The 57,671-nt window shown below is 59.8% G+C and carries 51 protein-coding genes (1 of these 51 running past the window's edge); 15 read left to right on the top strand and 36 right to left on the bottom strand.

The window, feature by feature from the left end; genetic code table 11:
* Positions 1 to 406: the beginning of an ABC transporter substrate-binding protein gene (locus tag JZX89_RS22470; RefSeq protein WP_501985970.1), read on the bottom strand. It extends 617 nt beyond the left edge of the window; only the first 406 of its 1,023 coding nucleotides appear in the window; its start codon is at positions 404 to 406; its stop codon lies off the left edge, out of view.
* A gap of 210 nt (positions 407 to 616) precedes the next feature.
* Here JZX89_RS22470 and JZX89_RS22465 point away from each other — a divergent pair, with 210 nt between their 5' ends.
* Together JZX89_RS22465 and JZX89_RS22460 are read left to right on the top strand one after the other, a co-directional pair.
* Positions 617 to 1,363 (top strand): response regulator transcription factor, encoded by a 747-nt coding sequence (locus JZX89_RS22465; RefSeq protein WP_207135338.1) that lies wholly within the window; start codon positions 617 to 619, stop codon positions 1,361 to 1,363.
* On the top strand, positions 1,360 to 3,477 hold the full coding sequence (locus tag JZX89_RS22460) for a sensor histidine kinase (RefSeq protein WP_207135337.1): 2,118 nt from the start codon (positions 1,360 to 1,362) through the stop codon (positions 3,475 to 3,477). Before JZX89_RS22465 ends, JZX89_RS22460 begins: the two co-directional genes overlap by 4 nt.
* A 119-nt stretch (positions 3,478 to 3,596) precedes the next feature.
* Here the strand turns inward: JZX89_RS22460 and JZX89_RS22455 are convergent, their stop codons facing one another.
* The 13 genes from JZX89_RS22455 to JZX89_RS22395 all read right to left on the bottom strand — a co-directional run bounded on the left by JZX89_RS22455 (position 3,597) and on the right by JZX89_RS22395 (position 20,293).
* Positions 3,597 to 4,112 (bottom strand): ankyrin repeat domain-containing protein, encoded by a 516-nt coding sequence (locus JZX89_RS22455; RefSeq protein WP_246746778.1) that lies wholly within the window; start codon positions 4,110 to 4,112, stop codon positions 3,597 to 3,599.
* A 125-nt stretch (positions 4,113 to 4,237) separates the two neighbouring features.
* Positions 4,238 to 6,049, bottom strand: a complete 1,812-nt coding sequence (locus JZX89_RS22450) for an ABC transporter ATP-binding protein (protein ID WP_207135336.1) — start codon at positions 6,047 to 6,049, stop codon at positions 4,238 to 4,240.
* 4 nt (positions 6,050 to 6,053) lie between these two features.
* Entirely contained in the window at positions 6,054 to 7,838 is a 1,785-nt protein-coding gene (locus tag JZX89_RS22445) for a gamma-glutamyltransferase family protein (protein WP_207135335.1), read from the bottom strand.
* 22 nt (positions 7,839 to 7,860) lie between these two features.
* Complete coding sequence (locus tag JZX89_RS22440) at positions 7,861 to 8,733, bottom strand: ABC transporter permease (protein ID WP_207135334.1); 873 nt, start codon at positions 8,731 to 8,733, stop codon at positions 7,861 to 7,863.
* 12 nt (positions 8,734 to 8,745) lie between these two features.
* Complete coding sequence (locus tag JZX89_RS22435) at positions 8,746 to 9,693, bottom strand: ABC transporter permease (protein ID WP_006311351.1); 948 nt, start codon at positions 9,691 to 9,693, stop codon at positions 8,746 to 8,748.
* A 67-nt stretch (positions 9,694 to 9,760) separates the two neighbouring features.
* Positions 9,761 to 11,269, bottom strand: coding sequence for an ABC transporter substrate-binding protein (locus JZX89_RS22430; protein ID WP_207135333.1), 1,509 nt, complete (start codon positions 11,267 to 11,269; stop codon positions 9,761 to 9,763).
* A 78-nt stretch (positions 11,270 to 11,347) separates the two neighbouring features.
* The gene (locus tag JZX89_RS22425) at positions 11,348 to 12,109 is read right to left on the bottom strand and encodes a FadR/GntR family transcriptional regulator (RefSeq protein ID WP_207135332.1); all 762 of its coding nucleotides are present in this window, start codon (positions 12,107 to 12,109) and stop codon (positions 11,348 to 11,350) included.
* Between the two features lie 180 nt (positions 12,110 to 12,289).
* A complete protein-coding gene (locus JZX89_RS22420) occupies positions 12,290 to 13,156 on the bottom strand; it encodes an aldose 1-epimerase (protein WP_207135414.1) in 867 nt (288 codons plus the stop codon).
* Positions 13,143 to 14,330, bottom strand: coding sequence for a galactarate dehydratase (locus JZX89_RS22415; protein ID WP_153516097.1), 1,188 nt, complete (start codon positions 14,328 to 14,330; stop codon positions 13,143 to 13,145). The genes JZX89_RS22420 and JZX89_RS22415 overlap by 14 nt, the downstream gene beginning before the upstream one ends.
* 44 nt (positions 14,331 to 14,374) lie before the next feature.
* Complete coding sequence (locus JZX89_RS22410; protein WP_188356125.1) at positions 14,375 to 16,099, bottom strand: ABC transporter ATP-binding protein; 1,725 nt, start codon at positions 16,097 to 16,099, stop codon at positions 14,375 to 14,377.
* An 8-nt stretch (positions 16,100 to 16,107) separates the two neighbouring features.
* Positions 16,108 to 17,232, bottom strand: a complete 1,125-nt coding sequence (locus JZX89_RS22405; RefSeq protein ID WP_207135331.1) for an ABC transporter permease — start codon at positions 17,230 to 17,232, stop codon at positions 16,108 to 16,110.
* Between the two features lie 9 nt (positions 17,233 to 17,241).
* The gene (locus tag JZX89_RS22400) at positions 17,242 to 18,228 is read right to left on the bottom strand and encodes an ABC transporter permease (protein ID WP_207135330.1); all 987 of its coding nucleotides are present in this window, start codon (positions 18,226 to 18,228) and stop codon (positions 17,242 to 17,244) included.
* Between the two features lie 115 nt (positions 18,229 to 18,343).
* On the bottom strand, positions 18,344 to 20,293 hold the full coding sequence (locus tag JZX89_RS22395) for an ABC transporter substrate-binding protein (RefSeq protein ID WP_207135329.1): 1,950 nt from the start codon (positions 20,291 to 20,293) through the stop codon (positions 18,344 to 18,346).
* Between the two features lie 302 nt (positions 20,294 to 20,595).
* Here JZX89_RS22395 and JZX89_RS22390 point away from each other — a divergent pair, with 302 nt between their 5' ends.
* The 5 genes from JZX89_RS22390 to JZX89_RS22370 all read left to right on the top strand — a co-directional run bounded on the left by JZX89_RS22390 (position 20,596) and on the right by JZX89_RS22370 (position 24,054).
* A complete protein-coding gene (locus JZX89_RS22390; RefSeq protein ID WP_207135328.1) occupies positions 20,596 to 21,315 on the top strand; it encodes a FadR/GntR family transcriptional regulator in 720 nt (239 codons plus the stop codon).
* Between the two features lie 55 nt (positions 21,316 to 21,370).
* Positions 21,371 to 22,252, top strand: a complete 882-nt coding sequence (locus tag JZX89_RS22385) for an SMP-30/gluconolactonase/LRE family protein (RefSeq protein ID WP_207135327.1) — start codon at positions 21,371 to 21,373, stop codon at positions 22,250 to 22,252.
* Between the two features lie 29 nt (positions 22,253 to 22,281).
* Positions 22,282 to 23,178 (top strand): dihydrodipicolinate synthase family protein, encoded by an 897-nt coding sequence (locus JZX89_RS22380; protein ID WP_207135326.1) that lies wholly within the window; start codon positions 22,282 to 22,284, stop codon positions 23,176 to 23,178.
* Between the two features lie 310 nt (positions 23,179 to 23,488).
* Entirely contained in the window at positions 23,489 to 23,698 is a 210-nt protein-coding gene (locus JZX89_RS22375) for a cold-shock protein (protein WP_153516092.1), read from the top strand.
* A gap of 131 nt (positions 23,699 to 23,829) precedes the next feature.
* Entirely contained in the window at positions 23,830 to 24,054 is a 225-nt protein-coding gene (locus tag JZX89_RS22370; protein WP_149901031.1) for a hypothetical protein, read from the top strand.
* A gap of 263 nt (positions 24,055 to 24,317) precedes the next feature.
* On the opposite strand, the gene JZX89_RS22365 is transcribed toward JZX89_RS22370, so the two are convergent.
* The 6 genes from JZX89_RS22365 to JZX89_RS22340 form a co-directional block, all read right to left on the bottom strand.
* Positions 24,318 to 25,970, bottom strand: coding sequence for an OFA family MFS transporter (locus tag JZX89_RS22365; RefSeq protein WP_149901030.1), 1,653 nt, complete (start codon positions 25,968 to 25,970; stop codon positions 24,318 to 24,320).
* Between the two features lie 107 nt (positions 25,971 to 26,077).
* Positions 26,078 to 26,419: a formate dehydrogenase subunit delta gene (locus JZX89_RS22360; RefSeq protein WP_174375073.1), complete on the bottom strand. Its 342-nt coding sequence runs from the start codon at positions 26,417 to 26,419 to the stop codon at positions 26,078 to 26,080.
* A 68-nt stretch (positions 26,420 to 26,487) separates the two neighbouring features.
* Complete coding sequence (gene fdhF, locus JZX89_RS22355; protein ID WP_207135325.1) at positions 26,488 to 29,370, bottom strand: formate dehydrogenase subunit alpha; 2,883 nt, start codon at positions 29,368 to 29,370, stop codon at positions 26,488 to 26,490.
* A 4-nt stretch (positions 29,371 to 29,374) separates the two neighbouring features.
* Entirely contained in the window at positions 29,375 to 30,931 is a 1,557-nt protein-coding gene (locus tag JZX89_RS22350) for a formate dehydrogenase beta subunit (protein ID WP_207135324.1), read from the bottom strand.
* On the bottom strand, positions 30,928 to 31,407 hold the full coding sequence (locus tag JZX89_RS22345) for a formate dehydrogenase subunit gamma (RefSeq protein WP_207135323.1): 480 nt from the start codon (positions 31,405 to 31,407) through the stop codon (positions 30,928 to 30,930). Before JZX89_RS22345 ends, JZX89_RS22350 begins: the two co-directional genes overlap by 4 nt.
* A 115-nt stretch (positions 31,408 to 31,522) precedes the next feature.
* Entirely contained in the window at positions 31,523 to 32,458 is a 936-nt protein-coding gene (locus JZX89_RS22340) for a LysR family transcriptional regulator (RefSeq protein WP_149901025.1), read from the bottom strand.
* Positions 32,459 to 32,647: 189 nt separating this feature from the next.
* On the opposite strand from JZX89_RS22340, the gene JZX89_RS22335 reads away from it, so the two are divergent.
* The 4 genes from JZX89_RS22335 (at position 32,648) to JZX89_RS22320 (ending at position 35,308) form a co-directional block, all read left to right on the top strand.
* Positions 32,648 to 34,129 carry a helix-turn-helix transcriptional regulator gene (locus JZX89_RS22335; protein WP_149901024.1) on the top strand — a complete coding sequence of 494 codons (1,482 nt, stop codon included), beginning with the start codon at positions 32,648 to 32,650 and terminating at the stop codon, positions 34,127 to 34,129.
* A 140-nt stretch (positions 34,130 to 34,269) separates the two neighbouring features.
* Positions 34,270 to 34,449, top strand: a complete 180-nt coding sequence (locus JZX89_RS22330) for a CsbD family protein (protein WP_149901023.1) — start codon at positions 34,270 to 34,272, stop codon at positions 34,447 to 34,449.
* 32 nt (positions 34,450 to 34,481) lie between these two features.
* A complete protein-coding gene (locus JZX89_RS22325; protein WP_188356124.1) occupies positions 34,482 to 34,805 on the top strand; it encodes a BON domain-containing protein in 324 nt (107 codons plus the stop codon).
* Positions 34,802 to 35,308, top strand: a complete 507-nt coding sequence (locus JZX89_RS22320) for a DUF992 domain-containing protein (protein ID WP_149901022.1) — start codon at positions 34,802 to 34,804, stop codon at positions 35,306 to 35,308. The genes JZX89_RS22325 and JZX89_RS22320 overlap by 4 nt, the downstream gene beginning before the upstream one ends.
* Positions 35,309 to 35,372: 64 nt before the next feature.
* On the opposite strand, the gene JZX89_RS22315 is transcribed toward JZX89_RS22320, so the two are convergent.
* Complete coding sequence (locus JZX89_RS22315; protein ID WP_207135322.1) at positions 35,373 to 36,089, bottom strand: aspartate/glutamate racemase family protein; 717 nt, start codon at positions 36,087 to 36,089, stop codon at positions 35,373 to 35,375.
* 22 nt (positions 36,090 to 36,111) lie between these two features.
* Complete coding sequence (locus tag JZX89_RS22310) at positions 36,112 to 36,741, bottom strand: flavin reductase family protein (RefSeq protein WP_142857941.1); 630 nt, start codon at positions 36,739 to 36,741, stop codon at positions 36,112 to 36,114.
* A 130-nt stretch (positions 36,742 to 36,871) separates the two neighbouring features.
* Here JZX89_RS22310 and JZX89_RS22305 point away from each other — a divergent pair, with 130 nt between their 5' ends.
* A complete protein-coding gene (locus JZX89_RS22305; protein ID WP_153516084.1) occupies positions 36,872 to 37,549 on the top strand; it encodes a GntR family transcriptional regulator in 678 nt (225 codons plus the stop codon).
* 9 nt (positions 37,550 to 37,558) lie between these two features.
* Here JZX89_RS22305 and JZX89_RS22300 read toward each other — a convergent pair whose 3' ends face one another.
* From JZX89_RS22300 to JZX89_RS22270, 7 genes are all read right to left on the bottom strand, one after another.
* Complete coding sequence (locus tag JZX89_RS22300) at positions 37,559 to 38,566, bottom strand: ABC transporter ATP-binding protein (protein ID WP_207135321.1); 1,008 nt, start codon at positions 38,564 to 38,566, stop codon at positions 37,559 to 37,561.
* Positions 38,563 to 39,546, bottom strand: coding sequence for an ABC transporter ATP-binding protein (locus tag JZX89_RS22295; protein WP_149901018.1), 984 nt, complete (start codon positions 39,544 to 39,546; stop codon positions 38,563 to 38,565). Before JZX89_RS22295 ends, JZX89_RS22300 begins: the two co-directional genes overlap by 4 nt.
* Entirely contained in the window at positions 39,539 to 41,032 is a 1,494-nt protein-coding gene (locus JZX89_RS22290; RefSeq protein WP_207135320.1) for an amidohydrolase family protein, read from the bottom strand. Before JZX89_RS22290 ends, JZX89_RS22295 begins: the two co-directional genes overlap by 8 nt.
* Entirely contained in the window at positions 41,032 to 42,225 is a 1,194-nt protein-coding gene (locus JZX89_RS22285) for an amidohydrolase family protein (protein ID WP_207135319.1), read from the bottom strand. Before JZX89_RS22285 ends, JZX89_RS22290 begins: the two co-directional genes overlap by 1 nt.
* A gap of 5 nt (positions 42,226 to 42,230) precedes the next feature.
* Entirely contained in the window at positions 42,231 to 43,178 is a 948-nt protein-coding gene (locus JZX89_RS22280; protein WP_149901015.1) for an ABC transporter permease, read from the bottom strand.
* Positions 43,179 to 43,196: 18 nt separating this feature from the next.
* Positions 43,197 to 44,165: an ABC transporter permease gene (locus tag JZX89_RS22275; protein ID WP_046801232.1), complete on the bottom strand. Its 969-nt coding sequence runs from the start codon at positions 44,163 to 44,165 to the stop codon at positions 43,197 to 43,199.
* Between the two features lie 261 nt (positions 44,166 to 44,426).
* Positions 44,427 to 45,992, bottom strand: a complete 1,566-nt coding sequence (locus JZX89_RS22270; protein ID WP_149901014.1) for an ABC transporter substrate-binding protein — start codon at positions 45,990 to 45,992, stop codon at positions 44,427 to 44,429.
* Positions 45,993 to 46,151: 159 nt separating this feature from the next.
* On the opposite strand from JZX89_RS22270, the gene JZX89_RS22265 reads away from it, so the two are divergent.
* Positions 46,152 to 47,690 (top strand): amidohydrolase family protein, encoded by a 1,539-nt coding sequence (locus JZX89_RS22265; protein WP_207135318.1) that lies wholly within the window; start codon positions 46,152 to 46,154, stop codon positions 47,688 to 47,690.
* A gap of 182 nt (positions 47,691 to 47,872) precedes the next feature.
* On the opposite strand, the gene JZX89_RS22260 is transcribed toward JZX89_RS22265, so the two are convergent.
* The 7 genes from JZX89_RS22260 to JZX89_RS22230 all read right to left on the bottom strand — a co-directional run bounded on the left by JZX89_RS22260 (position 47,873) and on the right by JZX89_RS22230 (position 55,760).
* Entirely contained in the window at positions 47,873 to 49,000 is a 1,128-nt protein-coding gene (locus tag JZX89_RS22260; protein ID WP_174375061.1) for a porin, read from the bottom strand.
* Between the two features lie 449 nt (positions 49,001 to 49,449).
* A complete protein-coding gene (locus JZX89_RS22255) occupies positions 49,450 to 51,624 on the bottom strand; it encodes a putative bifunctional diguanylate cyclase/phosphodiesterase (protein WP_207135317.1) in 2,175 nt (724 codons plus the stop codon).
* Between the two features lie 232 nt (positions 51,625 to 51,856).
* Positions 51,857 to 52,792, bottom strand: a complete 936-nt coding sequence (locus JZX89_RS22250; RefSeq protein ID WP_207135316.1) for a 2-hydroxyacid dehydrogenase — start codon at positions 52,790 to 52,792, stop codon at positions 51,857 to 51,859.
* A gap of 23 nt (positions 52,793 to 52,815) precedes the next feature.
* A complete protein-coding gene (locus JZX89_RS22245; protein WP_207135315.1) occupies positions 52,816 to 53,547 on the bottom strand; it encodes an amino acid ABC transporter ATP-binding protein in 732 nt (243 codons plus the stop codon).
* Positions 53,528 to 54,187, bottom strand: a complete 660-nt coding sequence (locus JZX89_RS22240; RefSeq protein WP_149901008.1) for an amino acid ABC transporter permease — start codon at positions 54,185 to 54,187, stop codon at positions 53,528 to 53,530. The genes JZX89_RS22245 and JZX89_RS22240 overlap by 20 nt, the downstream gene beginning before the upstream one ends.
* Positions 54,184 to 54,888, bottom strand: a complete 705-nt coding sequence (locus JZX89_RS22235) for an amino acid ABC transporter permease (RefSeq protein WP_207135314.1) — start codon at positions 54,886 to 54,888, stop codon at positions 54,184 to 54,186. The genes JZX89_RS22240 and JZX89_RS22235 overlap by 4 nt, the downstream gene beginning before the upstream one ends.
* A 68-nt stretch (positions 54,889 to 54,956) precedes the next feature.
* A complete protein-coding gene (locus tag JZX89_RS22230) occupies positions 54,957 to 55,760 on the bottom strand; it encodes a transporter substrate-binding domain-containing protein (RefSeq protein ID WP_207135313.1) in 804 nt (267 codons plus the stop codon).
* A gap of 296 nt (positions 55,761 to 56,056) precedes the next feature.
* Between JZX89_RS22230 and JZX89_RS22225 the strand changes: the two genes are divergently transcribed.
* Together JZX89_RS22225 and JZX89_RS22220 are read left to right on the top strand one after the other, a co-directional pair.
* On the top strand, positions 56,057 to 56,377 hold the full coding sequence (locus tag JZX89_RS22225) for a hypothetical protein (protein WP_046801224.1): 321 nt from the start codon (positions 56,057 to 56,059) through the stop codon (positions 56,375 to 56,377).
* 157 nt (positions 56,378 to 56,534) lie between these two features.
* On the top strand, positions 56,535 to 57,557 hold the full coding sequence (locus JZX89_RS22220) for a LacI family DNA-binding transcriptional regulator (RefSeq protein ID WP_153516075.1): 1,023 nt from the start codon (positions 56,535 to 56,537) through the stop codon (positions 57,555 to 57,557).
* Positions 57,558 to 57,671 lie beyond the last annotated feature (114 nt).

Below are 57,671 nucleotides of genomic sequence, written 5' to 3'. Positions count from 1 at the left end.
AATTATAGGCAAAACCCAGCGCGCCGGCATAGATTCCAGCCGATTTCGAGCCAGACATGGCATTGAAGTTCTGCGCCCATGGCAACAGATCCTGCTGGTCGCGGGGCTGGTATTCGTCCAGCAGACCTTCCGAACCTGCCTGCAAATGCGTGTCACCCGTGCCGCCCCACCAGACGTCGACGGTCGGATGGGAGCGTTCGACGCGGATCTGATCGAGAATTTCGCCGGTGCTTTTGCGCACCATCGAAATCTCAAGACCCGCCTTCGCCTCGAAAGCCCGCTGCATGGTCACACACCACGCCTCGTCGACGCCGCACAGGACGTTCAACTTCGGCGCGGCCATGCCATGCCCTGCGCCGCACAGCCACAGGGCCATGCTCGCCGCAAGTGCGGTCAATGCTTTCACTTAAATCCTCCCTGTCTGGAACCTCCCCGTTCCAGTCTCCAGCAACAACATGTCACATCCTGTCTGCACCGCAATCGAAGAATGGTTACCAATCTTTCACCGCACCGCCGAACAAGATTACAGATATTACAAATATCACAGGAGAGATAACCAGCGAGCCTTTGAACATCGCCGCCGCCATGCCTATGATGATGGCGGGAGGAATACGCAGTGCTTAATCAGAAGGTTCGCATTCTGATCGTCGAGGACGATCCGGATATGGCAGAGCTTATCTCGGACCTCATCGAGGCCGAAGGCTGGCTGCCCACCTGCGCCCGCTCCGCCGAGGAGGCCGACGAGATATTGGCGCGGGACAGGATGCAGCTTGTGCTGGTCGATCACAACCTGCCCGGCACGTCGGGCCGCACCTTTGCCCAGCGGCTGCGCAGCAGGGTCGATAGCGATATCGGTATCGTCATGGTCACCGCCGCCGGCAGCGCCGCCGACCGGGTTCTTGGCCTTGAAACCGCCGCCGACGATTATGTGGTGAAACCCTTCGAACCCATCGAACTAACGGCGCGGATCAAGGCCGTTTTGCGCCGGACGATCCCTTCGCTGAAACAGGAAAAGGACAGCGAGCGTGACCACGGCCGCGCGGCCCTTCGTCTCGGCGACTGGGCAATCGATCTCGATGCGCGCCGGGCCGTCTGCCTTGCCGACCGCAGCCGCACACTCACCAGCGCCGAATTCGCGCTGCTGGAAATTCTCGCCGAAACGCCCAACCAGCCCGTCAGCCGCTCGCAGATCCTCGACAGGCTGGGCTCAGAAAGCGACCGCTATATCGATCGCAACGTCGATGTGCTGGTGCTGCGGCTCAGGCGCAAGATCGAGATCAATCCCGATCTGCCGCGCCATATCAAGACGCGGCGCGGCAAGGGTTATGTGCTGCATACCGATGAGGGCGAGCTTTCCCCGTGATCAGCCGCTCCTTTCTTTCCTCGATTGCCTTTCGCCTGCCCTTTGCGATCGTCTTCATCTGCGTGCTCGTCTTCAGCCTCTCCGCCATCGCCATTTATGGCCTGCAGCGCGCCCGCGATGAAATGGCGGCCTATGGCTTGCAGGCCTTTTCCAGCCTTGCCAAGGCATCGCTGATTTCGCGACAGGTTTCCGACCTCGTTTCGAGCGCGCCTTTCCTGATGAACGCCGCCTCGCCCTACCGTGTTTCCAGCGAAAGCCGCTCCGTGGTTCAGCAGGTCGATCTGCTGTTGCAGATGACGGGGCCAGAAAACGGCGAACGGGCCGCACGCGGATTTGCAAGTGAGCGCATCGTCGAACTCCTCCAGCTTATCAGGGCGCAGACGCTGGATCTGGCAAAGGATGCAGATGCGGCGCAGGGCCACAAGGCGGAAGCGGCAGCAGCGCTTGGTGAAATCGCCACCGGCCGCGGCATCGCCGATCCAGAACTGCGCCGCCGCATGAACGGCATCGTGCAGGCCGCCTCCGCTTCCGACAGCCTCTTCCAGCTAGGCGAATTGCGCCGCCGTTACATCGCCGAAACCACGGCGCGGCAGGAAGGTTATCCCGGCGAACGGCTCCCTGCCGCCGAGATGCAACCCTATGAGCGGGTCTTCGCGGCGCAGAGCCGCTACCTTCTGGAGATGTTCGCCATCCGCGCTTCGGTGTCGCGGCTTCACACCGTGTCGCGCGATCTGTCGCATGTCACGGAAACGCAGGGCGATGCGGTTGCCCGCAGCCTGAATGAAGACCTGATCTCGACCTCCGATGCGCTCAGCCGGCTGCTGGTTATCGTTGCCGTGGCCTCGCTTCTGGTGCTGGTAGTGGCGATCTTCTCCATCCGCTCGGTGATGCGGGTATCGCGCGGGATCGCGACGCTTTCGAATGGCATGAATGCGCTCGCCAAAGGCGAGAAAGATGTCGGCCCGCCATCCTATACCGGGCCGGAAACGGAGCTGATCCGCCTGCTCGATGCCTTCCGGGCCTTCCATGACAGCGTCGACCGTGTCTCCCGCCTCAGACGCACGGCGGAAGCGGCGGCCCGCACCATCCGCTCGACCTTCCGCACCATGAATGAGGGAATAGCATTGTTTGATCCGACCGGCCGGCCGATCACCATGAACCGCCGCATCATCGAACTGGTCGGACGCTCCGGCTCGTCGCGAAAACTGCCGATCCGCCGGTTTGTCGAGTCGGTCCCGGAAATCGATCCGATGCTGCTGCCCTTCGAGAGCGAAAAGGGCGAGTTGATGGAGCGTGCCGTCGTGCGCCACCGCACCGCAGACGAGCGGGTGATCGAAGTATCGATGTCGCGCCAGCCGGATGGCGGCATCGTGCTGCTCGCCCGCGATGTCACCGCGCTCGACCGGCAGGAAGCGGAAGCCGTGAAAGCCCAGCGACTGGACGGCATCATGCGCATGACCCACCAGGTCAGCCACGAGGTGGGCAACATGATCGGCATCATCACCGGCAGTCTCGGTCTTCTTGAACGCGAGGCCGGTTTCAACGACCGGCAGAACCGCCACATCGCCCGCATCCGCAAGGCGGCGGATCGTGGCCGGTCTCTCGCCAGCAGCATGTTGACCATCGGCAGCCAGCAGCCGATCCATCCAAGCTGCATCAATGTCGCCAATCTGCTGCGCGGTATGGCCGATATTCTGGAGATCGCGGTCGGCCCGAAATGCCGGATCGCGCTCGATCTCGACGACAATCTTCCCGCCATCCCGCTCGACCCCGCCCTCTTCGAGCAATCCATCCTCAATCTCTGCCTGAATGCCGCGGCCGCCATGCCCGATGGCGGCCTGATCTCGATTGAGGTCACATTCGAAAAGGAGGCGCTGGTGATATCAGTCACCGATGAGGGCATCGGTATGACGCCGGAGGCGGTGGACAAGGCCTTCGAGCCCTATTTCACCACCCGTGGCGACCATGGCGGCGCGGGCCTTGGCCTTGCCATGGTCTATGGCTTCGTGCGCCAGAGCGGCGGCGAGGCGCATATCAGTTCGAAACCCGGTGAAGGGGCGAAGGTGCAGCTGACATTTCCGGCCGGCGCCGGGCTGGCGAGCAGGTCGGCATAGTACCGGCGTTACAAACCCGGGCAATCAGTCTTTTGCGCCGGCGGCCTCCAGCAGTGCGGCGATCTCCGACAGGCCTCGCTCACGGGCATGGGCAAGCGCGCTTCTCCCGTCAAAATCCTTCACCGCGACATGGCACCGCCCGCAAGAAGTGACCGGACGATCCGCTGGGATATCGCGCCGCCGTCTCTCAGGATCGCCACTTCAAGCAGGGCCGTCCATCCGAGCCGATTGACGTGATCGACATCCACACCCGCTGCAAGCAGAACATCAACGGCGTCCGGATGTCCCTTTTCGGCAGCGGGGATGAGCGCCGTGCCCCCAAAGCGGTTGGTGCTTTTAAGATCAGCACCGTTTTTGAGGATCATCCGCAGGATTTCCGTCCTCCCCTGCGCACCGGCCACCAGAAAGGGGCTGTCCTCGATACTGTCGCGAGCGTTGACATCGGCACCGGCATCGAGAAGCAAACGCGCCGCTTCCACCTCGTTTTGCCATACCGCCACCAACAGCGGCGTCTGACCCTGCGCGTTTCGCTCTTCGGTCGCGCCACTGTTTTTCAGCAGCTGTTCGAGCGCCGCGTGATCCTTCGCCAATACCGCTTCCAGAACGGCAGCCTGCGCATTTGCGCCAAGGGTCATCATCAGCACTCCACATAAAACCAGACGTCGCATCATCACCTCGAAAGAATGCCGGCACCGGTGGTGCAAGCCGCGCCATTATTCCAGACGACCGGCGTTCACTTCAAGGGCCTGTCTTTGCCGCATCAGGCCACCTGCACGAAGTGACCGGGTGAAACGGTCCTGTAGGTCCGCTCAGGCGTTTCATAACCCATCGCCCGTATCGGGCTTTTCAGCTCGTCATTGGAGATGCCGCGTCTTATTCCGCGTCGTGCGGGATCGGGTACCGGCACCGCCGCCATCAGCTTTTTCGTATAGGCGTGTTGCGGATTGTCGAAGACGGCAGCACGCGGACCGATTTCGACGATCTCGCCGAGATACATCACCGCCACCCGATGGCTGACGCGCTCCACCACCGCCATGTCGTGCGAAATGAACAGGAAGGCGAGGTTGAGGCTCTGTTGCAGATCGAGCAGCAGGTTGCAGACCTGCGCCTTGATCGAGACATCCAGCGCCGAGACGCTTTCATCGGCAACGATAACCTTCGGGTCTAGCGCCAGCCCGCGGGCAATCGCAATGCGCTGGCGCTGGCCGCCGGAGAATTCATGCGGGTAGCGGCTGGCCATATCGGCGGCCAGACCAACCTTTTCGAGAAGATCGGCGGTCTTTTCCCTTGCCTGTTTCGTGGTGCCAAGCCTGTGCTTGATGAAGGGTTCGGAAATCGCCGTCCCCACCGTCATGCGCGGATTGAGCGACGAGAACGGGTCCTGAAAGATCATCTGCACGGATTTGCGCATATTGCGCAGGCCAACGGTATCGAGCCGCATCACATCGTAACCGTCGAGCGACACGTCGCCGGACGACGGCTCGACGAGACGCATGATAGAGCGGCCGGTGGTGGATTTTCCGCAACCGGATTCACCGACGAGAGCGAGAGTCTCCCCCTGAAAAAGGTCAAAGGAGACGTTTTCGACGGCGTGAACAGCACCCGTCTGCCGCGCCAGCAGGCCGGAGCGGATGGGAAAACGCGTCACGAGGTTCTTGACCGACAGAACCGGCGTCTGCCCGTTCGCAACCGTCTCGGCCACTTCCTCGGCTTCCGTCGAGAGACCGGTTTTCATGTCGAGCACCGGAAACCGCGTCGGCCACGCACGGTCATGCATCGAACCGAGCCTCGGCACCGCCGAGAGCAGTGCGCGCGTGTAAGGATGCTTGCCACGCTGGAATATATCCTCGGTCGGCCCGGTCTCGACCTCATCACCGCGATACATGACGATAGTGCGATCGGCGATCTCAGCCACCACGCCCATGTCATGGGTGATGAAGAGCACCGACATGCCCTCCTCTTCCTGCAGCAGCTTGATGAGGTCGAGGATCTGACCCTGAATGGTGACGTCGAGCGCCGTCGTCGGTTCGTCGGCGATCAGCAGTTTCGGGCGGGAGGCTAGCGCCATGGCGATCATCACGCGCTGGCGCATGCCGCCGGAAAACTGATGCGGATATTCGTCGAAGCGGCTGGATGCGTTGGGAATGCGAACCTTTTCCAGAAGACGCACCGTCTCCGCCCTTGCCTGCTGCTTGGAAAGCCCCTTGTGCCTGATAAGCACTTCGGAAATCTGCCGGCCGATGGTGAAGATCGGGTTGAGCGAGGTCATCGGCTCCTGAAAGATCATCGAGATATCGTTGCCGCGCACGCCACGCATCTCCTTTTCGGAAAGCGCCAGCAGATTACGGCCGTTGAGCAGCACTTCGCCTTCGATCCGGCTGGAGGCCGGTGCGAGCAGCCGCATGAGCGACAGCGAGGTGACGGACTTGCCGGAACCGGATTCTCCGACAATCGCGACGGTTTCGCCGGGCGCGACATCGAAGGAGACATTGCGCACGACGCTCTTCCATTCGTCATCGACGAGAAAGGACGTGGTCAGGTTACGGACGGAGAGGACGGGTTTTGTCTCCATGATGTCAACGCCCCACCGCATAGGCCTGCATCAGCCGGGGGGTAGCGGCCGCCCGCAACAGGCCATCCGCATCCCGCCTTGCTGCGGTGAGCCGCCCGACCGACCAGGCATCGGCAACCGTGACCCGGTGGCCGCGACGGCGAAGCTCAGCGAGTGTGGCCTCACCCACCGTGCTTTCCACCATGATTTCACCCGGCGAGCTGGTGCGCGGGTAAAACGAACCCGGAAAATGCGAGGTGTGGAACAGCGGCATATCGATGGACGCCTGCAGGTTCTTACCGTGGTGCGCATAACGCAGGAAGAAGGGCAGCTGCCATTGATCCTGTTGATCGCCGCCCGGCGTGCCGAACACCATCGAGGGGCGGCCCTGATGCAGCGCGAGCGACGGCGTCAGCGTCGTGCGTGGGCGTTTGCCCGGCGCAAGCGAGGTCGGCAAGCCTTCCTTCAGCCAGAACATCTGGGCGCGGGAATTGAGCGCGAAACCCAGACCGGGCACGATGGGCGAAGATTGCAGCCAGCCGCCCGAGGGCGTGGTGGAAACCATATTGCCCCAGCGGTCGATGACATCGATATGCACCGTGTCACCGCGCTTTTCGGTCAGGTGCGACATGGTCGGCTCGTAGACGGTGCCCTTGCCGCTCATCTCGGCCAGCATCGCCATGGTGGCATCCACCTGCTTTTCGTAACCCGGCACGGTGCCGGGGCGCAGGTCGAGCGATGCCTCGCTGCCGATCAGTTTGCGACGCCCGGCGTTGTAGCCTTCAGAGAGGAGATACTCGGTCGGGATCTGCCCGAATTCCGGATCGCCATAATAGACCTCGCGGTCGGCAAAGGCGAGCTTCATGGCTTCGACGGTGGTGTGGATGAAATCAGGCCCGGACGGGTCCATGGCCGCAATATCGAAGCCCTTCAGCAAAGCGAGCGATTGCAGCAGAACCGGACCCTGCCCCCAGGCAGGCGTCTTGGCAATCGTCCAGTCATGATAATCGAACGTCTGCGGCGCTTCGACGGTCGCGCTCCACCCGGCCATGTCCTGCGCCGTCAGCACGCCTTTGTGCTTTGAGCCGCTGGCATCCATCACCTCTGCGGTGCTGACGTAACTGTCGATGGCTTCCGCAACGAAACCCCGATAATACGCATCCCGCGCGGCCTCGATCTGGTTTTCGCGGCCGGAACGCGCTTCGGCTTCGGTGATGATCCGCTGATAGGTCGCGGCCAGAACCGGGTTCCTGAAATTGGCGTGAGGCTCAGGTGCGGCACCGCCCGGCAGCCACGTCTCGTGGGATGTCGGCCATTCCTTCTCGAAGAACGCCGCCAGTCCCTTGATGGTGGCGGAGACACGCGGCAGCGTCGGATGCCCGTGTTCGGCATAATAGATGGCCGGCTCCAGCACCTCGCGCACGCTCATCGTGCCATAGTCGCGCAACATCAGCATCCAGCCATCGAAAGCGCCGGGAATGACGGTGGCAAGCAGCCCGTCGCCGGGGATCAGCTTCAGCCCCTCCGAGGTGTAGCGCTCGATCGTCGCACCGCTCGGGGCCGGACCCTGGGCGCAGATGACTTCGACCTTGTCCTTCTGCTTTGAATAAAACACGGCGGGCATGTCGCCGCCGGGACCGCACAGATGCGGCTCGACGATCTGCAGCACGAAACCGGTGGCGACGGCGGCGTCGAAAGCATTGCCACCCTTTTCGAGGATCGCCATGCCAACCGCCGATGCGATCCAGTGCGTTGAGGTGACGACGCCGAAGGTGCCAAGGATCTCGGGGCGTGTGGTGAATTCATTCATCAGGGTATTTCCTTGTAAAAGATCATGCTTCGCGCGGATCGAGCGCATCGCGCAGGCCGTCGCCCAGAAGATTGAAACCGATGACGACGAGGAAGATGGCGATGCCGGGCCACATCGTCATCCAGGGCGCCTGGCTGAGGAAATTCTTCGCGGTGTTCAGCATCGAACCCCATGAAGGAGCCGGCGCCTGCTGGCCAAGGCCGAGGAAAGAAAGGCTCGCCTCCGCGATGATGGCGGTCGCCACCGTCAGCGTTGCCTGCACGATGATGGGAGCAAAGACATTCGGCAGGATATAACGGGTCATGATATCGATATGGTTGAGGCCGATGGACCTTGCGCCTTCGACATAGTCCTCCATCTTGACCGCCAGCACCTGCCCGCGGGTCAACCGCACGAAGATCGGCATGGCGGAAAGGCCGATGGCGATCATCGCATTGGTAAGGCTCGGGCCGAGGAAGGCGGCAAGCGCAATCGCCATGATGAGGAAGGGCATGGCCAGCAGCGCTTCGGTGATGCGGGATATGACCATATCCACCCAGCCGCCGAAATAGCCTGAAATCAGGCCGAACGGTACTCCGATCACCACCGCGATCATCACGGAGACGACGCCTGCCATCAGCGAGGCGCGCGCGCCATAGATCATGCGGGAGAGAATGTCGCGGCCGAGATCGTCGGTGCCGAGCCAATGGGCCGCCGATGGCGCCTTGCGGATGGCCGACCAGCTGGTCGCAATCGGGTCCGCAATCGGCAGGATCGGCGCGGCGATAGCAAGTACTGCGAAAAACAGCACAATCACCAAGCCGACAAGCGCAGATTTGTTGCGCTTCATTTTCTTCCAGGCGCGGCTTTCCTGCCGTGTCGCCGGTACGGAGATGTTTTGATCAAGAACGGTCATGATATCAGGGCCTTAGATTGTCGCCCTGAGGCGGGGGTTGAGCAGGACATAGGCGATATCGGCCAGAAGGTTCATGAGGATGAAACCAACGGCGGTGCATAAAACGATGCCCTGCACGACGGCGTAATCCCGCGTGAACACCGCATCGACCGTCATCTTGCCAAAGCCGGGAATGGTGAAAATCTGCTCCGTCAGAACCGCGCCGGCCAGCAATTCGCCGAACAGCAGCGCCAGCAGCGTGATGACCGGCAGAAGCGCATTGCGGAAACTGTGCGACAGGATGATTTCGCGCGGCGAAAGCCCCTTGGCGCGGGCGGTACGGATATAGTCGGAACTCAAAACCGCCACCATCGCCGAGCGGGTATGACGCATCAGCGTCGCCGCAAGCGCATTGCCGAGCACGAAGGCAGGCATGATCATGGTTTCGATGGAACGAACAGGGTCGACGAAGATCGATTCATAACCGGATGCCGGCAGCCAGCCGAGTTTCACCGACACCAGCAGGATGAGCATAATGCCGAGCCAGAAATTCGGGATCGACAGGCCGGAAAGCGCCACGATATTGGCCGTATAATCGATCCACGTATTCTTCTTGACGGCGGCCAGAATGCCGATGGGAATGCCGATGACCATGGCGAAGAACATCGCCATGACCGCCAGCTGAATGGTGACCGGCAGCTTCTGACCGATAAGCTCCAGCACCGGCTGGTTGGTGCGCAGCGAAATGCCGAAATCGCCGGTCACCACACCGCCCAGCCAGTTGAGGTACTGAAGAGGCACCGGGTCGTTGAGGCGATATTTTTCCCGCAGGAATTCAATCGTCGCGGGATCGCGTTCCTCGCCCGCCATGGCAAGAACCGGATCGCCCGGCAGCAGCTTTTGCAGCGAGAAAACGAAGATGGAAATGATCAGAAGCGTCGGGATCGCGACCAGCAGTCGCTTGCCGATATAGACAGGCATGGCATTGCCCCCGTTTGAGTCCGGTGCTGGGGGCCGCACGGCAAGCCGTGCGACCTGTTCAAAGCTGTCAGTCCTTGCTGACGCCGAGAAGGCGGATCATACCGTCAGGCGATGGCGCCCAGCCCTTGACCTTGTTGGAAATGGCATAGGCATAGGGCTGGTGGCCGAGATAGATGATCGGCATGTCATCGTTGAGGATGACGCTTGCGGCATCGTATTTTTCCTTGCGGACCGCATCTTCGGTCGAGGCGCGAGCCTCGTTCAGCAGCTTGTCGACTTCAGGGTTGCAATATTTCACATCGTTGATGCCACCCTTGCAGGTGACGAACTGGTGCAGGTTGCCATCGGGATCGATACGTCCCGACCAGTCGGAACGGCTGAGCTGGTAATTGCCGGCGGTCTGTTCGGACAGCAGCGTCGCGAATTCCGTCGCCTTCAGGGTGACGTTGAAACCGGCCTCGGCCACCATCGACTGGATGACCTGCATCATCTGCGTCTGCGTGGTGTTGTTGGCGTGCTGAAGCTCGATATCGAGCGTCTCGTAACCCGCTTCCTTCATCAACTGCTTGGCCTTGTCGACATCGCGCGGCGGCACCGGCAGATTCTGGTTGAACCACGGGCTCGTCGGCGGGAAGGCCTGATTACCGCCCTTGGAGGTGCCTTCAAAAACGATCTGGCCGATCGCCTCGCGGTCGATCGCATAGGAGAATGCCTGCCGCAGACGCTTGTCCTTGCCGAGCGGATTGTCGGCGCGCGCGCCATTGTTCATGTTGACATACATGGCCATGTAACCCGGCCCGATCACATCGGCATAGGTCAGCTTGGAGTCGTTCCTGACGGATTCCGCATCGGACGCCGAAATGCGTTCGGCGATATCGAGGTCGCCGGCGCGAAGGTTCGCAAGCTTCACGGTCGTATCGGGGATCGGCAGATAAACGACCTTGTCGACGAGGACCTTGTCCTTGTCCCAATAGTCAGCGAATTTCTCCAGCACGATACGGTCCTGCTGGATACGCTCGACAAATTTGAACGGCCCGGCGCAAACCGGTTTCGAACCAAAATTCGCGCCCAGTTCCTTGGCCGCTTTGGGTTCAACGATCATGCCGGCGCGGTCGGAAAGCTGCGCCAAAAGGGTAACGTCAGGCGTCTTCAGCGTGAATTTCACCTCCAGCGGTCCCGTCGCCTCAACCTTCTCGACCGAGGAGAGCTCGCTTTTGCGGCGCGATTCCGGCAGCGTCATATTGCGCTCGATGGTCGCAACAACGGCGGCCGCATCAAGCGTCTCGCCATTGTGGAACTTGACGCCATCGCGGATTTTCATGGTCAGCACCTTGCCGGCTTCGGACCAGGCCCATTCGGTGGCAAGCTGGGGCACGATCTTCATGTCCTGCGAAATGTCCACCAGCTTGTCGCACATGGCGGTGTAGACGATGCGGCCGACGAAGGTGCGCGATTGCGCCGGGTCGAGCACGTCGGCGTCGTCATTAAGGCCAATGCGCAATTCCGACGATAGCGCCGGCGCGGCGAGCAATGCGCTGGCAAACAGCGCCGCAGTCAAAGTCTGGATTTTCTTCATGTTCTTTCCTCTGGTCTGGTTATTTTGACTTTTTGTCATTGGCCGCCCTTGAAGGGACGACGGTTTTCATCCGCGGCCTCAAGAGGCTGCGGTCAGTGAATCATCGGCTTCGGCCCCATTGCCCTCCCCGGTTCCCTCCTCCAGAAAGCCAAGCGAGGTGGCGCGGATCAGCCTTTCCTGATGCATGAGAAGATGCTGGCGCATCGCTTCACCGGCTCTTGCGGGATCGCGGTCGGCGATGGCATCGACGATGGCCATGTGCTGTTCGAAAGATGCCCTGCCATTCGTGCCGCTACGCCGGGCGAGTTCCCGTATCGACTGCCATGCATCATCCTGACGGATGCGGTTGACGACATCGAAGATCGACAGGAAGAGTTTGTTGCCGGCACTCTGGGCTATCTGCCGATGGAGCGAGCCATCCCACAGTTCCTTTGCGTCGGCATCCGTACTCTGGCCGGTCTTTTGAACAAGGGCGCGCATGCGCTCCACCTCGGCCGGCTTGGCGCGCATGGCCGCCAGTTGCGCCAGTTGCGGCTCGATGCGCAGACGCACCTCCATGATTTCCATGATATCAGTGCCGGCCACCAGTTCGGTGACCTGAGCGGACCAATCGTCAGGCTTTTCACCCACAAAGGTCCCGGCCCCCTGCCGCCGCCAGATCAGGCCTTCGGCCTCCAGAACCTCCAGCGCGCGGCGAATCGAACGACGTCCGACATTAAAACTCTCCGCAAAAGCCCGCTCCGTTGGCAAACGACCTTCTTTGGTAAGATCCTGCGTCTGAATATAGTCACGCAGCTTCGCCAGGGCGTAGTTGGAGTTGTCGTTAGGGTTCACCGCCACATCGCACCAATCATTGAACCAATCTCATATTGGTTCATTTGGTGAGAAATTTTCGCGCACGTCAAGCGCATTTTTGAGCGGTCATAATTAGCGCTCAAAATATGGGCAAGTGGCGTTTTTTTTGAAAGTGAACCATGTGGGGCGGGGCCGCCGCTGGCCTTGCCGGTAAAGCGTATCTCTTCAAGGATTGATGGAGAGCCTGATGCGCCCCGACAGTCGCTCGCCGGGGGCGGCTATCCTCAGACCCTGCCCCTCTCGTCCCGCCTGCGGCAAACCAAGTGTTCCGGCTGCCATGGAAACGGGTTCGAGGCAAAGATAACGGTCCATGCGGTGCACGGCCAGATGGGAAAAAACGGGGTCGGCCTCGAGCCGCAGTGAAAACCCGCCGCATTGAACCTGCGCCTTTGACCAACAGGTGAAGTGCAGGGTGTATCCCGTCGTGGCGGGGATGGCAGGTTCCGCGAAAGGCGCGGCCGGCTGACCGGTCGGCACGTTTTGCGCGTCCAGAGGATATTGCAGCCTGGCGTCCGTCGATGCGTCACAGTTGAGCCCGGCAGCAAAGTAGGGATGCCAGCCAAGCGCCATCGGCGCAGGCACATCCGCCAGATTGGTGATCGACAGTTCCACGGCGAGGCCGTTATCGTCCAGCAGGAAAGACTGTTCGGCGCGGAAAGAAAACGGCCATTCACCGTCAGCTTTGTAACCCAGCATCAGCCCTATGCAATCGGAAGACAGACTGGCAATCTCCCACGCTCGACGGTGCGCCGGACCATGCATGGCGTCCGGAGCAAGGGCCGGATGGGGCAGCAGATCATGGCGGATGCCCGCATGGACGAAGGAGCCGTTATGAAGCCGGTTGTGGTACGGAAACAGCGGGTATGCACCGGCTCTCGGCCAGTTGAACGGCTCGAAATCCGGCTCTGATGTCGGCACCAGAATGTCACCATAATCCGCATGGCGCAGATGGGTCATCCTGCCGCCCCAGGCGGGGCTCAGGCGGGCCGAAAGCGGCCCGCAGGCAATCGAGACTGTTTCAGGCGAAGGCATAGGAGCCGTCAGGCCGTTTCGGCACCCGTCTTTGCCAGTGAACATAGCCATCCTCCTGCATGGCTTTTTCGTCCATCTCGATACCCCAGCCCGGGCGATCCGGCCTCAGTTCGAGGTATCCGTCCTTGGGCAGATAGGGATCGACGACATAACGCGTTTCGTCCTCGCGTTTTTCCAGATCGGTGCCGCCGTAGACGTAGCACTGCCCTTTCGGCAGCCGGTATTCCAGAATACGGAAATTTTGCTGGGCGGCGGAAAAATGCACGTTGACGGCGGTGGCGAGCGGCCCCATCGGGTTATGCGGCGCGATGCTGACGAAGTGGGCTTCCGCAAGCGTGGCGATGCGGCGCATTTCCGAAATGCCGCCCACAACGCAGATATCTGGCTGGATTATATCCGCACCCTTCACTTGAAGAAGACGCAGGAACTCATTGCGATTATAGAGACTTTCACCTGTTGCCAGTGTGCAGTTCAGCCCCTGTTTCAGGTCGCCCCACATCTCGATGTTTTCCGGACGCAAAGGCTCCTCGAAGAACAGCGGATCGTAAGGCGCAAGCGCGTTGCCCAGCTGGCGGGCGGCGGCCGGCTCGAAAATCTTGGCATGAGCATCGAAAGCGATATCGTAATCGGGGCGCACCGTTTCGCGCAGCGAACGGAAATATTCGGCCGAACTGCGCACTACCTCGCCCCAGCGATGGGCGTGAATATCGAGGCGCCACGGGCTTAGCTTGAAGGCCGTGAACCCCCAATCCTCGTTCAGCCGATCGAACTCTTCTTTTGCTGCCGGCGCATCCGGCGCGGTGTAGACGCCGGCATAGACCTTGATGCGGTCGCGCACTTCGCCGCCCAGCAGCTTGTAGACTGGCACGCCGGCCGCCTTGGCCGCGAGGTCCCACAGGCAATGGTCAAGCGCCGAGATTGCCGAGAGACCGAGCGCGCCGGGTGGAAAGCGGTTCTGCTGGAGGAGAAGGTTGTAGAGATATTCGACCCGCGTCGGGTCCTGCCCGGCAAGGAAGCCATAGAGGTAGTCCAGAATTGGCGGCAATGCGAGATCGGGGCCGTGATTGTAACATTCGCCCCAGCCGGTCAAACCGTCATCGGTATCGAGAGCGACGACAACGCGGGGACGGTCCTTGTCGCGGGTGACGAATACCCGCATGCGATCGATTTTCATGCTTTAGTCTTCCTCGTGAATTTCAGGATGCAACAGCCGCGACACTATCGGGCCGCAACCCCGTTCTTGATCTCGGGTGGTTCGACATAACGGAACCTTCGGGTGCGATCCCGGTCTCGCGGGTCCGGGCGTGGAATGGCCGATAGAAGCGCCTGCGTGTAAGGGTGATCCGGCGCGTTGCAGACCTTTTCGGCCTCTCCCACTTCCACCAGCTTGCCGCGATACATCACCCCGACGCGGTCGCACATGTATCTGATGACGCCGATGTCGTGGCTGATGAAGATGTAAGCCAGCCCAAGTTCGTCCTGCAGCCGCATCAGCAGATCCAGCACCTGAAACCGCACCGAAACATCGAGCGCCGATGTCGCCTCATCCGCAACGATGATGCGGGGCCGCAGCGTGATGGCGCGGGCAATGCCGATACGCTGGCGCTGGCCGCCGGAAAAGGCGTGCGGATACCGCTCACGCCCGGCCGGGTCGAGACCCACCTGCTCCATCAGGGCGCAGACGCGTTCATCCAGCTCCCTGCCTTTCGCGATGCCGTTGACCAGCAATGGCTCGCCGATCACCTGCGCCACCGTCATGCGCGGATTGAGCGAGCCGAACGGGTCCTGAAACACCATGCGCAACTCGCGCCGCGCCGCTTTCAGCTCGGCGCCTTCGATCCTGGCGAGATCGACCACCGTGCCATCCGCCCGGCGATAAAGCATTTCGCCGCCGTTCGGATCGTAGAGGCGCATGATCGAGCGACCCATCGTGGTCTTGCCGGAGCCGCTTTCGCCGACGATGCCGAGCGTTTCGCCCGGCAGCAGCTTGATGGACACGCCATCCAGCGCCTTCATCTCGCCGAAATGCATGGAGAGATCGTTGACCTCGAGGATCGGTGCTGCGGCAAGATCGAGCGGCGGGCGGGCAAGCCGGATTTCCGCCTTCTGCTCCAGCTTCAGAACAGAACCGATCAGCATGCGCGTATAGGGGTCCTGCGGATTGTGGAATATTTCGTCGACAGTGCCGTATTCCTTGGCGACGCCGTGATGCATGACCAGCACGTCATCGGCAATCTGCGCCACCACACCCATGTCATGGGTGATGAACAGCACCGCCATGCCATGCGCCTTTTGCAGCCGCGATATCAGGTCGAGGATTTCGGCCTGTGTCGTGACGTCAAGCGCGGTCGTCGGTTCGTCGGCGATCAACAGTTGCGGTTTGCAGGCCAGCGCCATGGCGATCATGGCGCGCTGGCGCATGCCGCCGGAATATTGGAAGGCATAACGATCCAGCGCCTTTTCAGGGTTGGGAATTTCCACCTGCCGCAGCAGCTCGATGGCTTCCGCCCGTGCCTGCGCCTTGCTCATCTTCAAGTGCAGCCGCAGAACTTCGGTGATCTGGTCACCAACGGTATGCACCGGCGACAGCGATGACATCGGCTCCTGAAAAATCATCGAGATGTCTGCGCCGCGCACCGAGCGGATGGCCCGGCTGCGCGGATCGAGCTTTGCGAGATCAAGCGACGTGCCGTCGGCACGGTTGAGGATGATCGACCCGGAGGCGATGTAACCGGGGCTGTCGATGATCTGCAGGATCGAGCGGGCGGTAACGGATTTGCCGGAACCGCTTTCGCCGACGACGCAGAGCGTCTTGCCGGGATCGATGGAGAAAGACAGATCGTTGACCGCCCGGAAAATGCCGTTTCGCACGGGAAATTCGGTGACCAGATTGCGGACGTCAAGCAGCGGTCGGGCAGACTTCATGGAGAGAATATCGCTCATCCGGGGCCTCACTTGTTATAGGGGTCGGCTGCGTCGCGCAGACCGTCACCGAGCAGATTGAGCGCCATGACGGCAACGACAACAGCCACGCCGGGCAGGAACAGCCACGGTGCAGTTGCAATCGAGCGAATATTCTGTGCCTCGCGAAGCAGCACGCCCCAGGAAATCGTCGGCGGCTGGAGGCCAAGACCGAGGAAGGACAGCGAGGTTTCCGCAAGGATCATCGCCGGAACCGCAAGCGTGACCGAGGCGATGATATGGCTCGAAAAACTCGGCAGCATGTGGCGGAAGATGATGCGCCCTTCCGACACGCCATCCAGCCGCGCTGCCGCCACGAACTCTTCGGTCCGCAGCGACAGGAACCGGCCACGCACGACGCGGGCAAGCTGCGCCCAGCCGGTCAAGGACAGGATGATGGTGATCATCATATATTGCAGCGTTGCCGGCCAGCCCTGCGGCAGGGCGGCGGCCATTGCCAGCCAGATGGGAATGGTGGGCAGTGACAGAACGAAGTCGATCACCCGCTGCATGACGAAATCGATGCGGCCGCCGTAATAACCGGAGATACCGCCGAGGACGACACCGAGCAACAGCGAGAAGAACACGCCGACGAGGCCGATGGACAGCGAAATCTGCGATCCCTGCACCACCCGACTGAAAACATCGCGGCCAAGGCGATCAGCACCGAAAAGGAAGAGCGGCCGCGTCTTGTCGGTCGAGGCCAGCAGGTGGATATCCGTGGTGAACAGGCCGAGCACGGAATATTCGTAGCCGCGACCGAAAAGCTGGACCGGGATTTTCTTCGCCGTATCTTCGACGAACACAGCAGCCAGCGTTTCAGGATCGCGCGTCAGCTTCAGCGGATAATAATGCATTCCGAGCGAGAAGCCGTCCGTCGTATCGATGAAATGCACCCGTTGCGGCGGATGGAAGGTGGCGCGCGCATTTTGCAGCACCGGATCGTTGATGGCGAAGAAACCAGGCAAAAGCGCGACGAGATACATGGCGATGGTGATGAACAGGGCGACCATGGCCAGCCTGTGGCGCTTGAACGCCCACCAGATGAGCTGCCACTGCGAGGCGACGGCGGCGCGGTCCGGCCGGGTGTTGGTGGTGATTGCGATATCGCTCATGGCGCCCTCCTATTCGAGACGGATGCGCGGATCGACCAGCGCAAGCAGGATGTCGCTGATCAGCGATCCGATCAGCGTCAGCGCGCAGATCAAAAGTACGAAAGCGCCGGCGAGATACATGTCCTGCGCCATCAGCGACTGCAAAAGCAGCGGTGCGGCCGTGGGCAGGTTGAGCACGATGGCGACAACCACGGAGCCCGAAATGAGGTTGGGCAGCAGCCATGCAATGGTGGAAATGAAGGGGTTGAGCGCAATTCTCAACGGGTATTTCGTCAGCAGCCTGAACTCGGACAATCCCTTTGCACGCGCTGTGGTCACATAGGGTTTGGGCAATTCGTCCAGCATGTTGGCGCGCATGACGCGGATGAGGCTTGCGGTGGACGACACGGCAAGGATGGCGACCGGCAGCCAGATATGGGCCATCAGGTCGATCATCTTGGCGACGCTCCACGACGCCGTTTCATATTCCGCCGAAAACAGCCCGCCGACATCGGCCCCGAACTCCACCGCCGCGACATACATCAGCACCAGCGCCAGCAGGAATGACGGTATGGACAGGCCGAAAAACGAGAAGGCGGTGAAGAGATAATCGCCGATCGAATATTTGCGCACGGCGGAGAAAACACCGATGGGAAGGGCGATGGCCCAGGTGGCGAGAAGGCTTGCGACGGCCAGAACCAGCGTCAGCGCCATACGCTCCCAGATCAGGCCGGAAACCGGCTGCTGCCATTCGAACGAAATGCCGAAATCACCGCGGCTGATGATGCCCCATATCCATTTCAGATATTGCACGATCATCGGATCATCGAGACCGAAGCGTTCACGCAGCTGCGCTGCCGTATTGTGGTCGATGACCTCGTTGGAAGCGGCCAACGTGGCGATATAGGTCGTCACATAGTCGCCGGGTGGCAGCTGGATCAGGACAAAGGCAAGGAAACTGACGGCAAACAGGGACGGTATCATCCACAGCAGGCGTTTGACGATAAAAAGCAGCATGTCGCTCTCGCAATCACATTATACCGCACGCACCGCTAAGGAGACGGGTTTGTGGGTGGTAGAAACAACCTGAAAGGCGTCGCCGCGTTTAGGCAGCGACGCCCATGTGGCGGTGTCAGCTTGTGAAGGTGAACTGTTGCGGCAGCGCCGGACCGGGATTGGGCCACGACCAGCTGTCAGGCTCGGTTTCCGGCACGTTGCGCAGATTGTTGCGGATGATGCCGAAACCGCCAACGGCAAGGCAGAGACCAATCGTTTCGAACTCATCCGCCGCGATATCGAAGATTTCCTTCATCTTCGCACCGCGCTTGGCAAGGTCGGCTGTCGAGCGCGCTTCATCGAACAGTTTGAAGCGCTTCTTCTGGCTTTCCGGCGGTTCCTCGCCCTTCTGGCCGTTGGATGTGTACCAGAGCGCCCACGGAATGGCGTAACGCGAACCCTGCGGATGGAAGGCGAAGAAATCGCGCGGGTCGAGCATCGGATCGAGACCGCCGGGGCCGGGCCACACCGCCGCATCATGGGCATTGTCATCGCCGCGTGTGTAATACAGCGCGCGTTCGATGGTGTTGACCTTGATATCGACGCCGATCTGCGCCCATTGCGCCTTCACCAGTTCCAGCGCATCGACCAGATCGGGATAGAGCGTCGGGATGACATCGATGGAGAAGAAGATCGGCTGACCGTCCGGCCGCAGCCGCATGCCGTTGCCATTCTTCTTGTCGTAACCGGCCTTGTCGAGAAGTTCATTCGCCTTGGCGGCATCATATTCGGTGTACTGGCGCGCCAGTTTTTCATTGTACCAGGGATGCGTCGGGCGTGGCCCGGCCTGATATCCCTCGCTCTGGCCGAAATAGACGATGTCGATGATTTCCTGCCGGTTGAGAGCGACGGACAGCGCCTGACGGAACGACTTGTCGGCAAACATCTTGCGCATTGCCGGGTCTTTATGGGTGATGTTGAGGTAGATCTGGCACTGCTGCGAGGCGGATGGCACCAGCGTCAGCAGGCGGTAATCGCCCTTTTTCATATTCTGCGACAGGGTCGGCTTGTTGGCGAGAACGCTGATATGGCGTTCCTGAATGTCGATCTTGCCGGAAATGACGTTCAGCATCAGCGATTCGACATCCTGCGAGATGCCGAAATTGACTTCATCGATGTAGGGAAGCTGGTTGCCTTCGGTATCGACCTGCCAGAAGTAAGGATTGCGGGTCATGACCACGCGTGTCGCGCCGCCGGAATAGGGTTCCTTCACCACCCACGGGTCAAGCGTGGGCTTCTCGGCATTCGACCAGCGGGATGGAATTTCGATGTCACCGCACTTGGCGCGGAACAGTTCCGTCCAGCTGGAAACGCCGGCCGCCTTCACATCGGCATCGAGCGACGTGTTGTATTTCGGCAGGAACTTGCTGCAATAATGCTTGGCAAACAGCGTTGGGTGCTGACCAAGCGGCGTGGCGAGGTTTTCGAGATAGAGCGCATTTGGCGCTGCGAATTTGAACCTTACCGTGAAATCATCGACCTTTTCGACATCGACGGCCTTGCCGGCGACGGAGAGCTGAGCCGGGGTGGCGCTATAGAGCTCCTTGTTCTTGATGCAGTCCTCGATGGCGAACACCACGTCATCTGCGGTGAAGGGATGGCCGTCAGACCATTTCGCGCCCTGCAACAGATGGAAGGTGAACTGTGAGGCGTCCTCATTGACCTCCCATTTTTCAGCGAGATTCGGCAGAACTTCGGTGAAGTCCATGTTCCAGCGCACCAGCCCCTGATTGCCAACCATGCGCAGGATGCCGTTATGGTCCGACGAGCCGCGCAGGCCACGGCGCAATGTGCCGCCATAGGTGCCGATCTTTTCGTGCGGCGTCACCACCATCGGATTTTTAGGCAGGCGCTCGGCCAGAGGCGGCAATTTGCCGTCCTTTACCAAGGCCGCCAGGTCCGGCGCTTCCTTGCCGGCGGCAGCCCGGGCCGAGGTCCCGATGACAGAAAGGGCAGCGACACCCCCAAGCCCCGCCACAAAGGTTCGGCGCGTCACGCCCAGCGAAAATTTATCCCCATCGCGCATCGATTATCCTCCCAAAAAATCACCGGCAGCAAAACAGCTTTCACTGTGTCGCAACGGCCCTCCCGGCCAGCCAGCACGCCGATCCTCCACCGGCAGGGGCAGACCATATGGGCGTTTTCAGATGATTACAAGTATTGACAGATTTTTACATATTTTTTATTCGTAGAGCGATTTTCGAAAACAGGTTCGACGATAAAGATCGGAACGGCAGCGCCCCCCGCTGATAAAACCCCGGTATTTCTGTTGCGGATGACATACAGGAAACCGTTCAACTTCAGCGATTTGCAACGAAAGGTGTGCTGATGGACAATATGACCACATCGTCGGCCGCACGCGGCGAGACCCGGCTCAGCGACATCGTCTACGAAAAGATCGTCGGCATGATTTCGGACGGGCGGTTTCCCATAAACGAGCGGCTACCATCCGAACAAAGCCTGGCCTCGCTGTTCGGGGCTTCCCGGCCGGTTGTGCGCGAGGCGCTGGAGCGGCTGCGCAATGACGAGCTTGTCGTTTCGCAAAAGGGATCCGGGTCCTATGTACGCCAGCAGCCGGACTCGTCGGTGTTGCAGCAGGTGCCGGTCGGTTCGCTCGCCGACGTGCAGCGTTTCTTCGAATTCCGGGCCGGCCTTGAGGCCTCGGGGGCCGAACTTGCGGCGCGCAATTGGCAGCCGGCCGACAAGACGCGGATCGAGCAGGCAATTGCCGCTCTGGAACAATGTCTCGAGCGCAACGATCTTGGCGCAGAGGAAGATTTTGCCCTGCACGAAGCCATTGCGAGGGCAAGCCATAACCAGTTCCACATCACCGTGCGGATGTGGTTCAAACCCCATTTTGCGATTGGCCAGTCGGTAACGCGCAGCCTCAGCCTCAAGCGCACGCCGCAGCATGTGCGCGAAGTGCAGAACGAGCATACCGCCATCGTGGAAGCAATTTTTGCGCGGCGCGAGCAGGCGGCGCATAACGCGATGAAAGACCACATCCTCAAAGCCCGCGCCCGCATGTTTCAGGGCGTCGGCGGCTAGAACCGATCCCGCAATTCAAAAAAACGAGGCCTAAACGGGCGATGGAGAATAATCAGTGAGCCAGCCGCGCATCATAGAACCGAAACTTCGATCCCTCGTCGATACGCCTTTGAAGGTTGGCGAATCGCCCGCATGGGACGAGCGGACGGGCAATCTGTGGTTCGTCGATATTCTCGCCCCGGCGATTTTCCGCCTGCATGCGGACGGGAAGCTGGACAGGTTCGACATGCCCGCCCAGGTGGGCTGTCTCGGTCTGTGCGACAATGGCCTTGTTGTGGCGGGCCTCAAGACCGGCGTGCATCTGCTCGACCCCGCAAACGGCAAGCTCGACCTTCTGTGCGATCCCGATCAAGGGCGACCCGACAGCCGCCTGAACGACGGCAAGGTTGGCCCGGACGGGCATTTTTGGGTAGGAACCCGCGACGAGGCCGCCGTGCCCACAGGCAATGCGCGTCTCTATCGTGTCGCGCCTGACGGCGGCATCGAGCGTATCATCAACGGCAATATGTTCACATCGAACGGGCTTGCCTGGAGCCCTGACGGAAAGCGGATGTACCATTCCGACAGCAGTGGCCTCATGTATCAGGCATTCGATTTCGATGTCGCCACCGGCAAGCTCGGCCCGGCCGAACGCCTTCACGATTTCGCGCCCGACGAAGGCAGGCCGGATGGTGCTGCGACCGATAGCGAAGGCTGTTACTGGAGCGCCGGCGTTCAGGCCGGACGTCTCAACCGCTTTACGCCTGAAGGCGAGTTATTCGAGATCTACAGGCTGCCTTTCAAGGGGCCGACCATGCCGTGTTTCGGCGGTCCGGACCTTAAGACGCTTTATCTCACCAGTCTCGTGACCGAAACCAACGGTGTTTCCACGGCGGGCACGGTCGTTGCATTCGATGCGCCTGTCGCCGGCACGCCCGTGCACAAATTCTCCATCTGAGACGCCCTTTTACCTTGAGGAACAAATTGATGACGACATTCGATTTTCGCCAGGCCCTGCAAGGCATCTCCGGCGTTCCCGTGACGGCTTATGATGCAGGCGGCGAAGTGGACGCCGGTGTCACCGCCGAGGTTTACGCCCGCGTGGCAAAGGCGGGCATCCATAATATCGTCGCAGCGGGTAATACCGGCGAGTTCTACGCCCTGACGCCCGCTGAAATTCTGACGGTCTATGAGGCCGCGATAAAAGGCGTGAACGGGAAAGCCCCGGTAACAGCGGCGATCGGGCGCTCGCAGCGAGAGGCACTGTCCATGGCGCGGCAGGCAAAGGAAATGGGGGCTTCCGCCGTCATGTCGCATCAGCCGGTCGACCCTTTTGCAGCTCCGCAATCGCAGATCGACTATTTTATCGGCCTTGCAGAGGGCAGCGAATTGCCGCTGGTGGCCTATGTCCGTGCCGACGGTTTTTCGGTCGATGACATGGTCAGGCTATCCAGCCACCAGAATGTCGCCGGCATCAAATTCGCCACCACCGACATCATGCTGTTGTCGCGCGCGATTGCAGCTTCCGATCCGAACGGGGCTTTGTACGTCTGCGGACTGGCGGAAAGCTGGGCGCCCGCCTTCTGCGCGGCCGGCGCACGCGGTTTCACATCGGGTCTCGTCAACGTCGCGCCGCAGTTTTCATTGCAGGTCCTCGAAGCCCTGACGGCCGGTGATTTCGACGCGGCCCGAAAGATCGTCGAAAAGATCGAGTTGTTCGAACGGTTGCGGACACGGTACCGCAATGGCGCGAATGTGACGGTGGTGAAGGAAGCGATGGAAATCCTCGGGCTTACGGTCGGTCCCGTTCGCGCGCCGGGGCTTGCGCGTCTCGATAAGCAAGATCGCGCCACACTTGAAGGGTTGCTTGCCAGCTGGCGGTGACACCGATCCGCGCTCAAGCCAGCCATCTGCAAAGGCCGAGCCTCAAGCTTGGCCTTTGTTAATGCTCGGCTTTCGGCCAACCTACCGATCCCCACCGCGACGCAATTTCTTGACGAAGATTCCGATATGGAAACCAATAGTTGACATTGCGACATCGACCCGATAGAAGAGGCAATCGAATTTGCTTGCTTAGCTTTGCTTATCACGTGTCTGGCAACGCGTTCTGAACGAACCTTTCCTTTCAAAATCGCTATCATCATCCGCAGCGCCTGAGTGCTGTGGTTTCTCTATTGCTATGAAAGGGTTCATCATGACCACTGGCACAGTTAAATGGTTTAATTCCACCAAGGGCTTCGGCTTCATTCAGCCTGACAATGGCGGCACCGATGCTTTCGTTCATATCTCCGCCGTTGAGCGTTCAGGTATGCGTGAACTCGTCGAAGGCCAGAAGGTCAGCTTCGATCTGGAGCGCGACAACAAGTCGGGTAAAATGTCGGCCTGCAACCTGCAGGCTGCCTGAACGGGTATTTGCTTTCCTTTGACCACGGATGTACTGGCACTGCCGGAAGCATACTAACCCAATCAAGGCCAGGCACATCGCCTGGCCTTTTGTTTTTTGCTCGCTTGCCGAGCCTTACCACCGGAACACCGATGACAGAAAAATACAGCATCTCTCGCCAGAAGGCGGAGATTGCCTTCAGCCATATTCAGGCACCGTTTTTCGCGAAGGAAGAAGCATTCGAGGAGCTTGATTCCATTGCGCGATCCCGCGAAGCAAAGAGCCTGCGGCTTCGGGAAGCACGTCTTGCGAAAGAACAGTCGGACCGCGCTTCGGCCACCTCCGCTCTCCTCGCCAAGCGTGCACGCGGGCGCTAACCAGCGCAAAGAGGTGCGGCCACCAAAGGCCGGCCGGGATAATAAAAGAGAAGTTCAGCCCCCGGAAAATTAAAGCGCGCATTGGCGTGGCTCAGATTTGAACCTGCGACGAGGCCGACAGTGTTTGCGAGTTTGGGGAAGCGGCTCATGGAACCTGAACCACCTCCCTCTTTTTAGCGCCTTGATCAGGCAACACACCGACTACAAGCAGACGCATTCCTCGTCAGCGGCGCACTCATTCTGCATGACCGAACGAAATCCGCTCAGCCAAACAGCGCAAGGCTGCTTCTGACTGTGACCCACACGCCCCAGAGAAGCGGTATGCCGACCGCAAGCCACGCGAAGGCGGCCTTGGCGTCGAGACCACCCCTGCCGATGCCGAATGAGCCGGTCGGGCCGGCGCTGGCGGCCGCGGTTTTCGCCTGAAGTGCGGCAACCTCCGCATCCGACATGAACCATTTTTCCGGCAGCGGCTTCACGAACGCGTTGGCGATAAGGCCGATCGCCAGCATGCCCGCCAATATATACATGGTGCTGGTGTATAGCGCCGGACCCGGTGCAACACCGGCGGCGATCTGCGCTTCACGGATGTAGTTGACGACCACCGGTCCGGCGATGCCGGCCGTTGCCCATGCCGTCAGCAGCCGACCATGGATGGCGCCGACGAACTGCGTGCCGAAGATATCAGCGAGATAAGCGGGAATAGTCGCGAAACCACCGCCATACATCGACAGGATGATGCCCAGAGCCAGAACGAAGAACGCCTTGGAGCCCATGGTCGCAAATGTCGGGGCCAGGGCATAGAGAATGATGCCGAGGATGAAGAAGCAGAAGTAAGTGTTCTTGCGGCCCAGCTTGTCGGACATCGAGGCCCAGAAGAACCGCCCGCCGATGTTGAACAATGACAGCAGGCCGGTGAACCCCGCCGCAATGGCGGCGATCTGTGCCTTCTGACCGGCATCCAGATCCGCAAAACCGACGCCCGGAAGGCCGATCAGCGAACCGGCAAAGATTTCCTGCAACATGGGTGACGCCATGCCGATGACGCCGATGCCAGCCGAAACATTGAGGCACAACACCACCCATATCAGCCAGAACTGCTTCGTCTTGTGCGCATCGCGCAGATGCACGTGACGATGGGTGATCATCGCGCTTTTGGCTGCGGGCGCCGTCCAGCCTTCCGGACGCCAGCCGGCGGGCGGAATACGATAACCAAAAGCACCCGCCATCATGAAGGCGAAATAGATCAAGGCCATGACGACGAAAGTCTGCCACACGCCGACGGAGACATCCGTCTTGAAGGTGTTCATCAGGATATTGGCAAGTGGCGCACCGATCATCGCACCGCCGCCGAAGCCCATGATTGCCATACCGGTCGCCATGCCGCGACGATCCGGAAACCATTTGATCAGGGTCGAGACCGGCGAGATATAACCGAGCCCCAGCCCGATGCCGCCGATAACGCCGGCCCCGAGCCACATGAGCCATAATTGATGCGTCATGACGCCCAGCGCCGCAACCAGAATGCCGCCGCACCAGCAGCAGGCGGAGACGAAACCGGCCTTGCGCGGCCCTACCCTTTCCAGCCAGCCGCCCCAGATTGCCGCCGAGCAACCCAGAAGGACAAAAAACAGCGTGTAAATCCAGCCGAGATCGGCCACACGCCAGTTGCAATCCGTTGTGAACAACGCACCGACAAGGGTGATGCTGGAGCAACTGGGATCCGTCACCGGCAGCGCCTTCGACAGCGGCAGCCAGAAGACGCTGAAGCCATAGGCCATGCCGATGCATAAATGAATGGCCAGAGCCGCCGGCGGCACCAGCCACCGGTTAAATCCGGGTTTCGCTATGATCCGTTCGCGGTCCAGAATTCCGGCCTGCACCGGTTCTCCCGCAGATACGCCTGCTACTGCCATTGACACTACCTCCCTCGTGGATGTCTGGACAAATTTCGCGCCCCGTATGGCAGGGCGAAACCGCCGAATGCTCTCCCATGCGGCGAACGCGGCCCCCTCGCCGCCGCTCAATGTCTGGTTTCAGGAATGCTCGGTTCGGACAGGGACTCACCCGCAGCCGGCCCTTTGCCGCCCGGCGCACCCTTGGCATCCTCCCCAAGGCCGACCGCATCATCGACAGGCGTTCCGGGCCTTTTGATCTCCTGCGAGGCCGCTATCACCAGCGGCAAAAACTCTCCGGCACCGGCATCGACAATCTCGAAAAACCGGCGGCGCATGCGCGGTTCCCAGAATTTGTTGATATGGGTGGCGACGCCGTCGATGCGGACACCCTCCGGCTGCGAGAGGAAAAAAGTCGCGATCTGGTTCGCCATCCTCACCAGTTTTTCGTCGGTGTGATTAAGCAACATGCTGTTCCCCCGCGCCGCCTGCCGGTCGGCGTCCGTGTTTCAAATGACCGGGTCACCCCCGGCCCCGATTATTCGGCTGCCTCCAGCTTGCCGGTGATCCGCCGCGACCGGCGGCCAAGCGCGTCATATTCCTCCTGCCACTCCGTCGGCCCGTTCGAAGCCGACACCTGCACGGCGGTCACCTTGTATTCCGGACAGTTGGTCGCCCAGTCGGAGAAGTCGGTGGTGATGACATTGGCCTGCGTGCCCGGATGGTGGAAGGTGGTATAAACCACACCGGGGGCGACGCGGTCGGTGATCAGCGCTCTGAGCGTGGTATCGCCGGAGCGGCTGACGAGCTTGATCCAGTCGCCATCCTTGACGCCGCGCTGTTCGGCATCGTGCGGATGGATTTCCAGCCGGTCCTCCTCATGCCACACGACGTTTTCCGTGCGCCTTGTCTGCGCGCCAACATTGTATTGCGACAGGATACGTCCCGTGGTCAGAAGCAGCGGGAAGCGCGGGCCGGTGCGCTCATCCGTCGCCACATATTCGGTGCGGATGAACTTGCCCTTGCCGCGCACGAAACCGTCGACGTGCATGATCGGCGAGCCCATCGGGAATTTCTCGTTGCAGGGCCACTGCACCGAACCGTTGACCTCCAGATAGTCATAGGAAACACCGGCAAAGCTTGGCGTGGTGGCTGCGATTTCGTCCATGACCTGAGACGGGTGCGTGTAATTCCAGCCAAGCCCCATGGCCTGGGCAAGTTTCTGCGTGACCTCCCAGTCCGAAAGGCCATTTTTCGGCGTCATCACCTTGCGAACGCGGTTGATGCGGCGTTCGGCATTGGTGAAGGTTCCGTCCTTTTCGAGGAAGGTCGAGCCGGGCAGGAAGACATGCGCGTAGTTCGCCGTTTCGTTGAGGAAAAGATCGTGGACGACCACGCATTCCATGGCGGCGAGACCGGCGGAGACATGTTTGGTGTCCGGATCGGATTGAAGAATATCTTCGCCCTGAATATAGATGCCCTTAAAGCTGCCGTCGACGGCGGCATCCAGCATGTTGGGAATGCGCAGCCCCGGCTCGTTGTTGAGCTTCACACCCCAGAGTTTTTCAAACACGTCGCGCGTGGCGTCATCGGAAATATGCCGATAGCCCGGCAGCTCGTGCGGGAATGACCCCATATCGCACGAACCCTGCACATTGTTCTGGCCGCGCAGCGGATTGACGCCCACACCCGGCCGGCCGATGTTACCGGTGGCCATCGCCAGATTGGCAATCGCCATGACGGTGGTCGAGCCCTGGCTGTGTTCGGTAACGCCGAGACCGTAATAGATCGCGCCATTGCCACCCTTGGCAAACAGCCTTGCGGCACCGCGCAACTCCTCTGCCGGTACGCCGGTAAAGCTTTCGGTCTCCTCCGGGCTGTGTTGGTGTTCCGCAACGAAAGCGGCCCAGTCTTCAAATTCCGACCAGTCGCAGCGCTCGCGGATAAAGGCCTCGTCGAACAGTCCTTCGGTGACGATGACATGGGCGAGCGACGTCAGCACGGCGACGTTCGTGCCCGGCTGCAGCGGCAAGTGGAAAGACGCTTCCACATGCGGTGTGCGGACGAGATCGATGCGGCGCGGATCGATAACGATCAGCTTGGCGCCCTGGCGCAACCGCTTCTTCAGGCGAGAGCCGAAAACCGGATGGCCGTCGGTCGGGTTTGCGCCGATGACAAGGACGACATCCGAGTGCTCGACGCTATCGAAATTCTGCGTGCCGGCAGAGGTGCCGAAAGCCTGTCCCAGACCATAACCCGTCGGCGAATGGCAGACGCGGGCGCAGGTATCGACATTGTTGTTGCCGAAACCGGCGCGGATGAGTTTCTGAACCAGATAGGTCTCTTCATTGGTGCAACGCGACGAGGTGATGCCGCCGATGGATTCGCGGCCATAAGCCCCCTGAATCCGCTGGAATTCCGAGGCGACATGCGAAAAAGCCTCTTCCCACGTCACTTCCCGCCACGGATCGGAAATCTTTTCCCGGACCATGGGGTTGAGAATACGGTCGCGGTGGCTGGCATAACCATAAGCAAAGCGACCCTTGACGCAGGAATGGCCGCGATTGGCCTGCCCGTCCTTCCACGGCACCATGCGCACCAGCTCTTCACCGCGCATCTCCGCCTTGAACGAACAGCCGACGCCGCAATAGGCGCAGGTCGTGACCAGCGAATGTTCCGGCTGGCCGATTTCGATCACCGATTTTTCGGTCAGCGTCGCCGTTGGACAGGCCTGCACGCAGGCGCCGCAGGACACACATTCGGAATCGAGAAACGCTTCATGCGCGCCGGGCGACACGCGGCTCTCGAAGCCGCGACCTTCAATCGTCAGCGCAAACGTCCCCTGCACTTCCTCACAGGCGCGAACGCAGCGGGAGCAGACGATGCATTTCGAGGGATCATAGGTGAAATAAGGGTTGCTCTCATCCTTCGGCATCCAGTTGGCATTGAGAACGCCATCACCGGCACGGGCCTTCACATGGTTGTCGCCATCGTAACCGTAGCGCACATCGCGCAGGCCCACGGCACCGGCCATATCCTGCAATTCGCAATCGCCATTCGCGGCGCAGGTCAGACAGTCAAGCGGGTGGTCGGAGATGTAAAGCTCCATCACGCCCTTGCGGATCTGTTTCAGACGCTCCGTCTGGGTGTGCACGACAAGGCCTGAAGCAACCGGCGTGGTGCAGGAGGCGGGGGTGCCGTTGCGGCCCTCCACCTCGATAAGACAGAGCCGACAGGAGCCGAACGCATCGACCATGTCGGTGGCGCAGAGTTTGGGAACATCGATGCCCGCTTCCCTCGAAGCGCGCATGATCGACGTTCCCGCTGGCACGGTGATTTCACGGCCGTCGATAGTCAGTGTCACCATCTCGGTGGACAGGGATTTCGGTGTTCCGTAGTCGTTTTCAAAAACAAGGGCCATGGTCTTACTCCGCCGCTTCGATGCGTGGGATGGGTGCGAAATCCTGCGGGAAATGCCGCAGCGCGCTCATGACGGGATAAGGCGTGAAACCGCCAAGCGCGCACAGCGAACCGAATTTCATCGTTTCGCAGAGGTCTTCGAGCAGCGCCGTGTTACGCTCCCGCTCTATTCCAAGGGAAATCTTGTCGACTGTTTCGACACCACGCGTCGAACCTATGCGACATGGCGTGCACTTTCCGCAGCTTTCGACGGCGCAGAACTCAAGTGCGAAACGGGCCTGACGCAGCATGTCAGCGGTGTCGTCGAAAACGACGATGCCCGCATGACCGATCAGGCCGCCGGCGGCGGTAAATGCCTCATAGTCAAACAGCGTGTCGAACAGCGAGACGGGAAAATAAGCGCCCAGCGGACCGCCGACCTGAACCGCCTTGACGGGACGGCCGGTAATCGTGCCGCCACCGATATCGTTGACCAGTTGCCCGAGCGGCAAACCGAACGCGGTCTCGTATAATCCGCCATGTTTGACATTGCCGGCAAGCTGGATCGGGATCGTGCCATGCGAACGGCCGATGCCGAAATCCCGATAAAAGGCCGCGCCGCGATCCATGATCACCGGGATCGACGCGAGCGAGATTACATTGTTGACCACCGTCGGTTTGCCGAACAGGCCTTGCAGCGCCGGAAGCGGCGGTTTGGCGCGCACCGTGCCACGCTTGCCCTCAAGGCTGTTGAGCAGCGAGGTTTCCTCACCGCACACATAAGCGCCGGCCCCCATGCGCACTTCCATATCGAAGGCGCGGCCCGACCCCAGCACCGAGTTGCCAAGCACGCCTTCGCGCCGGGCGATCTCGATGGCTTTCTCCATCGTTCTGATGGCGTGGGGATATTCCGAGCGGGTGTAAATGAAACCCTTCGTCGCCCCGACCGCAAGCCCGGCAATGGCCATGCCCTCGATCAGCACGAAGGGGTCACCCTCCATGATCATGCGATCGGCAAAGGTGCCACTGTCGCCCTCATCGGCGTTGCAGACGATATATTTCTGGTCGGCCATGGCATCGGCGACGGTCTTCCATTTAATGCCCGTCGGGAAACCCGCGCCGCCGCGCCCGCGAAGGCCGCTTTCCGTTACCTGGCCGACGATCTCGGCAGGCGCCATCGAAACGGCCTTCTCCAGCCCTTTCATGCCCTGATAGGTGCGGTAATCCTCAAGCGACAGCGGATCGGTCACGCCGCAGCGCGCAAACGTCAGGCGCGTCTGGCTTTTCAGGAACGAAATATCCTTGGTAGGCCCAAGACAGAGCGCATGATCGCCACCATCAAGAAAACCGGCGTCGAAAAGGGCGGAAACATCAGAAGCCTTGACCGGGCCATAGGCGATACGGCCGTGATCGGTGCGAACCTCCACCAAGACTTCCAGCCAGAGCAGGCCACGCGAACCGTTGCGCACGATGTGCACATCATGGCCTCGGGCGGCCGCTTCGCTCCGGATGCCTTCGGCAACGCGATCTGCACCGACAGCCAAAGCGGCGGAATCGCACGGTACGAAAACGGTGATGCTCATCGGCGCGCCTCCGCCAGAATGTCGCCAAGACAGTGCTCGTCTACCCTTGCATAAACATCGCCGTCCAGCATCAGGGCCGGCGCCTGGGCGCAGAGCCCGAGACAGAAGACCGGCTCAAGCGTGACCGAGCCATCCGCAGCCGTCTCGTGCCAGTCAAGACCGAGCTTTTGTCTGATGGTATTGTTGAGAGACTCGCCGCCCATCGACTGGCAAGCCTCTGCCCGACAGAGCTTCAGGACATGGCGTCCACCGGGATGATCACGGAAGTCAGGATAAAAACTGACGACGCCATGCACTTCGGCCCGCGAGACATTGAGGGCCAAGGCAATGACCTGCTTGGCGCTTTCAGGCACATAACCGAAATCCTCCTGCACCCTGTGCAGAATGGGCAGCATCGGCCCTTCCAGATGCAGACAGTCTTCGATGATGGCGGAAACACGGGCCGCCTCATCCACGGCCACCGCACGAATATTCATAAGGCCAGTCCTCCCAAACCGACTTGGGGCAGATGGTTCGAACGGAGGACCTCCACATCCTGACCCGTTACGTCGCACCCGCCTGATGCCGGAAAGAATGGCTAGCTGATCCAGATCAGGTCAATAACGCCTTTCCGTCAGTCGATAGGAAATTTCTATCAAAAACGGAGGCGGCGGCGCGCAATCGCGCCTCGTGCAGCAATGCCGATACGAGCGGCGTATGCGGTTCGCGATAGGTCGCAATCAGTCCGACCAGATGTTCCGCATCCGGCTCGGTGATGGGGATCATTCGTATCTGTTTTGGAAAACCAAATGATTCCGCGATGTTACGCGGCATTATCGAAGCCCATTGACCCGTGCGAATATGGGAAAAAAGCACGATCATTGAATTGGATTCGAGCGTGGGCTTCGCCTCGACACCCGCTTCGGCCATGTGTTTGTTGATAATACGGCGGTTTTGCATGTCGGAAGTCAATAGACAAAGCCGAAGATCCGAGACCTGCTTCCAGGTCACGTTTTCCTGATCGGCAAGCGGCGTGCCGGCTGCTGCGATCAAATGATACCGCTCCGAATAAAGAGGAACCGTAGTGACCCGGCCAAGCGGCTCATTGTCCAGATAGCTGATTCCCGCATCGATCTCGAGATTTTCGATCTGGCTCAGAACCTGCAGCGAGGTGCGGGAGGTGACCGAGAACGTGACCGCCGGATGGCGCGCCTGAAACGGCTCGGTAAGACGCGGCACCATGGCAAGGGCGGTGGGGATGACGGCAAGGCGGATATGACCGGCAAGACCTTTGCGCGCCGCCCGCATTTCCTCCCGCATGGTGCGTGTATCGGCAACGATGCGCCTTGCCCATTCCAGAACCCGCTGGCCTTCCGGCGTCAGGCCCTGATACCGCGCCGCGCGCACGACAAGCACGACGCCGAGCTGATCCTCGAGTTGCCGGATGGCCGCAGAAAGCGTTGGCTGCGAAACGCCACACTCCTCCGCCGCCCGCCCGAAGTGCTCGGCACGCGCAAGCGCGATGAAAAACTCCAGCTTGTCGATCATCCTGCCTCCCGTAACACGCGTCGCTGTGTAGGACGGCGTGCACGGCGACACTAACGTGAGGTGAGCCCCGTCGCAAATCCAGTCGCAGCGAAAGACCGCCGGATTGCGACACGTCTCCTTGAGTTTGCTGCAACACTTGCCTCAACCATGCGTTATAACCCGCACGGGGATTAACATGCCGGGGGCAATATGGACGAGCACGCAGACATTCCGAAGATCAACCGGCTTGTGTTGCAAAATCTGATCGCCGGGTTGAGCGACGGATTGATCCTGGTCGAAAAGGACGGAACGATTGCCTGGGCAAACAGGGCGGCACTTCGTATGCACCGGATCGAGGTGCTCACGGATCTGGGAGAGGATGCAGCGGCCTACAGGCGCAATTTTACGCTTCGTTATCGCAACAACCATCTGCTCGAGGAGGGACAATATCCGCTCGAGCGTCTTCTGGCCGGCGATGATTTCGACGACGTGACGGTGGAAGTGTCGCCGAGCGGCAATGAAGAAGAGGAGTGCTGGGTCCATACGATACGTGGCCTGGTTCTTGAGGATGCCGGTGCCAGGCCCGACGTTCTCGTCCTCATCATCCGGGATGAAACACCCCGTTTTGAGGCCGAAGCGCGCTTTGAAAGCGCCTTTAACGCCAACCCCGCCCCGGGCCTGATCTGCCGGCTGGAAGACAAGCGTTTCATCCGCGTTAATCAGGGCTTTCTTGAAATGACCGGCTTCACACGTGAGGAGATTATCGGCGTGAGCGTCGAGGAGCTTGGACTGTTTTCCGAATGCGACACCGGTGAGGACGCGCTGAAGCGGCTGCATGAAGGCAGGATCATCCGCCAGCGGGAGGCGCTTATCCCCATACCGGGAGGCGACAGACTGGTGATCGTCGCTGGCGAAACCATCGCGGTTGCCGAGGAGCCCTGCATGCTCTTCACCTTCGCAGATCTTGACGGGCGTCGCAGGGCGCAGAACGCGTTGCGCCAGAGCGAGGAACGGTTCTTCAAGTCTTTCCGTCTTTCACCCGCGCCGGCTGCCGTTTCGCGGCTGGAGGACTTCGTGCTGACTGAGGTCAACGACGCCTTCCTGCAACTATGCGGCCGCAAGGAGCCGGAGGTGGTGGGCAAAACCGCTGGCGAATTGCGGCTTTGGGAAGACGTGGCGGCACGCCGGGATATAGAGAAACGGCTGAAGGACAACATCCCCATCCGCAATGAAAACATGCGCATGAAGCTGAGCGATGGCGGCGCTGCCGAATGCATCGTTTCTGCCGAACGCGCCGAGATCAACGACCAGCAATGCGTCATCTGGGCGATACAGGACGTGACCGAACGCAGACGCTCGGAAAATGAACTGATCGAGGCGATCGAAAGCGTGATGACCGATACTTCCTGGTTCAGCAGGACGGTCGTCGAAAGACTGGCAGGGCTGCGCCAGAATGCGCGCAGCACGACGCCGTCCGCATCGCTGAAGGACCTGACGGATCGCGAGGAAGAAATCCTGTCGCTTATCTGTGACGGTTGCAGCGACAGGGAAATGAGCGACAGGCTTCATCTTTCCAAGCACACCATTCGTAATCATATCGCGTCACTTTATGGCAAGATCGGCGTGAACCGCCGTACTGCAGCGGTCATCTGGGCACGCGAACGGGGCTTTTCCGGCCGCAGAGAAAAATAGCGGCCTGCTTTAGCAAAAATAGGTCACTTTATACCAGTTCAACTAGTAGAAAATGCTCTGCTTCAGGCCATTGCGCCGCACTACCTTCACATCATGCCGTTGTCAGCAGCGGCAGTATCCAACGATGGAAGGAGTGCATCATGGACAAAAACCGTATCGAAGGCATTGCCCGCCAGGCCAAGGGAACCATCAAGGAAGCGGCCGGAAAGATTACCGGCAATGGGCAACTTGAAGCGGAAGGCAAGGCAGAAAAAGTCGCCGGCCACGCACAGGAGAAACTTGGCCGGGCGAAAGACGCCATCACCAAAGCATTAAAGTGATCTACCGATTGTTCAGGGCGGGAGGTTTCACGATGATGCTTTCATGGGACGCAAACACGGCACCGGGCTGCAATCCGCAGGAAATCAGCCTGTGCGCCGCGTTGCAGGCATTGATCGCCTATGCGGACGGGCAGGAAAACAGCAGCATCTCCGTCAGTTCCTCTGATGGGTGCATTGTCCTCACAGGCGAAGTTGAAACACTCTCTGCCTTCGAACGTGCGGTCATCATCGCCGAATGCTTCGCATCGCGACCCATCATCGCCGATCTGGCGATCCGCCAGCGCCCGTCGATCAGGCTGGACGCGGCCTCCCCGCGCCTCCACCTCGCCAACAATAACAGGAGTGATAAACAATGAAGAAGTTCGTTCTCGCAACCGCCATCGCAACCCTTGCGTTTGCACCGCTCGCCTCGGCCGAAACCAAGCACAACTCGAAGCGCGCGACTGAAACCGTCCAGAAGGAACGTGTCGGGACCTTGTCCTGCGAAATCGCAGGTGGGGTCGGCCTTGTGATCGGTTCCAGCAAAACCGTCGATTGCCAGTTTCGCCAGCGTTCCGGCAAGACCGAGCGCTACACCGGCACCATCGGTAAGCTGGGTCTCGATATCGGCGTGACGGGCAAGACCTATATGAGCTGGATCGTGTTCAACACGGCGGCGAGCCGCATCGGCGACGGCGCGCTTGGCGGCGAATATGTTGGCGCTTCCGCCGCCGCCTCGGTCGGCATCGGTATTGGCGCAAACGCCCTGATCGGCGGCAACGCCAAGAATTTCGCGCTTCAGCCGATCAGCGCCGAGGTCGGCACGGGTGTAAACATTGCAGCGGGCGTATCACGCCTGCAATTGAAGCACGCCCGCTAATTAAGGCTGCAAACAGTGCGGTTTCGGGCATCCACATTGCCCGAAACCGTATGCTGTCCCTTGCTCAGGCAACCAGCATGGCTTCCTTGATGCGCGGATAATCATAGGCATTGACCTTCGAGGTCACGTAACCCGCCCCCACCAGCGCCTCGGCGAGTTTCACCGCTGCCGTAACCCCATCGATAACAGGCACGCCGGTTGCCTCGCGCAGCCTGTCGCACAGAGCCGACATGCCGGCGCATCCAAGAATGATCGCTTCCGCCGCATCCTCCTTTTTGGCCGCTTCGATTTCGCGGATCAGCATCAATTCGGCAGCGAGCGGATCTTCTTCGAGACCAAGAACCGGCAGATTGATGGCGCGGACCCTGCGGCAATGCCGCTCCGCCCCATAGTTGCCGACTAGGTCCTCGATGATGGGGATCGAACGCGGCAGGGTGGTGATGATGGAAAATCGGCGGCTAATCGTCATGGCCACCTGAATGGCGGCCTGGCAGATGCCGATGACCGGCCCGCGCGCCACTTCGCGGGCGGCATGCAGCCCCGGATCGTCAAAGCAGGCGATGACATAGGCGTTAACGCCCAGCTGTTCGCCCTTGCGGATTTCCTGCAGCAGGCCCGGAACAGCCAGCGCCTCATCCGCCCCACCTTCGATACTCACGGGCGTATCGGCGGGATTTGCAGCGGAAATTTTCGTATCCATGTGTTTGACGCGCAAGGCACTGTCGAGCGCCTTCGCCGTCATCGAGGCCGTAGAGTTCGGGTTGATCAGGCGAATATGCATCTGGGTAAGCCTTTCAGGACCTTCACGCGCCATCTGGCTTGATGAAGTCAGTAATCGCAGGCGCCTTGAGGACGAACTGGCGGTCCGAAGTAATGTAATTGTCGGCGTGAAGGCGTGCGATCGGCTGGTAGCGATCCGGATCGACATAACGCCCCTCTTCATCGAGGCAATCCTTGTGCACATGCATATGCACGACCTCACCCAGAACCAGCGTGCGGCGCGGATAATCGATCAGACGCTCCACCCGGCACTCAAAGGCGCAGGGTGATTCCGCCGCAAAGCTTGCATCGATCTTGCTGCACGGGGTCGCGGTCAGCCGCGCCATGGAAAGTTCGTCCACCTCGCTGTCGAAGCCGAGGCCGCAGACGAGCATCTGTTCCGACAGGGCCATATCCACCATGTTGATGACGAATTCGCCGGTACGGCGAATATTGACCATCGTGTCCTTCTCCTCACCCGTCACACGCGGCTGGATACCGAGGACGACGATCGGCGGATCATGGGAAAAAACGTTGAAAAAGCTCATCGGCGCCGCATTGTTGTGGCCGGCAGCCGAACGCGTCGTGACGAGTGCTATCGGCCGGGGACCGATAAAATTCGTCAGCAGACGATAACGGCTCTGCGGTTCGAGCGTGGTGAAGTCGAATTCCATGACAACTGCCCTGTTTATAGTACACAATATTATTTCAGATTGTTGACAATCTTGCAACCAAAACTGTGTTGAAACGGTTGACTTTTTCCACCGCATCACGCTTCTCTAGCCGTAATGGAGAGTGAACCCGATGACCGAACAAAACGGCCAGTCCACGCAGCAAATTGTCGAGAAAGTCTGGCTGTCGATCGCTGAACGACGGCTTCGCCCGGGCGTGCAGCTGAAGGAGGAGCAGCTCGCCACCATTTTCGGCGTCAGCCGCGCGCGCATCCGCCAGGCGCTTTCCGTGCTGGAGCGCGACGGACTCGTCACCATCGTTCCCAATCGCGGCGCCTTCGTTTCCAAACCGTCGGTCGAAGAGGCGCGAGACGTGTTCTTCGTGCGCCGCACGGTAGAACAATGCGTCGTTGAGCGACTGTGCAAATCGGCCACCAAGGCTGATCTGAAACGGCTTCGCGACCATGTCGAAAAGGAGCGCGTGGCCAATGCTCACAATATCACCACCGACATCATCAAGCTTTCCGGCGGCTTCCACCTGCTGCTTGCGGAAACGGTCGGTTCCGATTTCCTGTTCACCACCATGCGCGACCTCATTTCCCGTTCCTCCCTCATCACTGCCGTTTACCGTAACACGGACCGCTTCAACTGCGGGCCTGACGAGCACGCGGAAATTGTCGATGCGATCGCCAATAATGATCCGTCGAGAGCCACACATCTGATGACCCATCACCTCGAACATGTGGAAGCGGAACTCGACCTCAGCGAAATCCGCGACCTTTCCCATGATCTGCGGGCAGCACTCGCCTGACCCTGCGGATCAGGCGCGCTCCCGTTCCTGCGTCAACACCTCTTCATCCTCCACCAGATGACATGCAACGCGTGTGCCGCCGGCAAGCGTGCGCACCTGCGGCACTTCCGCCGAACAGCGGGCCGTTGCCAGCGGGCAGCGCGGATGGAAGGTGCAGCCCGAAGGCGGCCTGAGCGGGCTTGGGACTTCACCTGCCACCAGTTCCCGGTCGCGGCGCGGCGCCTCGATATTGGGAATGGTCTGCAGCAAAAGCTGCGTATAGGGGTGGCGCGGGCGGGCGAACAGCTCCTCCGTATCGCCCTCCTCCACGATGCGGCCGAGATACATCACCGCGATACGGTCCGACATGTGGCGGACCACGCTCATATCATGGCTGATGAACAGATAGGTGAGCCCCAGCTCGTCCTGCAGCCGCCGCATCAGGTTCAGCACCTGCGCCTGCACCGACACGTCAAGCGCGGATGTCGGTTCGTCGCAGACCAGAAACTCCGGCTCGCTTGCCAGGGCGCGGGCAATCGAAATGCGCTGGCGCTGGCCACCGGAAAATTCATGCGGGAATTTCTCGCCGTCGGAGGCGGAGAGGCCGACCGTTCGCAGCAATTCTTCCACCCTTTCCATTGTCTCAGCACGGGTGGCGCGCAGTTTCAGTTCCCGGATCGGCTCTGCAATGATGTTCTTCACCCGCCAGCGCGGATTAAGCGAGGCATAAGGATCCTGAAAGATCATCTGCGCTGAAAGCGGCGCACCCTTTCGTCCCTTGGCAAAGCGGAACTCACCGGCGCTCGGCCGGAACAGCCCCGTCACCAGCCGCGCAACCGTGGACTTGCCGCAGCCGCTTTCGCCGACGATGCTGAGACAGCCGCCGGATGGCACGGTGAAGTCGATGTCGTTGACGGCCTGCACAAATAGACGGGGCTTGCGCTCTATGACGCGGTTGAGCCATGGGGCGGAAACATCGAAGGTCTTGGTCAGGCCCTTCACCGTCAGTGCGGGCGTTTTTGTCACCGGGGCTTTCATGCTGTTCCTCCTGCATTCATCCAGCAGGCGCTTGCGCTGTTGCCCTGCGTTTCCAGTTCCGGGCGCTCGCGAAGACAGCGGGGGCCTGCAAAGCCACAACGCGGATTGAAGGCGCAGCCCGGGGGGATCGCATCAAGACGCGGCATCGCCCCGTCGATCTGGTTGAGCCGCTCCACCCGCGCGCCGAGCGAGGGGATGGAGGCCATCAGGCCCTGCGTATAGGGATGTTTCGGCGCATGCAGAACCTGCTCGACCGGCCCGACCTCGATAAGCCTGCCGGCATAAAGCACGGCGACGCGATCAGCAGCTTCGGCGATGACGCCCATATCATGCGTGACCAGCATGACGGCCGTCTGCTTCTCCTTGCACAGCCTGCGCAGCAGCGAGATGATCTGCGCCTGAATGGATACGTCAAGCGCCGTGGTCGGCTCGTCGGCAATGATGAGCTTCGGCGAGGCCGCCAGCGCCAGGGCGATGACGACACGCTGGCGCATGCCACCTGAGAACTGATGCGGATAATGATCAATGCGGTCTTCCGGAGACGGAATGCCGACATCCTTCAAAAGTTGAACCGCCCGCCCCCGCGCCTCTTTTTTATTGAGCGGCAGATGCTGGCGGATCGTTTCGACCAGCTGAGCGCCCACCGTAAAGAGTGGGTTGAGAGAGGTGAGCGGATCTTGGAAAATCGCACCGATTTCGCGGCCGCGAATGCTCTCCATCGCCCTGTCGTCCAACTTGTCGATACGCCGCGACCCAAGCCATATTTCGCCTTCGGCGATGCGGCCGGGCTTTTCCAGCAAGCCCTGTATCGCAAGCCCGGTCATGGATTTTCCGGCACCGGATTCGCCCACAACACCTAGGATTTCGCCGGGGCGGATCGACAGGCTGATATCCGAAAGGGCCGTCACCGTGCCTCTGCGGCCCGGAAACTCGACTTTCAGATTGCGAACATCGATAACCGACTGGTTCATGTTATCCATTGGCGTCAACCTCCACCGGGTAGCTCGGGGGGAAAATTTCCGAAACGGGCGGATTGGCCCAGCTTCGTTCGGGATATTTCGCAATCAGCCCATCGAACTGCGCCTGCGCCTGAACGCGGGCTTGCTCCATGTCGATATTCGCGACCTGCCTTGAGCGCATCGACAGGCGGCCATCAACGAAGACCGCACGTGTGATCTTGCCGGAACCGCCGGTAACGATGGTCGTAATCGGATCGACGCTCGGCGCCATGACGGTATCATCGAGATCGAAGACCGCGATATCGGCGCGGGCGCCCTTTGAGAGATGTCCTAGATCGGACCGACCCAGCGCCGTTGCGCCACCGATTGTGGCGGCGTCGAACAGATCGGCCGAGCGGACCCTGTCGGGAGCACCGTCGCTGATGCGGCAGGTGATGAGCCCGACCAGAAGGTTCATCAGCATGTCGGCCGGTGCCGTGTCCGTGCCCATCGCGATGTTGATGCCACGCTGCCGGCACGACGAAAACGACGACAGCTTGCTGCCGCCTCTGGCCGACACCAGCGGACAGTGGACGATGGAAACGCCATTTTCAGCGTAGAGCGCCAGATCTTCGTCCGTCGCATTGGTGGCGTGCGGCGCGACAAGGCGGTCGCTGAGGAGACCGGCCTTGGCCAGCCACACGGGCGCAGTGGAGCCATGAAGGCTGCGGACGGTATCGACCTCCATCGTGCCCTGCGCCATGTGCAGACGGAACTTGCATCCAAGATCACGAGCGGCCGCATCGGTTCTTTGCAACAGGGCGAGCGTCGATGTCTCGACCCGATCCGGCGCGAGCATGCCGCGCACGAGATCACCATGCCGTCCGCTCTGTCTTTCGATAAAGGACACCGCATCCTTCAGCCCCTGAAAGCCGCGCTCTTCGTCAAAAACAGGCACCATGCGCCCCGGCTCTTCCAGCACCATGCCGCCGGAGCGGTATGCGGGGCTGAGATAGACGCGCAGGCCAAGTTCGCCGGCAGCATCGGCCGCAGCCTCGAATTCGGCAACGGTTTCGCCCCATTGCCGGTAAAACAGGGAAGCGATGGGCGCAGCCGTGGTAATGCCGTTGAGAAGCAGCTGGCCGAAAGCAAAACGCTTCTGGAAGGCCAGCTCCTCCCCGGAATACATCTCGTAGGGACCCGCCTCGACATAAGATCGCGGCCAGACCCGGCCCTTGGCCCAGCCGGGGTAATGATCGATCCCCAGGATCGTCGTATCGAGGTCGGAGAGCGCATCGAGATCGATCAGGCCGGGGCTGATGAGGGCATTGCCGAAATCGACGCGACGGGCGACCTCGCCCGGAAAACCGTGCCCGACGAACAGAATCTCACCATTCTCGAAGACCACCTCGCCGTTTTTCAAGAGCCGGTGTGATCCGTCCTTGTGTCCGACAACCCAGCTTGCAGTAAGCAGCGTGCGGCCCGACGGACGTTCGCCAAGCGCGAGAGATTGCAAAGCGGCACTCATCACGGCGCCTCCACGATGGCTTTGCCGTTTCTGGCGGTAACGCGGCCGCCTTTGACGACGAGCGGCCGGGGCGCAATATCAACAACGGCATGGGCGAGCGTTTCGCCCATAAGCAGCGTGAAGTCTGCGGCGCAGCCTTCCGAGAGGCCATAATCGCCAAGCCCCATGACATCGGCTCCGCCCTGCGAAACCACATGCAGCACATGGGCAAGTTCGATATCCGAGCGAAGGCCGTTCTTCATACCGATGATCTTTGCCCGGTCGAGCATATCCGGCTGACCCCATGGACCCCAGGTATCGCGAATGCCGTCACAACCGCCGCCCACACGCACACCCGCCTCCTTCAGCCGCATGATCGACGGCACATTTGCCGAAGGCGCACCGGTCGTCAGGATCGCCACGTCGAGCCTTGCGATCTCTTCAATCAGCTTGCCGACCCGCAGGTAATCATTCATTCCAAGTGCAAAGGCATGGCTGATAGCGACCTTGCCTTCCATGCCGTTGGCCCGGATACGCTCGAAGATCAGCTCCATGGTGAAGGCGCCAAGATCGGCTGCCTCATGCAGATGGATGTCGATCGGCACGCCGTGCTTGACCGCAAGCGCAAAGAGAATATCCAGCTGGCCCTTTGGATCGCGGTCGATGCCGCAGGGATCGATGCCGCCAAGCACTTCGCAGCCCTGTTTCAGGGCCTCGTCCATAAGCTCCACGGTGCCGGGCATGACCATGACGCCGGATTGCGGGAAGGCGACGACTTCGATGTCGATGACGCCCTTCAGCTTCTCGCGGGTCTCCCAGATGCCCTCCACGAGCGTCAGGCCATGGGTCGGGTCAATATCAACGTGGCTGCGAATATGGGTGCCGCCATTGGCCGCAAGGCCGATGGCGTGGCGCATGGACTGGCGGTGAGGATCGATGCCGATCTGTGTCCGGTTTTCGCGTTCAAAGTCGATCCGCTGGCGCAGGATCGCGGCGCGATTATTGACATGCCAGGGCATGCCCCATGTCGTCTTGTCGAGATGGGTATGGGCATCGATAAGGCCGGGAACGACAATCGCGCCATTCCCCTCCTCGACCGGCATGCCCGGCTCGGCCTCGAACTTTCCGAAACCGGCTATCTTTCCCTGCCTGATCAGAATGTCGCAGGTATCGCCCGCCATGGGCCTGATGTTGCGGAGCAGAAGATCGTGCATGGAACTCACCTCAGTTTCGGATTGAGCGCATCGCGCAGCCAGTCACCCAGAAGGTTGACGGTGACGACGAGCAGACAGAGCTGGAAAACGGGAAACAATACGATCCACCACGAACCCGAGAACAGGAACTGATTGCCGATACGGATCAGCGTTCCGAGTGAAGGCTGGCTGGGCGGCATGCCGATGCCGAGGAAGGACAGCGTCGCTTCGGTGAGGATCGCCATGCCGAAATTGAGCGTGGCGGCAACCATGATCGGTGTGAGCGTATTGGGCAGGATATGGTTGGCCATGATGCGACGGGCGGGAACGCCGATGAGTTTGGCCGCCTGCACATAATCCTTGCCGGTTTCGACGATGGCCTGGGCGCGCACGGTGCGCGCATATTGCACCCAGGCGGAAAGGGCGATGGCGAAAATCAGCACGGCGGATGCCCCCACCTCGCGCAGACTGTCCGGCAACATCTGCCGCACCACCGTCGAGACGAGGATGGCCACCAGAATTGTCGGGATGGAGAGCGTGATGTCGCCGATCCGCATCAGGAGGTTATCGGCAAAGCCGCCGAAGTAACCAGCGACCAGCCCGGCCGTCATGCCGATGACCAGCGACAGCGCCACGGAAGCGACACCGATGACGATCGATATGCGTGTGCCGTAAAGAATGGCGGAGAGCATGTCCCGCCCCTGCGTATCCGTGCCAAGCAGATAGGGCCATTCGCCGCCTTCCTGCCAGACCGGCGGCAACTCGGCCTTCCACATGTCCAGCGAAGCGCCATCATAGGGGTTTTGCGGCGCGATCAGCGGCGCGAATATGGCAGCGAGGATCAGGATTGAGAGGACCAGCGCGCTGATTTTCGCCGATCTGCTGCGACTGAAGGACCAGTAGAGATCGCTGTCGCGCATGCGGCTGAAAAGCGACCGGCGGGCGGGTTTTGCCATTTGTGGAAGGTCTGTCATGAAACCGGCTCCCTTCGGTTAACGCGCGGTGCGCAGACGCGGATCGATCACCGCATAGGCAATGTCGACGAACGTGTTGAGAACAACGAAGATGAAGGAAATGATGCAGAGATAGGCCGCCATGACGGGAATATCGAGAAACGTCACCGCCTGTATGAACAGCATGCCCATGCCCGGCCACTGGAAGACCGTTTCCGTAATCAGCGCGAAGGCGATGAGCGAGCCGACATTCATCGTCGTCAGCGTCACGACAGGCATGAGACAGTTGCGAAGCGCATGGCGGAAGTAGATGCGCCAGCGGGGAATGCCACGGGCACGCGCAAACTTCACGAAATCGGATCGCAACACCTCCAGCATCTCGGCGCGGACCAGACGCATGACGAGCGTGATCTGATAAAGCGAAAGCGCAATGGCCGGCAGAATGATGGCCGCACGCCCGGAGGAGGTCAGCAACCCGGTGGACCACCAGCCGATCTGCACCACATCTCCCCGACCGAAGGCCGGCGCCCAGCCGAGCGACACCGAAAAGACGAGAATGAGCAGAATGCCAACGACGAAACTCGGCAGCGAAACGCCGACGATCGACAGGAATTGCAGGCCCTCCGTATACCACTTGCCACGCCTGATTGCCGTCAGCACCCCAAGCGGCAGACCGACGACCAGCGAAAGGACAGTGGCGACGAGAACAAGCTCCAGCGTTGCCGGAAACCTCTCCGCTATCAGCGGCAGCACCTGCTGGCCGTTGCGATAGGAAACGCCGAAATTGCCCTCTGCCGCATCTTTGACAAACCGCAGATATTGCGTCGGCAGGCTGTCATTGAGGCCGAGGCGCTCACGTAGGGCCGCCCGATCCTCCTGCGAGGTCTGTTCGCCGACCATCAGCTCAACGGGATCACCCGCGAGCCGGAAAATGAGAAATGCGATAAGCGCGACGGAAAGCATGACGAGCACGGCATTTCCCAAACGCTTGATGATGAAAACCAGCATGGTTACCTCTCGGATGCGAACCCGCGCCACAAGGCGTGCCAGGTTCGACCATTCTCTTCCAGAGACAGGGCAGAGCTTTCGCAACGATGCGACGATGCCTGGCGCATGAGCCTGTCACATTGTCGACAATTGCACCGGCGGAGGATCGCATTTCGTCCGTCCCTTCCGTGAGCATCACGGTTTCAACGGCTGAGGCAAACTGCGCCGGAAAAGGCTGGAAAGGCGTTCGGCGACAGGCCGACGCCCTTCCAGCGTTCTGCATTATTTGTCGAGCTGTGTCAGCCAGTGACGCGGCTTGTTATCGGCACGGAAATCGACGCTCTTGACCTTTCCGAGCATGGCCCATGCAATAGGTTGCTGATGCAGCGGAACAAGCATGGTTTCATCCTTGGCGATTTTCAAAGCGGCTTCTTCAAGCGCGAGACGTTTGGTGTTGTCCTGCTCCTGTGCCGCCTCTCCCACCAGCTTGTCGATTTCGGGGTTCGACCAGCCGCCATAATTGGAGACGCCCATCGCACCCTTGCGGGTCGACAGGATCTGCGACAGGAACGAGAAGGCATCAAGCGTCGGCTCGTTCGCCCAGCTGAGGTTGAAAACATCGGCCTTGCCGCCGTTGCGCTTGGGCGACTGCACGGAGCGCGGGGCAATGTCGATCGTCGGCTGGAAACCGCCGCGCTTCAGCATGTTGGCAACGCCGGAGCAGATATCTTCCTCGTTGATGCTTTCATCGTTCATGCAGGTGTAGGTGAAAGCGAGGTTCTTCATCCCCGCATCGGCAAGCAGCTTCTGCGCTTTTGCCGGATCGGCGGGTTCATAGGTATCGAGCGACTTGGCATAACCCGCGATTTCGGGCGCGATGAGCGAACCGGAAGGCCTTGCAAGGCCGCGCATGACCTTCTTGTTGATGAGATCGCGATCAAGCGACGCCTCGAATGCCTGACGCACACGCAGGTCGTTAAACGGGTTGGGCTTGCCGTCTTCCAGCTTTTCACGACGGTTGAAACCGATGAACAGCGTGCGCAGTTCGGTGCGCTTCTTCACCGTGATATTGGCCGAGGTTTCAAGCCGCGGCAGGTCCTGGATCGGCGCGGAATCGATCAGGTCTATCTCGCCGGAAAGCAGCGCTGCAACACGTGTCGCGGCAGAGGCGATCGGGACGAATTCGATACGGTCGAGATTGTGCTTTTTCTGATCCCACCAGCCGTCATTGGCGACGAGAACCGTCTTGCTATCGGGCACACGGCTTTCGAGCTTGAACGGCCCGGTGCCATTGGTGTGCATCGTCGTATAACCGTCGACCTTGGAGGCGAAATCGGTCGGCTTCTCGCTATTGTTATCTTTCAACCACTTGGCGTTGAAAATGAAGATATTGGTGATGTCGTTCAGGAAAAGCGAGGTCGGCGCGCTGACGTCGAGATCGACAGTGTAATCATCGACCTTCTTGACCCCGGCAAAGACCGGAATATTGCCGCGCAATGGCGAGGTGGCATCTGAAGCGCGCGTGAAGGACGCGACCACATCATCAGCGGTGAAATCCGAGCCGTCATGGAACTTCACGCCCTTGCGCAGGGTAAAGCGCCAGGTCTTTCCATCAACGAGCTTCCACTCCGTCGCCAGCGCCGGTTCGATCTTGAAGTCCGGCCCGTAACGGACAAGCCCTTCATAGATGTGATTGAGGAAAGCAAGGTTGGAGGTGGAAGGCACCGAATACGGATCGAGCGAATAAAGATCGGCGCGGCTACCCCAGCGAAGGGTCTCTGCGCTTGCGGGAGCGGCAATGGCGGCGGCGGCCATGGCGGCCAAGACAAAACTTCTAATTCGGGACATTTGATCCCCCCTTTTTATAGGTCGTTGGAAAGCCGGCAGGCGGCTGAGCAAGCGGAGTATTGTTTTGCCCGGCCTTATTGTCAATAATATTGTTGACAATTATCGTATTCAAAATTGTGAATTTCTGGATACTGACTACAAACATATGGGAGAAGGCAAATGGGAAGTTATCTGCTGCTGCACGGCACGATCGTCACCGTGGATCGCGAAAGACGGATTATCGAGGATGGCGGCCTTGCCATTCAGGATGATCGTATCGTTGATATAGGCACGGCCGGGGAGCTTGCGTCACGTCACCCCGACAAGCAGATCATCGACTGCCGGGGAAAACTCATCATTCCCGGCCTGATCGATGCGCATGGCCATGCCGGGCATGCGCTGATCCGCAGCATTGCCGCCGATACCAATGCCATGTGGATGAAGGTCGTGACGCCGACCTATTATCATTATGTCACCCGCGATTACTGGTACGCCGACGGTCTGGTCTCCGGCATTGAGCGGTTACGCGCCGGCGTGACGACCGGTGCCAGCATCATCACCTCGATGCCGCGCGCCGACGACCCCGTCTTTGCCATCAACCACGCCCGCGCCTATGAGGAGATCGGCCTTCGCGAAATCATCTGTGTCGGCCCTTCCGGCCTGCCATGGCCGCACCCCGTTACCCGATGGGAGAGCGGTTCGCCGGAGCGCCGCCATATCAGCTTCGAAGAGATGATAGAGGGCAGCGAGGCAACCATCGAGGCCCTGAACGGCAGGGCGGATGGCCGCATCAGCGTGTTCCTCACACCTTTCACCATCGTTCCATCAGTTGAGCCCTCCAATGCCTCGACGCCCGATCAGGCGGTGAAACTGACGGAAAATGACCGGATGCAAGCGCGGAGGATCCGTGAAACGGCACGAAAGACCGGTGTCAGGCTGCATTCGGATGCTTTTGCCGGACAGATCCGCATGGCGTATCAGGACAAGGAAAATGCGCTGCTTGGCCCTGATATCCATCTCCAGCATTGCTGGGGCATCTCGCATGACGAGATCGACATTCTGGCCGAAACCGGAACTCGCGTTACCCACGCTCCGCCCGGCCGGGCGACGCCAATCATGGAAATGATGTCGAAAGGCATTCGTGTTGCCATCACCACCGACGGCGCGGCCCCCAGCCGCCATTTCGACATGTTGCAGACGGCGCGTCTGGCGCAATTCACCCAGCATCTGCTGCACAACCATGATCGTTACCTGCTGCCGCCCGGCAAGATATTCGAAATGATCACCATCGACGCCGCCCATGCCATCGGCATGGAGGACGAGATCGGTTCGCTGGAAATCGGCAAAAAGGCCGACGTCGTCATCATCGACATGCGCAAACCGCATCTGATGCCGATGTGGATGCCGGTGCATCGGCTGGTGCATCAGGTGCTGGGCAGCGATGTCGATACTGTTTTCGTCGATGGCAGGATGTTGATGGAAAACGGCCGGGTTCTGACAACCGACGTAGATGCCGCGCTCAACTTCGGCCAGGAAGAAGCGCTGGCCCTCGCCGCCCGCGCCGGTCTCGAAGCGCACATGCACGACCCGGGCTGGGGCCGCCTGTTGCGGACCTTCGACGAACCCGTCCACCCTCCCCGACCACCGGAGCCGGCGGCTCACGGGCAACAGAGCGGTACTGACCAGGAAGATGGTAATGGGCCGGCATCCTTCCGATAGCGGAAGTGAAATTGCCGGAGACCTTTTTTTGAAGAAAGAAAAACTCCCCGGCCTGGAGGGGTCCGGGGAGCAAACCTGACGTCATGTCAGGAACTTTGACTGGAGCTAGTGACTCACCCGCTCGGAAACGGGGTGGATCTGAGTTGTCTAACCCGGTTTAGGCTTTTTGGTTATGCAGGCTATTAGAACGAACGCTGCAGACGAACGAAACCGGTCCACTGGTCGCCGGCACCGCTGCCAACGCCGCTGCGAACGCTTTCGTTGCCATCAACGCTCTGGTAGTTAACCGAAACGAGCGTGGAGAGGCCGGAAGTGATCTTGTAGCCAACAGCTACACCAGCGCGCCAAGCATCGCGGTCGCCCGTGAACTTGCCATCCGTGCCAATATCCAGAGTACGGAAGTACTGAACGCCGGGGGTGATGGTCAGCTCTTTGGTAGCCTTGATCGCGTATTCAGCGGCAACGGACCACTCAGACTCTTCGTAATATGCGTTCGCACCCGATGCCCATACACCAGCGAGGCCGAAAGTACCCGGACCAACGTCGGCCGTTACGATCGCGCGGATCGCACCGTTTTCAGCGTCGGTGTCGTAACCGCCGAGCAAGTTAGCCTTAACGCCACCGAACTTACCGCCGAGAATCGCGCTGACGCCGACATTGTTGTCGCCCTGGCGGTTGAGGCTCGTCCAGTTGTTCTGGTTAACGCCGAGGTTGTTGCGCTGAATGGTCGTCGTGCTGCCCGATGTGGTGATCGAGTTACCGGCAATAACGCCTTCGAGTTCTTCAACAGCAACGCCGGCATAGAAGGAGCCAGCATCGTAGGTGTAGCGGATGGCGTTCAGGCGGGTCTGGTTGGAGCTGAGGTTATCAACTTCACCAGAGAGACCGTCATCCCACCAGTTGTAGTAGAAACCGACCTTCAGGCCGTTGATTTCAATGAAAGCCTGATCGAGAACGACGCCACGGCTGCTGTCCTGGTCGGCCTGACCGCGGAAACCGAAATAGCCGCGCAGAGGGCCGAACTCGGTGTCAGAGCGGGTGTCAACGTTGAACTGAGCGCGCGTGAACGAATCCCAGTCGGACGTGCCGGACTGGTCACGACCGAAGTCTGTCTGGAAACGAACGTAACCGTCGAACTTCAGGCAGGTTTCGGTGCCGGGGATGTAGAAGAAGCCGGTGCCGAAAGCGTCGCAAACGCGAACGTATTCCATGGCTTCCGGCTCAGCAGCGACGATAGCGTCAGCGGCCTGTGCGCCGGATACTGCTGCGAGAGCTGCAGCGGAGCCGATAAGAAGGCTCTTGATGTTCATTTGTAATCTCCAGTCAAAAATTTTTCAACGAATGCGCAAAACTGTGGGCTGGTCTTTCCCTGCCGCCCGCTTCTCTGCGCTGATTCAGCAAATGACAGAAAGTACGGCAGACTCGCAATTCAAATCGGCAGATTGCAAATACAATAAAAGTACACAAACGTATTAAGTAGTAAAATTACAACAGATCAATAGTTTAAAATATAATAATTTCATTTTTTATTTTCAAATAATAGAATTTATTACTTAATATAAATAGCCGATTATAATAATTTTATTTATTATAATAAATAAATCTATGTTGGCGCGAAGGGACAGTTACCCGACATCCTGACCCGGAACAATCACAAAGACGTTTGAGGTTGTTGTAATAAAAGGCACAGGCATCCGGCCGGAACAGTTTCGGCGACAGCTCAGATCAGGCCCGTCAAAAAAGGGCCACCAAGTGGGGTTTATTGCAGATTGCCGGCGGGGCCTGTCGGGAATGTCGTCATCTTCGCCAGCATGTCTTCAATCGCATTCGCCTGCACCGGGCGGCTGAAATAATAACCCTGCCCGTAGGGACAGCCGGCGGCGCGCAGAAACGCCGCCTGTTCGCTGGTCTCCACACCCTCGGCAATAACGTCGATATCCAGAGATCCCGCAAGCTGGATCATGATCGAGACGATGGCGCTGTCCTTGGTTTTTTCCGGCAAATGGGTGAGGAACGAGCGGTCTATCTTCATGCAGGACAAAGGGAAGGTCTTGAGCATGCCGAGGCAGGAATAACCGATGCCGAAATCGTCCAATGCGAGGCTGACGCCCATCTGCTTGATGGCGCGCATGATCCGCACGGATGTTTCGACGTCCTGGATGATGAGCGTCTCGGTGATTTCGATTTCCAGCAACGAGGGCGAAAGACCGGTTTCCTTCAGCGCCGACTGGATCTGCTCCACAAGCCCACCTTGAAACTGCCGGGGCGAGATATTGACCGCCATTTTAACGGGCGACAGGCCGGCCATGATCCAAGCCTGTGCCTGCTGGCAGGCTTTTTTCAGAATGCTTTCGCCAAGCTCCACGATAAGGCCTGTTTCTTCCGCAAGACCGATGAATTCCGACGGAGCCAGCAGACCCTCCACCGGGTGCTGCCAGCGCACCAGCGCCTCCACCCCGCTGATACGGCCGGTGAGAAGATCAACCTGCGGCTGGAAATGCAGGACAAACTCATCCCGCTCCACCGCCTTACGCAACTCCTCAATGCGGGTGAACTTCTTTCTCAGATCGTCCGCCATGCGCGGTGTGAAGGTGGCGATGCCATCCCGGCCATTATGTTTGGCCTCATACATGGCAAGGTCGGCGGCAGCGACGATTTCCGCCGTGGTTTCCCCGTGCTCGGGAAAAAACGCCATGCCGATGCTGCAGGTAACTTTGATATCGTAGTTGCCGATGCGCAGCGGCTGCGAAACCGCCGCCTGAATGCGCTGCAAACGGTCTTCGAAACCATGTTTCTGCTTTTCCAGAATGACGACGAATTCGTCGCCGCCCACCCTCAACACGAGATCATTTCGGCTGAGGCTGTGCGTTATGCGCTCCGCCGTCTTTGAAAGCAGCGCGTCGCCAACGCTATGGCCAAGCGTATCGTTGATCTGCTTGAAATTATCGAGATCGAGAAAACCGATGCCGACCTTCCGTTTTGCCTTCGCCGCCGCCGCCAATATTTCCGGCAGCCGCGTATCGAGAAAACGGCGATTTGGTAGCCGGGTCAACATGTCATGATCGGCCAGAAAGGCGATATGCGCGGCTGCACGTTTCCGGTCGATCGCCAGCCCCGCCATGCGGGCGGCAGCCCCGATGAATTCGATCAGCGCCGCATCCGGCTGGCGGCCCGCCAGCACGCACCAGACAAAGCCATGCGCCTTGCCCTCGCTGGCGGGAATGTCGAAACTGAAAGCCGTGCTGTCGGCTGGATAGGTAAGGCTCGCGGGATCGTTGGCGTTGGAAATAAGCGCCGTCAGGCCCGGATGCGGCACCAGCGCCGGCGAGGCATAAACGGACGGTTCTCCCGCCGCCGCCTCGAACACCCTGACAGCACAGGCAAGCCCGGTGGCAAGGTTTTCAATGGCCTTGACGAATTCCTCGAGAAAATCTTCGATCCGCGCCGCCGCGACGATCATTTCCAGAATGCGCGCCTGCGCCTGAAGCAGTCTTTCCGAGGCCTTCTTCTGGGTAATATCCCTGGAAGCGCCAACCACACCAATGATCTTGCCGGCCTCATCCTTCAGCGGCACTCGCGACATCATCAACCAACGGTCGATATCGCCACGCATGGCGGGTTCCTCATAGCCAAGATCTGGCTCTCCGGTGCGCATGACCCGCGCTTCGGTATCGGGAATGCCGGCGCGGCGCGCCACATCTCCATGAATGTCGCCATCGGTGAGCCCGATCAGCTCCTCGACACTTTCAAAGCCGTTCTCGGTAACGATGGCGCGATTGGCAAAAAGAAAACGGCCCTCCAGATCCTTGGCATAGATGAAATCCGGCACATGATTGATCATCGCTTCCAGAAGCACATGCCGGTCGGAGGGATTGGCGTTTTCAGTCGTTGCGGGAGGGGCAGATGGTGTAACGTCGCGCTTCATTCGCGACATCCGGTTCTGCTCGGGTGTCTTCGGGCCTTTGGAACGCACCTCTCCGCCTCATAGCTTTATAATGAAGCAGAATAGTAGGATTATACATATTATATAAATATGAACGGCGGACCTAGATTACCGGCGAATGGCTGCCCTTTTGCAGCCTAAACCAGGAACAGCCGAAAGCGCTATTCGAAACGGCGCGGATAAATGCCGCGCCGTCAGATTAAAGGCTTAGATAGAGGATATGTCAGACCACCGGGGTCGGCAGTTCCTTGCCCGCAAAATGCGCGTCGAGATTGGCAAGAACAAGATCGGCCATGGCGCGTCGCGTCTGGTGCGTGCCGCTGCCGACATGCGGGGCAAGCGTGACGTTGTCGAAGGCGAAAAGCGCTTCCGGCACACGTGGTTCATCCTCGAAGACGTCGAGGGCCGCACCACCGATCGTGCCGTTCGAAAGCGCCTCGACCAGCGCCTTCTCATCCACCAGCGAACCACGCGCGACGTTGACGAGCACGCCCTGTGGCCCAAGCGCTTTCAGCACACCTGCATTGACGATGTGGCGTGTTTCAGCGGTGGCAGCGGCGGCGATGATCAGCACGTCGCAATTGGCAGCCAGCGCCTCGATGCTGTCGTGATAGTCATAAGCGACATCGCGGCGGTTTCGTGCGGTATAGGAAATCCGCGCGTCAAAACCTTCGAGCCTCTTTGCGATTGCCTGACCGATGCGGCCTAGGCCGAAAATGCCGTAACGACGGCCAGCCACACGGGTGGAGAGCCCCATATCGCCCTTCAGCCACTGCCCCGTGCGCACATGCTGGTCCGCCTGCGGCAGCTTGCGCGCCTGCGCCAGAACGAGACCGAGCGCGAGGTCAGCAACATCGGCTGTCAGCACATCCGGCGTGTTGGACACACGGAAACCGCGTTGTTTGGCTTCGACCAGATCGACCTTGTCGAAACCGACGCCGTTGATGGCGACGATTTCGAGATTGGGGAGTGCAGCACCAATATCCGCCGGCAGGCCGATATGGCCACCGGTGACGACGCCCCGAATGGCTGCGCCTTTTTCCGCAAGGAACGCCGCCTTGTCCGCGGCCTCGAACAGGCGGTGCACGGTGAAGCGCTGCGCAAGTTCTTCTTCCAGTGCCGGGATCAGCGGGCACAGTTGCACGATTTCAGTAGTCATGGATTTTCCTTTGCGCCGGTGAACTACTTCACATCGGCCTTGACGAATTGCCGGAGTTCCGGCGTTTGCGGATTGGTGAACAGTTCCGAAGACCGGCCCTGCTCCCAGATTTTGCCCTGGTGCATGAAGATGGTTTCGGTGGCCACGCGGCGCGCAAAGGCCATTTCATGGGTGACTAGGATCATGGTCATGCCGTCTTTGGCGAGGTTTTCCATGACCGTCAGCACCTCTTCCGTCAGTTCCGGATCGAGCGCCGAGGTCACCTCGTCGAACAGCATCACCTTCGGTCGCATGGCAAGCGAGCGGGCAATCGCCACACGCTGCTGCTGGCCGCCGGAAAGCTGGTCGGGATAGGAATCATATTTCTCCGACAGTCCGACGAGATGAAGAACCTCGCGGGCGATATCCTTCGTTTCCGATTTCGCCACATCCTTGACGATACGCGGGGCGAGCATGATGTTTTCGCCGACTGTCAGGTGCGGGAAAAGATTGTAGCTCTGGAAGACGATGCCGACATCGGTGCGCAGCTTGCGCAGCGCCTTGGCGTCTCCAGCCAAAGAATGACCGGCGATTTCAATGCGGCCCGAATTGATCTTCTCCAACCCGTTCATGCAGCGCAACAGCGTGCTCTTGCCCGAACCCGAGCGGCCGATGAGGGCGAAGACTTCACCGCGACCGACCGTCAGCGACACGCCTTTAAGGACTTCCAGAGCGCCAAAGCTCTTGTGAACGTTTTCAACGATTACTTCCGGCATGAAGCCTCCTTTCCAGCCAACGCGACAGCTGGGACAACGGGTAGCAGACGATGAAATAAAGTACGGCCACCGCGACGAAGACGCGGAACGGCTGGAACGTGGCATTGTTGATGAGCTGCCCCGCTCTTGCCAGTTCGACGAAACCGATGATCGATGCGATGGACGTATTCTTGACGACCTGAACGGCAAAACCGACGGTCGGCGGCAGGGAAATGCGGATCGCCTGCGGCAGGATGACGTAGCGATATTGCTGGGCGCGGGTAAGAGCCAGCGATTCCGACGCTTCCCATTGCTGCTTCGGCACCGCCTGAATGCAGCCGCGCCAGATTTCGGCGAGATAACCAGATGTATAGATGGTCATCGACGCGCCGGCGGCGATCAAAGGCGGCAGTTCCAGTCCGGCAAGGCTGAGGCCATAATAGGACAGGAACAGGATCATCAGCACCGGAATGCCCTGAATGACCTGGATATAGGTGCCGGCGGCAATGCGCAGCGCCTTCAAATCCGAGGTACGGGCCAGCGCGATAAAAAAGCCGACAATACCGCCGCCGATAAGCGCAATGATCGTCAGAAGCACGGTCCATTGCAGGGCGGTAATGAGGAAGCCGAATTCGTTCCAGCCGAAAGTTCTAAGGGTCATGACTGCACCTCCGGCAAAGCGGTCATCGTCTTGCGGGCCACACGGCGGCCGAACAGCCACATGCCGACAAGCGCAAGGATGAGCCGCAGGCTGAGCGCCAGCGCCAGATAGATGAGCGTGACGACGATATAGACCTCGAAGGAGCGATAGGTCTGCGATTCCACGAAGGCGGCGGCGGCCGCAAGCTCATGGGTGGAAATGGCCGAACAAATGCTCGACGCCAGCATCATCAGCACGAACTGGCTGCACAGTGAAGGATAGACCTTGGCGATGGCAGGCACCATGATGACGTGGCGGTAGATCTGGTATTTCGTAAAGCCCAGCGCTTCGCCCGCCTCGATCTGCGACTTGTGCACCGCCTCAATGCCGGCGCGGATGATTTCCGTCGAATAGGCGGCAAGGTTGATCGTCATGCCGATCAGCGCAGCCGTATCGGCTCCAACGCGAAATCCGAGACCCGGCAGGCCGAAATAGACGATGAACAGCTGCACCAGGAACGGCGTGTTGCGGATGACCTCCACATAGGCGTCCACGATGATGCGGACGATGCCGCCATTGATGGAACGCAGTGAGGCCAGAAGAATGCCGAAAGCGCAGCCGAGCACGATGGAGAGGACCGACAGCTTGATCGTCAGCCATATGCCGTTCAGAATTTCATTCTGATATTGGGCGAGCGCGCCGAATTGAAAAGTATAGGACATGCGTCACTCCGTTGACATTTCCCGGTCCGCCGGAAATTTTTCTCCGGCGGACGCGTTGAAAGGCTCAATCAGAAGCTTGGCAATTGCGGCAGCGGACGACCGGTCCACTTCACCGAGATACGGTCGAGATCGCCCGACATCTTCATGAGATAGATGGACGTGTTCAGCCACTGGCGCAGCTCGAAATCCTCGATCTTCGTCGCCATGGAATTGCCCTGCTGGAAGAAGGTGAAACCAACCTGCAGACCGGCTTCCGGGCGCTGCTTGATGATAGCCTCACCAACCGTGGACGGCAGTGCCACGGCATCGACCTGGCCGGCAAGCAGAGCCTGGGCGCTGGTCGAATCGTCCTCGTAAACGACGATCTCAAGACCTTCGACATTGGCCTTGCGCAGCGCGGTCTCCTGCGAGGAACCGCGATTGACCGAAACGCGCTTGCCCTTGAGGCTTTCGAGATTTTCGAACTTCTGGTCCTTGCCGGAAATGATATCCATGTTGAAAGCGCTGTAGGGCTGCGTGAACATGACCGTCTTGGCGCGTTCGCCGGTGGGCGCAAGCGTCGCAACAAGGAAATCGACCTTGCCGGTCTGCAGGGCCGGAATACGGGCCGGCGGCGTCAGCGGCACAAGCTCGACCGGCAGCGACAGATAAGTGCCGATGAGGTTGGCGACATCCACGTCATAACCGGAAGGATTGCCCTTCTCATCCACCATGCCCATCGGCGGAGCGCCGGTCAGAACACCGATCTTGACCTTGCCGCGCGCCGTGATCTCGCTCAGCGAGACAGCATGGGCGGATGTGGTGGCGGCAAGCGTTGCAGCGGCAACACTGACGGCAACGGTCACGTTCTTCAGAAATCTGGATATGCTCATGGTTTCTCCTCCAACCTTTTAAGTGGCTGCCCAAAGCGGGACAGCGATCTTGCGCAAAGCGAAAAATGTTCTCGATAACATTTCACCGCGATTGACAAAAAACTCCTCCCAAGAAACCGCAAAAGCTCAAAACCATGTGAATTTTCCTTAAAATTCAACAATTTCGGCTGGTTATCGATTTTCCTCTTGTCGACACCGTTTCACGTTCTTGGCAGGATCAATAATGCATGTTATCGGTATCATTGCAAGTCCGATCTACAGAACTGTTGCATCGGACATTCATTCGGGAGGAACCCATGTATACACGATCGGCAATTTTCGAAGGCAGGATCCACCCCGGCCGGGAGGAGGAGTTTTTCCGCATCGTTGAGGAAAAATTGCTGCCAGTCTGGAAACGTATGCCGAATGCGCAGGCCGTGCGAGTGATGCGCACCGAGCGCACCGACCCGGATGCAGCCGCGATCATCATGGTGCAGGAAATCGACTATCCGTCGATGGAAGCCGTGGAGGAAGCGCTGGTCTCGCCGGTTCGGCTGGAAGGCCGGGTGCTGACGGACGAGATGATGAGCATGTGCGACGGACGTTTTTACCATCTGGTCTATAGCCGCGTCGCATAAATCCGGTGCACGCCGCATTGATATGCAATCATACGGCGTGCTTTCCCTTGATATCTTCGTGTATGTCTTGTCCTGAAACGGTTCGAATTTAGGGAGACATGCTTTGGTGGAGCGCACGCCCTTGGCCGCAGCGTTAGTCACGTCGAAAAAAGCAACCATGAGCGACGTCTCGAAACTCGCGGGCGTCTCCAAGATGACCGTTTCGCGGGTGCTGGCCGATCCTGCCCTGGTGTCGGAAGAGACACGCCAGAAGGTGATGAAGGCGATTGAGAAGCTTGGCTATGTGCCGGATCGAATCGCCGGTTCGCTGTCTTCCCGGCGCACCAATTTCATCACCGCCATTCTGCCGACGCTCACCAACTCCAACTTCGCCGACAGCGCGCAGGGGCTGGCCAAGGCGCTGCGCGCGGCTGATTACCAGTTGCTGATCGGTTATACGATGTATGACCTGCAGGAAGAGGAGCGCGTCATCCGCACCATGATGGAGCGCCGCCCCGATGCCATCGTCGTCGCCGGCACGGTGCATACCAAGATGGCGAGCGAAGTGCTGATGCGTGCCGGCATCCCGATCGTGGAAATCTGGGATGTTCCCGAACACCCGATCGACCACGCTGTTGGCTTTTCCAACTACGAGGTGGGAAGAAACGCCGCCAAATATCTGATCTCGCTTGGTTTAAAGCGCATAGGCGCACTAGGCTCCAGGGCTGACGGCACTGTGAACGACTGGCGCGGCGAAAGCCGCCTCGTGGGGTTTGCGGCGGCACTGCGCGAAGCCGGCATTTCCGATGATCTCATCATCCGCGAAGGCAGCGCGCCGGTCTCCTACGATCACGGGGCAAAGACGCTCGGCTCCCTGCTCGCGAAGGCGCCCGATGTCGAAGGCATTTTCGCCGTCTCCGATATTTCCGCCGTCGGCGCGCTGATGGAATGTCACCGCCGCGGTATTCCCGTGCCTGACCAGATTTCCATCCTCGGCTTCGGCGATTTTGATATCAGCCGGCAATGTTACCCCGCGATTTCGACGATCCGGGTTGATGCCCAGATGATCGGCCGCAAGGCCGGCGAATTGCTGCTTTCGATATTGGAACCGGAAAAAGGTGCAGCCGTCCCTGAGGGCGCGCGGGTGGATGTCGGGTTCGAGCTGATCGTGCGCGAAACGACGAAGCGGTTGGGTGGATAAAGCGGAAGCGATAGTGGAACGAGCGGGTGCCACCAGCTTCTTCTCCCCGCCGGGGAGAAGTCCGCGGCAGCGGGATGAGCGACTGTCTTTTGTGTCAAGCGTTTTGCCATGGTT

The organism is Agrobacterium burrii (assembly GCF_017313405.1).
Classification (GTDB): domain Bacteria; phylum Pseudomonadota; class Alphaproteobacteria; order Rhizobiales; family Rhizobiaceae; genus Agrobacterium; species Agrobacterium burrii.
Note: the sequence above shows the minus strand (reverse complement) of the source record. Positions and strands in the feature narration are given on the sequence as shown.

What these genes read in the sequence shown, in the direction of transcription:
- JZX89_RS22225 (WP_046801224.1), top strand. Translation starts at nt 56,057, where the DNA reads ATGTATACACGATCGGCAATTTTCGAAGGCAGGATCCACCCCGGCCGG.
- JZX89_RS22390 (WP_207135328.1), top strand. Translation starts at nt 20,596, where the DNA reads ATGGACAATATGACCACATCGTCGGCCGCACGCGGCGAGACCCGGCTC.
- JZX89_RS22445 (WP_207135335.1), bottom strand. Translation starts at nt 7,838, where the DNA reads ATGAATGAATTCACCACACGCCCCGAGATCCTTGGCACCTTCGGCGTC.
- JZX89_RS22325 (WP_188356124.1), top strand. Translation starts at nt 34,482, where the DNA reads ATGATGCTTTCATGGGACGCAAACACGGCACCGGGCTGCAATCCGCAG.
- JZX89_RS22275 (WP_046801232.1), bottom strand. Translation starts at nt 44,165, where the DNA reads ATGCTGGTTTTCATCATCAAGCGTTTGGGAAATGCCGTGCTCGTCATG.
- JZX89_RS22450 (WP_207135336.1), bottom strand. Translation starts at nt 6,049, where the DNA reads ATGGAGACAAAACCCGTCCTCTCCGTCCGTAACCTGACCACGTCCTTT.
- JZX89_RS22420 (WP_207135414.1), bottom strand. Translation starts at nt 13,156, where the DNA reads ATGCCTTCGCCTGAAACAGTCTCGATTGCCTGCGGGCCGCTTTCGGCC.
- JZX89_RS22230 (WP_207135313.1), bottom strand. Translation starts at nt 55,760, where the DNA reads ATGAGCATATCCAGATTTCTGAAGAACGTGACCGTTGCCGTCAGTGTT.
- JZX89_RS22405 (WP_207135331.1), bottom strand. Translation starts at nt 17,232, where the DNA reads ATGAGCGATATCGCAATCACCACCAACACCCGGCCGGACCGCGCCGCC.
- JZX89_RS22440 (WP_207135334.1), bottom strand. Translation starts at nt 8,733, where the DNA reads ATGACCGTTCTTGATCAAAACATCTCCGTACCGGCGACACGGCAGGAA.
- JZX89_RS22410 (WP_188356125.1), bottom strand. Translation starts at nt 16,099, where the DNA reads ATGAGCGATATTCTCTCCATGAAGTCTGCCCGACCGCTGCTTGACGTC.
- JZX89_RS22415 (WP_153516097.1), bottom strand. Translation starts at nt 14,330, where the DNA reads ATGAAAATCGATCGCATGCGGGTATTCGTCACCCGCGACAAGGACCGT.
- JZX89_RS22220 (WP_153516075.1), top strand. Translation starts at nt 56,535, where the DNA reads ATGAGCGACGTCTCGAAACTCGCGGGCGTCTCCAAGATGACCGTTTCG.
- JZX89_RS22340 (WP_149901025.1), bottom strand. Translation starts at nt 32,458, where the DNA reads ATGATCGACAAGCTGGAGTTTTTCATCGCGCTTGCGCGTGCCGAGCAC.
- JZX89_RS22260 (WP_174375061.1), bottom strand. Translation starts at nt 49,000, where the DNA reads ATGAACATCAAGAGCCTTCTTATCGGCTCCGCTGCAGCTCTCGCAGCA.
- JZX89_RS22320 (WP_149901022.1), top strand. Translation starts at nt 34,802, where the DNA reads ATGAAGAAGTTCGTTCTCGCAACCGCCATCGCAACCCTTGCGTTTGCA.
- JZX89_RS22240 (WP_149901008.1), bottom strand. Translation starts at nt 54,187, where the DNA reads ATGACCCTTAGAACTTTCGGCTGGAACGAATTCGGCTTCCTCATTACC.
- JZX89_RS22435 (WP_006311351.1), bottom strand. Translation starts at nt 9,693, where the DNA reads ATGCCTGTCTATATCGGCAAGCGACTGCTGGTCGCGATCCCGACGCTT.
- JZX89_RS22400 (WP_207135330.1), bottom strand. Translation starts at nt 18,228, where the DNA reads ATGCTGCTTTTTATCGTCAAACGCCTGCTGTGGATGATACCGTCCCTG.
- JZX89_RS22395 (WP_207135329.1), bottom strand. Translation starts at nt 20,293, where the DNA reads ATGCGCGATGGGGATAAATTTTCGCTGGGCGTGACGCGCCGAACCTTT.
- JZX89_RS22300 (WP_207135321.1), bottom strand. Translation starts at nt 38,566, where the DNA reads ATGAAAGCCCCGGTGACAAAAACGCCCGCACTGACGGTGAAGGGCCTG.
- JZX89_RS22360 (WP_174375073.1), bottom strand. Translation starts at nt 26,419, where the DNA reads ATGTTGCTTAATCACACCGACGAAAAACTGGTGAGGATGGCGAACCAG.
- JZX89_RS22285 (WP_207135319.1), bottom strand. Translation starts at nt 42,225, where the DNA reads ATGCACGATCTTCTGCTCCGCAACATCAGGCCCATGGCGGGCGATACC.
- JZX89_RS22310 (WP_142857941.1), bottom strand. Translation starts at nt 36,741, where the DNA reads ATGGAATTCGACTTCACCACGCTCGAACCGCAGAGCCGTTATCGTCTG.
- JZX89_RS22245 (WP_207135315.1), bottom strand. Translation starts at nt 53,547, where the DNA reads ATGCCGGAAGTAATCGTTGAAAACGTTCACAAGAGCTTTGGCGCTCTG.
- JZX89_RS22375 (WP_153516092.1), top strand. Translation starts at nt 23,489, where the DNA reads ATGACCACTGGCACAGTTAAATGGTTTAATTCCACCAAGGGCTTCGGC.
- JZX89_RS22235 (WP_207135314.1), bottom strand. Translation starts at nt 54,888, where the DNA reads ATGTCCTATACTTTTCAATTCGGCGCGCTCGCCCAATATCAGAATGAA.
- JZX89_RS22290 (WP_207135320.1), bottom strand. Translation starts at nt 41,032, where the DNA reads ATGAGTGCCGCTTTGCAATCTCTCGCGCTTGGCGAACGTCCGTCGGGC.
- JZX89_RS22455 (WP_246746778.1), bottom strand. Translation starts at nt 4,112, where the DNA reads ATGACCCTTGGCGCAAATGCGCAGGCTGCCGTTCTGGAAGCGGTATTG.
- JZX89_RS22255 (WP_207135317.1), bottom strand. Translation starts at nt 51,624, where the DNA reads ATGTCGCGAATGAAGCGCGACGTTACACCATCTGCCCCTCCCGCAACG.
- JZX89_RS22295 (WP_149901018.1), bottom strand. Translation starts at nt 39,546, where the DNA reads ATGGATAACATGAACCAGTCGGTTATCGATGTTCGCAATCTGAAAGTC.
- JZX89_RS22380 (WP_207135326.1), top strand. Translation starts at nt 22,282, where the DNA reads ATGACGACATTCGATTTTCGCCAGGCCCTGCAAGGCATCTCCGGCGTT.
- JZX89_RS22335 (WP_149901024.1), top strand. Translation starts at nt 32,648, where the DNA reads ATGGACGAGCACGCAGACATTCCGAAGATCAACCGGCTTGTGTTGCAA.
- JZX89_RS22265 (WP_207135318.1), top strand. Translation starts at nt 46,152, where the DNA reads ATGGGAAGTTATCTGCTGCTGCACGGCACGATCGTCACCGTGGATCGC.
- JZX89_RS22270 (WP_149901014.1), bottom strand. Translation starts at nt 45,992, where the DNA reads ATGTCCCGAATTAGAAGTTTTGTCTTGGCCGCCATGGCCGCCGCCGCC.
- JZX89_RS22330 (WP_149901023.1), top strand. Translation starts at nt 34,270, where the DNA reads ATGGACAAAAACCGTATCGAAGGCATTGCCCGCCAGGCCAAGGGAACC.
- fdhF (WP_207135325.1), bottom strand. Translation starts at nt 29,370, where the DNA reads ATGGCCCTTGTTTTTGAAAACGACTACGGAACACCGAAATCCCTGTCC.
- JZX89_RS22430 (WP_207135333.1), bottom strand. Translation starts at nt 11,269, where the DNA reads ATGAAGAAAATCCAGACTTTGACTGCGGCGCTGTTTGCCAGCGCATTG.
- JZX89_RS22365 (WP_149901030.1), bottom strand. Translation starts at nt 25,970, where the DNA reads ATGGCAGTAGCAGGCGTATCTGCGGGAGAACCGGTGCAGGCCGGAATT.
- JZX89_RS22345 (WP_207135323.1), bottom strand. Translation starts at nt 31,407, where the DNA reads ATGAATATTCGTGCGGTGGCCGTGGATGAGGCGGCCCGTGTTTCCGCC.
- JZX89_RS22350 (WP_207135324.1), bottom strand. Translation starts at nt 30,931, where the DNA reads ATGAGCATCACCGTTTTCGTACCGTGCGATTCCGCCGCTTTGGCTGTC.
- JZX89_RS22280 (WP_149901015.1), bottom strand. Translation starts at nt 43,178, where the DNA reads ATGACAGACCTTCCACAAATGGCAAAACCCGCCCGCCGGTCGCTTTTC.
- JZX89_RS22250 (WP_207135316.1), bottom strand. Translation starts at nt 52,792, where the DNA reads ATGACTACTGAAATCGTGCAACTGTGCCCGCTGATCCCGGCACTGGAA.
- JZX89_RS22305 (WP_153516084.1), top strand. Translation starts at nt 36,872, where the DNA reads ATGACCGAACAAAACGGCCAGTCCACGCAGCAAATTGTCGAGAAAGTC.
- JZX89_RS22370 (WP_149901031.1), top strand. Translation starts at nt 23,830, where the DNA reads ATGACAGAAAAATACAGCATCTCTCGCCAGAAGGCGGAGATTGCCTTC.
- JZX89_RS22315 (WP_207135322.1), bottom strand. Translation starts at nt 36,089, where the DNA reads ATGCATATTCGCCTGATCAACCCGAACTCTACGGCCTCGATGACGGCG.